Source organism: Amorphus sp. MBR-141 (assembly GCF_053628695.1).
Genome location: NZ_JBRJGW010000013.1, coordinates 1 through 56,216 on the forward strand (window position 1 = coordinate 1; position 56,216 = coordinate 56,216).

The window sequence follows — 56,216 nt, forward strand, 5'->3', positions numbered from 1 at the left end:
CATGACGTTCTCCAAGCTGGCTTCGACAACCGCTTGGAATCACATTCTGGCCCCGGCTATCCACCTCCCGCGCCAGTTTCGAGACGGACTCTAAGACCTTGGCGATTTTCATCGCAGGCGATGCGATGTCGCCCCGTCGAGCCACATCTCGGCCTTGCCACCTCCGCCAGCCTTCCGCCCTCCGCCCGCGCCCTCATCGCCCCCCCGGAACCAACACACTCTCCCCGCCGTTTGGACTCTCAACCGTTAGCCGGTTTCTCAACCCTGGCCGCACGGTGGATTGGGGGAGGCCGGCATGGCGCAGGAACAGGGCACGGGCGGACAAGGTAAGGCCGGGCAAGGTAAGGCCGGGCAACCAAGCGACAGCCAGGGCGCCCACGGGCAAGAGCCCGGGCTGAAGCGCGTCATGGGGCCCGGGCTGCTGCTGCTGTTCATCGTCGGCGACGTGCTCGGCACCGGCATCTACGCGCTGACCGGCAAGGTGGCCGGGGAAGTCGGCGGGATCGTCTGGCTGCCGTTCCTGGTGGCCTTCGCCCTCGCCGCCGTCACCGCCTGCAGCTATCTCGAACTGGTCACCAAGTATCCGCGCGCCGCCGGCGCCGCCCTCTACACGCAAAAGGCGTTCGGGGTGCACTTCGTGACGTTCATCGTCGCCTTCACCGTGATGTCGTCCGGCATCACCTCGGCCTCGACGGCGGCCCGGGCATTCGCGGAGAATTTCGCCGCAAGCTTCGGCTTCGGTGCCGGCGCCGTCGGCGTCACCGCCATCGGCCTCGCCTTCATGGGGCTGATCGGGCTGGTCAACTGGCGCGGCGTCAGCGAGAGCGTCAAGCTCAACGTGGTGTTCACCTGCATCGAGCTGACCGGCCTCCTGATCATCATCCTGATCGGCGCGGCGGCGCTGGCCGGCGGCCAGGGCGACTTCAGCCGCGCCGTCGACTTCTCGTCGGCCGGCGACGGCGGCATCTTCTGGCCGGTGGTGGCGGCGACGACGCTGGCCTTCTTCGCCATGGTGGGCTTCGAGGATTCCGTCAACATGGCGGAGGAATCGAAGGATCCGTCGCGCATCTTCCCGAAGGTGCTGCTCGGCGGGCTGGTGCTGACCGGCGTCATCTACCTGCTGGTCTCGGTGACGGCGATCGCGCTGGTCGAGATCGACGCGCTCAGCGAGGGCGCGACGCCGCTGCTGAAGGTGGTGGAGGCCGGCGCGCCGTGGTTCCCGCTCAGCGTGTTCGGCGTCATCACCATGTTCGCGGTGGCGAACTCCGCCCTGATCAACATGCTGATGGCGAGCCGCCTGCTCTACGGCATGGCGCAGGAGCGCGTGCTGCCGCGCGTCCTCGGCCGGGTCTCGAAGGCCCGGCGCACGCCTTACGTCTCGATCGTCTTCACCACGCTGCTCGCCGCCGGGCTGATCGTCTTCGTCGGCGCGGTTCCCGATCTCGGCGGGACGACGGCGCTGCTGCTGCTCGGCGTCTTCGCCGTCGTCAACGTCGCCGTGCTGGTGCTGCGCTCCGACACGGTCGACCACGCGCATTTCCGCGCGCCGCTCGGCCTGCCCTATCTCGGCGCGGCCTCCTGCGCCTTCTTCGTCGGCCCGTGGACGGGGCGCGATGCCACGCAATACCTGATCGCCGCCGTCCTGCTCGGGATCGGCATCGTGCTGTGGGCCGGCACCGTCTACGCCATGAAGCGGCGCGGCGAGGCGATCGGCGCGCCCGACATGACGGCCCTCTCGGACGCCTGACCGCCGCCTGATCGCCGCCTTGGGGCGCTTCTGTTCCCATAATGTTCTTGCGCGAACTCCCGCCGTCCGCTACTTTTGATTGCGGCTGGCCGGGAGGGTGACGATGGTCTCGCACGTGACGACGGTGGCGTTCCAGGGCGTCGAGGCCGTGCCGGTGGACGTCCAGGTCCAGGTCGGCCCGGGCACCGTCGCCTTCACCATCGTCGGCCTGCCCGACAAGGCGGTGGGGGAAAGCCGCGAGCGGGTGCGCTCGGCGCTGATCGCCTCCGGCCTGTCGCTGCCGCCCAAGCGCATCACCGTCAACCTTGCCCCCGCCGACCTGCCGAAGGAAGGCAGCCACTACGACCTGCCGATCGCCGTCGGGCTGATGGCGGCGATGGGCGTCGTCCCCGCCGACCAGGTGCTCGACTACGTTGTGCTCGGCGAGCTGTCGCTCGACGGCACCATCGCGCCGGTGGCCGGCGTCCTGCCGGCGGCGATCGGCGCCAACGCGCTCGGCAAGGGGCTGATCTGCCCGTCCGCCTGCGGGCCGGAGGCGGCGTGGGCGTCGGGCGACATGGCGATCCTGGCGCCGCGCAGCCTGATCGCGCTCGCCAACCACTTCAAGGGCACCCAGGTGCTGTCGCGGCCCGACCCGAAGGTGCGCGAGGACGGCGCCCCCCTGCCCGACCTCGCCGACGTGAAGGGCCAGGAGACCGCCAAGCGCGCGCTGGAGATCGCCGCTGCCGGCGGCCACAACTTGCTGATGGTCGGGCCGCCCGGCTCCGGCAAGTCGATGCTCGCCCAGCGGCTGCCCTCCATCCTGCCGCCGCTGGCGCCGCGCGAGCTGCTTGAGGTGTCGATGGTGCAGTCGATCGCCGGCCAGCTCGGCGAGGGCCGGCTGTCGGCGCGGCGGCCGTTCCGCGCGCCCCACCATTCGGCCACCACCGCGGCGATGGTCGGCGGCGGCGTCCGGGCGCGGCCCGGCGAGGTGTCGCTCGCCCACCACGGCGTGCTCTTCCTCGACGAGCTGCCGGAGTTCGCCCCGCCGGTGCTCGACGCGCTGCGCGAGCCGCTGGAGACCGCCCGCGCCGTCATCGCCCGCGCCAACCACCGGGTCAGCTACCCGGCGCTGTTCCAGCTCGTCTGCGCCATGAACCCGTGCCGCTGCGGCTACTACGGCGAGCCCGGCCACCAGTGCCGGCGCGGCGACCGCTGTGCCGCCGACTATCAGGCCCGCCTGTCCGGTCCGTTCCTCGACCGCATCGACGTCCGCATCGACGTGCCCGCCGTCACCGCCTCCGACATGGCGATGCCCTCGCCCGCCGAAGGCTCCCGCGAGGCCGCCCTCAGGGTCGCCGCCGCCCGCGCCATCCAGCGGGCCCGCTTCGCCGCCCTCGGCGCGCCGGCCCGCACCAACGCCGAGTGCGGCCCGCGCCTCATCGAAGAGATCGCGGCGCCCGACCCGGAGGGCGCCCGGCTGCTGCGCGAGGCCGCCGACGCCATGCGCCTGTCGGCGCGCGGCTACCACCGCGTCCTCAAGGTCGCCCGCACGCTGGCCGACATGGAAGGCGCCCCCACGGTCGGCCGGCTCCATCTCGCCGAGGCGCTGGCCTACCGCCAGGCCGGCCCCCGCCTGGCCGTCGCCGCCTGACCCGCCGCCCCGCCCCGGAGGCTGGAGGCTGGAGGCTGGAGGCTGGAGGCTGGAGGCTGGAGGCTGGAGGCTGGGAGGCTGGGAGGCTTATGGTTAACGCGAGATTCATCATCCAAGATATTGATCTAAAAGATGATTACATGGACAAATGAGATTGTCCCCGATGTGTTTCACGGGGCCGATCGGGCGCCTGGACGCGCCCACGCAGAAGCACCGCACAGCGCCGCTCGGACCGTGGACATCCGGGTGCGGGACCAGGCAGCGACAGCCCCACGCGGCGAGCCTGAACCCGTGGCGCGGCAAGCCTCCGAACGCGTCCAAAGCGTCCGGAGCCTTGTCCGATCGGGCAAAACCACCCGATCGACGAGAAATGGCTTCGGAATCCGAGACTTGAGCCATTTCTTTCCGCGCGGACGGCTTCGATCTGACCGGAAAATGCGCCAGGGCGTCCAGCGCGCCCGCCCCCTGCCGCCCCGCCCCCGGCCGAACTTCCTCAGCCGGCTAACCTGCTCCTGTTCGGAATGCCTGCGCGGTGTGCCCGGCGGGAGCCCCCAACCGGACGCACCGGCTCTCGTTTGCCGGCTAATGACATGCCAGAACGGGGCCGGCCAGCGTGGCGCCGCGCGCCGGCGGCGGTGGTGCAACAGGCGCGGGAAGCGCCCGCCCCACGGTGTGGCGAAGGTGCCGCCCGGCGGGATGCGGAAGGTGCGCCAACCCTGCGGGATGCCTGAGGTGTGCCAACCCTGCGGAACCCGGGAGCTGTGCCGACCGGCGGAATGCAGAAGGGGTGCGGCCGGCTGGCCGACCCGGCCGCCGCGGCACTGCCAGCATCACCTTCAGCCAGAAGCCGGTGGACGGCGGCAGGCCGGACACTGTGCTCGGATCCCGCCGGGGCCGTGCGGATGCCCCCGCGGGGGAAGCGGGGCGGTCGACCGGCAGGCGGAGCAGCGGGGACAGGAGACGGTCGCCGGCGGGGGATGCGGCACGCTCGGTGATGGGGTCGCGGCGTGCTCAGTCACGGAGCCGGTGCGCGCACAGCTGTGCGCACCCGCACGCGGCCTGCGCACGCCTGCGCACCGTGCCAAATAGCGCAGCCAGAGGCCCGAATCGCGCAGTTTGGTGCCGCGACGCGCCGCCAGCTGCGCACAAGCGGAGCGCACGGCCGAAACCTGTTTCTTTTGAGAGAGTTAGGTGCGCACCGAACCGGATCGATGCCGGTGCGCAGCCAGTGCGCAGCCTAGGTCCCATACACCTGGTCGGCGCGCTCCTCGAAGGCGGTGGCGAAGCGGCGGAAGGCGCGGTCGAACACCGAGCCCATGACCGCCGACAGCGCCCGGCTCTTGAACTCGTAGCTGATGAAGAAGCCCACCTCCGAGTGCCCCTCGTCGATGGGCTTGAAGGTCCAGCGGTTCTCCATGTGGCGGAACGGGCCGTCCAGATATTCCACCGAAATCGTCCGGTTCGGCCGGTCGAGCACCACCCGCGAGGTGAACGTCTCGCGGATGAACCGGTAGGCAACCGTCATGTCGGCGATCAGCAGCTCGGTGCCGTCGTCCTGCTGGCGCCGTCCGCGGACGCTAAGCGACTGGCACAGCGGCACGAATCCCGGATACTTGTCGACATCCGCCACGAGGTCGAACATGTCCTCGGCGGAGTGGGCGACGCGGCGTGTGGTCTCGAAGTGCGGCATGGGGCGGCAGCGGTTCCTGTGCGATCCCTGGTGCATTGCCCGGTCGGATCGTCCGATCCGACCGGAAGGAATGGCTCAGGCCAGACGAAGCCGGAGCCGTGGCAGGTCGATCCATGGGGGCCGCCCGACCGGAAGAGGCTCCGGAGCGCCGACGCGAGACCCGATGTGTCCTGCCCCGATTTACGGGCCTCGGGCGGCAAGAGTCCACCCGAAAGGCGGATATGGGGTGCAACGCACACGGCCCTCGACGGGTTCGCCGCCGGCCCCGCCCGCACCGGTCCGGCGCCCGCCCGCCTGCCGCCACCGCCCGCGCCATACCGGCTGACGAGCAGGCGAGCGAGGCCGCGACGCCGGAGCCGCGGCCGACCGGATCCGAGCACGGCTCCGGAGCGAATTCCCCTTCGTAGTCAATGTCTTGTGAGGCACCCTTTCAGCCGGCCCTCACCCGCGCGGATCGCAGCGCCCTCGCCCGCTCCACCGCCGTGGGGGCAGCGCGCGCAGCTGGCCGCTCGGCCCGGGCGGACCTGATCGGACCGTCGACCGCGCTGCCGGCCGGCCCCCGGCCGGCGGGCTTTCGGATCCGCGGGATCAGAGACTCCTGACCGCGAGAGCTCCCTTCCGCAGCCGCTTCAGGCCGCGCCGACCTTCGCGTCGCGGGCGGCGCGCAGGCGCGCGAAGTCCTCGCCGGCATGGTGGGAGGAGCGGGTGAGCGGGCTCGCCGACACCATCAGGAAGCCCTTGGTGTAGGCGATGGTCTCGAACGACTTGAACTCCTCCGGCGGCACGAACCGGATGACGGCGTGGTGTCGGCGGGTCGGCTGCAGGTACTGGCCGATGGTGAGGAAGTCGACGTCGGCGGAGCGCAGATCGTCCATCAGCTGGAGCACCTGGTTCCGCTCCTCGCCGAGGCCGACCATGATGCCGGACTTGGTGAACATGCCCGGATCGAGCTGCTTCACCCGGTCCAGCAGCCGGATCGAGTGGTAGTAGCGGGCGCCCGGGCGGACCGTGAGATACAGGCCCGGCACGGTCTCCAGGTTGTGGTTGAAGACGTCGGGCCGCGCCTCCACGACGCGCTCCAGCGCGCCCGGCTTGCGCAGGAAGTCCGGCGTCAGGATCTCGATGGTGGTGCCGGGGGCGGCCACCCGGATCGCCTCGATCACCTGGGCGAAGTGCTCCGCGCCGCCGTCGGCGAGGTCGTCACGGTCGACGGAGGTGATGACAACGTGGTTGAGGCCGAGCTTGGCCACCGCCTCGGCCACCTTCTGAGGTTCGGCCGGATCGAGCGCCTCCGGCATGCCGGTGCGCACGTTGCAGAAGGCGCAGGCGCGGGTGCAGGTGTCGCCCATGATCATGAAGGTGGCGTGCTTCTTCGACCAGCACTCGCCGATGTTCGGACAGCCCGCCTCCTCGCATACGGTGACGAGGCCGTTGTCCTTCACGATCGCCTGGGTTTCCCGGTAGACCGGCGAACCGGGCGCCTTGACGCGCAGCCAGTCCGGCTTGCGCAGCATCGGCGTCTCGGGACGGCGGGCCTTTTCGGGATGGCGCGGGCGCGCCTCGGCCGTTGCCGGACGGGGGCGGTCGTTGAGATCGAGAAGCGTTACCATGATGACCTATTGTCGGGCGCCCGGCGCCCTGAATCAAGGCGGGGCGACCAGACGCCCCTCTGCGTCATAGCTGAGCCTTCCGCGCCCCGGGTCAAGCCCCCGGTCTCGGTCGGCTGAAAAAGCCATACCCCAGCCGGCGCGCCGGCGGAACCGGCCCGGCCCGCAGGTCTGCCATCCTCGGGGCGCAGCCACCGGTGGATCCTCGCAGCCCACGGGGGTAGGCTGCCCCGGACCTCCCCGGACGCCGCCCCCGACAGACCAAGGCACCTCCATCACATGACCGAAGACAATTCGGCAGGCCGGGTCATCTGGCTGCTGACGCTGGGCATCATGATCATCGGCTCGAACTCGTTCGTGCTGAGCCCGATCCTCTCCGACGTCGCCGCCTCCATGGACACCGATCCGGTGAAGGTTGCCCGCGCCATTTCGGCGTTCGGGGCCGCCACCGCCGTCTCCTCGTTCCTGTTCGCGGGTGCCGCTGCCCGGATCGGCGCGCGGCGCGTCCTCAGCCTGGGCAGCCTCGCGATGGCCATGGCATTGGCCGGCAGCGCGGCCAGCCGCTCGTGGATCGAGCTCGCCGCCTGCCAGGCGGCCATCGGTGCGTCGGTCGGGCTGATGCTGCCGACGATCTACGGGGTCGCGACCTCGATTGCGCCGGAAGGACAGGGAGGCCAGGTGCTGGGCCGGGTGATCCGCGGCTGGGGCATTGCCCTCGTTCTCGGGGTCCCGTTCTCCTCGCTGGTCTCGGACCTCGCCGGCTGGCGCACCGTCTACGGGCTGCTGGCCGGCGTTGCGGCGTTGGCCTCGCTGGGCTTCCGGCGGCTGCCGTTGCCGGACGCGGTGAGCGGGCCGCGCCCGACCATCCGCCGTCTGGAGGCCCTGCGCCTGCCCGGCGCGGTGCTGACGCTGAGCGTCTGCCTGTTCTACATGATCGCCTTCTACGGGCTGTTCGCCTATCTGGGCGACCACGTCCGCACCGCCTTCGGCGCCAGCGCCAGCGAGGCCGGCCTCGTCGTACTCGCCTATGGCGCCGGGTTCGGCACGGCGAGCTTCGCGATGGGCGCCGTCGACCGGTTCGGGCCGCAGCGCGTGCTGCCGGCCGCGCTCCTTCTGCTCGCGCTGATCTATCTCGGGCTCGATGCGGCGACCCAGCGGTTCGTCACGGCGCTGCCGGCCGCCTTCGTCTGGGGCTTCGCCAACCACGTCGCGGTCAACCTCATCATCCTGCTTCTCTCGCGCCGCGGCGCGGAGGCGAGAGCGGTGCTGATGGGATGGCAGACGACGGTCACCTACGGCGCGATCTTCCTCGGGCCGATCCTGCTGGGCGCCCTCTACGCGCCGTTCGGCTTCGGCGCCGCGGCCGCGCTGTCGGCGGCGTCGGCGCTCGTGGCCGCGCTGCTCGCCTGGACGGCGGGCAGATTGTGGCAGCCGCCCCGATGACCGCCAGGGGTTGCCGGCGGCACGCAGCCGCCCCCGAAAACCGACGGGGACCGTGCCCTGCCGCGGCAATTCCGTTGCCGCCGCATTGGTGCGCAGCTATAGCCTTGGTCCCGACAGAATGCGGAACGGATGTCCGCCCCAGGAGACGCAAGATCATGAAGCCGATCGTGTTCGCCGTGAGCCTTCTTCTCGCCGGTTCGGCCTTCGCCGCCGCCCAGGCCGAATCGCCCCGCCAGGCCTGCCGCGCCGACGCCGAGAAGCTTTGCGCCAGCGCCATTCCCGACCAGCAGAAGGTGCTCGCCTGCCTTGAGGCGAACAAGCCGCAGCTCTCTCAGGCTTGCCAGACGGCCCTGCAGCAGGCCGGCAAGTAAGGCCGCTCCCCGCCGATCCGGCATCCGGCTGCGGCCGGACCGCCGGATTCCGACGGGGGACGGCACGGGAACCGGGCGTCGCGCCGGCATGGCGCGGCGGCCGAGGGGTCGAACGACTGAACGAGTTGGCGTTTCGGGTGCTCCCGCGCACGACCCGCAGCTCAGGGGGGCAACCGTTGCCATATTCCAATCAGATCAGGCGCCTGCGGAGCCTGGCCGGCGTGCTGATGGTATCGCTGGCCCTGGCCGCCTGTGCGTCCGGGCCCGACCGCCCGCTGTTCACCCTCTCAGAAGAGGCCAACCCGGTCGTTCCCGGCTTCGAGAACATCCGCTTCTATGCCGATGACGACGGCACCAACTTCCGCGATCACGTGTTCGCCCAGGTGATGAACCAGGTGCAGGTCGGCGGAATGGGCATCCTGAAGAAGGGCCGTTCCGACTGGCTGATGATTTCCGGCGGCGGCGAGGACGGGGCCTACGGCGCCGGCGTGATGGTCGGCCTGACCAAGGCCGGCAAGCGACCCAATTTCGACCTGGTGTCCGGCGTGTCGACGGGGGCGCTGATGGCGCCGTTCGTGTTCCTGGGCCCGAGCTACGACCCGCAGCTCAAGTCGATCTATACCGAGATCAACAAGAACCAGATCTTCAAGATCGTCGGCCTGCGCGGCATCCTGGGCGGCATGGCGGCGGCAAGCTCCGCTCCCCTCCGGGCGACGATGGAAGAGAAGGTCTCCGACAAGGTCATCGAGGAGATCGCCGCCCAGCACCGGTTGGGCCGGCGCCTCTACGTGGTGACCACCGACCTCGACGCCCAGCGCCCGGTGGTCTGGGACATGGGCGCGATTGCCGCCAGTGCGTCGCCGAACCGCCGCAAGCTGTTCCTCGACGTGCTGCAGGCCTCCGCCAGCATCCCCGGCATCTTCCCGCCGGTGTTCATCACGGCCGAGGCGGACGGGCAGACCTTCGAGGAAATGCACGTCGACGGCGGCTCGACCATGCAGATCCTGACGCTGCCCACCACCATCCAGGCCCAGGAAGATCCCCGGCGGCGGATGGATAAGCGCAAGCGCGCCCTCTACATCCTGATGAACAACACCATGCGGCCGCGCTTCGAGCAGACCAAGCCGAAGACGTTCTCGATCGCCGGCCGCTCGCTGTCGACGATCATCAAGCGTCATGGCATCCAGTCCATCGAGATCATGTACGACCTTACCAAGGCGCGCGGCTTCGACTTCTACGTGACCTATGTCGGGCTCGACTTCGTGGAAGACCTGCCGTCGCCGTTCGACCCGGTCTACATGAACGCGCTGTACGACTACGGCTACAAGCGGGCGCTGGCCGGCGACGTCTGGCGCACGGCACCGCCAACCGGCGGGGCGCTCGCCAAGGGCGGGCTCGCCGCGAAATGACCGGGCGCATCGCCGGGCCCAAGACGATCGGGCCCGGCGATGCCATACGGTGATCGCATTGTTGAGGCGAAGTCTGTCAGGCTGATTTCGGTGTCTTCAGGAGGCGTGTGATCCGTCCATGAAATCCCTCGCATGTGCCCTCGCCCTTCTCGCCTCCGCCGCCACGGCCCAGGCCGCCACCGTCGAGACCCAGGATCCCTACCTGCAGGGTCTGGTGGACAGCATCCTCGGCGGCTGCCTGGATGACGCCGAGGCGATGCGGACCGTCCAGGATCGCTATCTCTCCGAAGACAACAACCTGACCACGGCCTCCGCGGCCGACGTGCGCGATGCCATCGCCGGCGTGCTCAACACGCCGGCCGACAACGTGACCGCCGAGCAGCCCGGTCCGCAGACCGAGATCGGCGCCGTCACGGTGAAGACGGCGGGCACCTACGAGACGCTGCCGATCGTCTCCTATTCGCTGAGCCTGCCCTGCGAATGCGGCTTCTCGTTCTGGGCCGTCGGCTTCAACGCGCCGGAGGCGGACGTGAAGAGGGTGTTCGCCGACGAGCTGGCGGCTGCGCGACAGCGCGTCAAGGACGTGCTGCAGGGCGAAGGCGACGGGCTGGAAATCGGAATCGAACGCAACGACCAGACGCCCGGCGCGCCGACGCAGCTCTACTGCTCCTGGAGCACCTGAAACCGCCGGGCCGGAGGCCGGGAGCAAAGCCTGCCCGGATCGGCGCGCATCGTCGTCCGGACCGGCATGGTCCGGACGACGGCCGGCGTGCCGGCCTCAGGCCGCGGCGGCGGCGGTGCGCTGCAGTTCGTCGAGGGACGCCGCCATGGTCTCGACGATGGTGTCGATCTGCTTCTCGGTGACGATCAGCGGCGGGCACAGCGCCATCGCGTCGTACATGGGCCGGGAGATGAGCCCCTTCTCCAGCAGGATCGCGTTCATCGCCGCGCCGAGCTTGCCGGTCGGCTCGGCGGGCACCTCGAGCGACTTGTCGGCCACCAGTTCGACGGCGCCGATGAGCCCGCGGCCGCGGACCTCCCCCACCAGCGGGTGGTCCTTCAGGGTGGCGAGACCGGCGTGCATGTGCGCGCCCATCTCGCGCGCGTGGGCGACCAGGCCGCGCTCCTCGATGATCTTGAGGTTCTCCAGCGCCACGGCGGCGGCGACCGGGTGGCCGGCGGCGGTGTAGCCGTGGCCGAGCACGCCGATGCGGTCGCTCTCGTCGGCGATCGGCTCGAAGACGCGGTCGTTGATCATCAGCGCCGAGATCGGCAGGTAGGACGACGACAGCTGCTTCGACATCACCATGATGTCGGGGTCGAGCCCGAAGGTCTCGGTGCCGAACATGTTGCCGGTGCGGCCGAAGCCGCAGATCACCTCGTCGGCGACCAGCAGGATGCCGTGCTTCTTCAGGACCGGCTGGATCTTCTCCCAGTAGGTCGCCGGCGGCACGATGACACCGCCCGCTCCCATCAGCGGCTCGGCGAAGAAGGCGGCGATGGTCTCGGGCCCCTCGGCGACGATCAGCTCCTCGAGCTCGGTGGCGAGCCGGGTGGCGAAGGCCTCCTCGCTCTCGCCCGGCCGGCCGCTGCGCCAGTAGTGCGGGCTGCCGGTGTGCAGGACGTTGGCGATCGGCAGGTCGAAGGAGCGGTGATTGTTGGGCAGGCCGGTGAGGCTGGCGGAGGCGATGGTGACGCCGTGGTAGCCGCGCTGGCGGGCGATCACCTTCTTGCGTTGGGGCTCGCCCATGGCGTTGGAGCGGTACCAGATCAGCTTCAGCGCGGTGTCGTTCGCCTCGGAGCCGGAATTGGTGAAGTAGACCTTCGACATCGGCACCGGTGCCATCGAGATCAGCTTCTCGGCGAGGTCGATGACCGGTCCGTGCGAGCGATGGGAGAAGGTGTGGTAGAAGGGCAGCTTGCTCATCTGCCGCGTCGCCGCCTCGACCAGGCGCGTCTCGGAGAAGCCCAGCCCGACGCTCCACAGCCCGGACATCGCCTCGATGTAGCGCTTGCCCTGGTTGTCCTCGACATAGATGCCGTCGCCCTTCTCGATGACCAGCGGGCCGGCCTCCAGATGCTTGCGGGCGTTGGTGTAGGAGTGCAGATGGAAGGCGGCGTCACGCGCCTCGGGAGAATTCGGGGAAACGGTCATCGCTGGACTGAACCTCTGCCTGTAAGCGTCGCCCGACTGCCTGGAATCGGATGGTGATCGATTCTTGTATCTCAGAACGGGGTGCGGGCGGAAAACCGGGTGCCGCACTTGCGCTCTCTATCTCCTCATTGTGACGCATTTGGGCGGACGCGACGACGCACGGCCGGCCGTCAGTGCTTCACGGTGTGGGAGAACACGTTGACGACGACGACGCCCGCCAGAATCAGCCCGAGGCCGACGATGGCGGCGAGATCGAGCGGCTGTTTCGACCAGACCCACGCCACCAGGGCGATCAGCACGATGCCGAGACCGGACCAGATCGCGTAGACGATGCCGGTCGGCATGGTGCGGAGCGGCGTCGACAGGAACCAGAACGCCGCCGCATAGCCGACCACCGCGACCAGGCTCGGGACGAGCCGGGAAAAGCTCTCCGAGCGCGCCAGCGCCGTGGTGGCGATCACTTCGGCGACGATCGCGGCGAACAGGAGCAGGTAGGTCTTCACCGGCAAACCTCGGTCAGGAGCCGCGGGCGCGGCGGATGGCGTCGACAGTACAGGCAAACCGGTCCGGGCCAAGGCGCGCGTGCGCAGCGCCGGCAACGCTGCAGACGGCCGCCGGCACCGGACCTGTCACCCGCCCGGCGCGCCCCTGCCTGCCCGGAAAGATCGAACCTGCGTGGCACACATCTTGTTTTGGTGCCACGGGCAAGCGACTCTGGCGGCCGGAAGGCTTACGATGCGACAATGCGTCGGCCGCGGAAGAACCCCCGTCGGACGGCTTGAAAGGAGTCTGCAGAGGCTTCGAAGGGGCTGGAGGATTGACGGCGGGAGCGCGCAGGCGCCTTGCGGGCAGGCCCACGCCAGCCTTGTTTGCCATGCGGGAGACCCCCTTTCCGATCGAGGGGCGCCGCGACGGAGCTTAGGATCGGTTTGATGGAGGCGTTCCGCTTCGGGGCCAATCGGCCCGGGCGGCAGCGGCTCCATGGCCTCGACGCCGTCGGATCGAAATCGGCCCGACGCCGTGCAACGTGATCGATTCAGAAGCTTGAGAGCGGCATGCGGGCAGGCTGCCGGGCGCGGCTCCGGCCTCATCCCGCTGTGGCGCACGTCGATAGGTGGAAGCGTTTCTGGTGAACGGCGCGACGACACATCTTCCTCTGCCAGGCCGCCGCGCGGCACGCACGCTCGGGCTGGCTGCCGGCTGCTTCCTGCTGCCGCTGATCAGCATCGCGTTCGCCGATCTGCCCGGTCGCCTGGCGATGGTCGCGGCGAGCAGCGCGCTGGCCACAGGCCTGATACTGCGCTGGCATTACGAGGCGCTGGCCATCCGCATCGCCGTCGCCTTCGCGGCGATCTTCTGCGCCACCATGATCACCGGTACCGGGCTCGCCACGCCGCTCGTCACCAGCGCGGCGCACGGCCTGGAGATCGCGGCCGCCGTTCTCGTCCTCAAGCTGGCCGGCTGGCGCTACGACCGGGTGCCGACGATCCGGTCGTTCTGCGCGGGGCTGGTCGTCGTTGCCACCCTGGCACCGGTTGCCGGCGGGGCGCTGGCCGCGAGCCTGCTGCCGCACGGAGGCTGGCTCACGTTCTTTCTCACCTGGTGGTGCGCCGGGCTGATCGGCGCCATCGGCGTCCTCCCCATGGCACTGACATTCCGGACGTCGCTCTCGGGTCCGCCGATGAAGATGTCGGACTGCGCGACACCGGAGTTTCTCGGACTGCTGGCACTCGCGGTCTGCACGACGCTGGTTTCGGTGCGCTTCCTCCCCTACCCGTACATCTACATTGGGCTGCCGATCCTGCTGGCGGCGGCCCTGCTCGGAGCGTGCCGGACCTCGGCGGTGATCGTCATCACGATCGTCACGTATCTCATCGAGGAGGCTCTCTTTCCCGACCCCACCGCCGACCTCCACCTCATGCTGGCCGGCTACGTCTGCATCGCGATCGCGGTTCTGCCCCCCTTCCTTTACGCGCTGCAGCGTGACGCGCTCGTGTTTGCCGAAGACGAAGCCAGGTCCAAGGGGTATCTGTTCCGCCGGGCCATGCACGATTCCGCCATCGGCATGGCGATCGTCGACCTCGATGGCCGGCTCCTCGAAGTCAATCAGGCCCTTTGTTCCATCCTGGGCTACGACCCGGACGAACTGACCAGGACCCAGTTCCGCGACCTGACATTCCCCGAGGACGTGGCGGCTTCGGGCGCCGTCCTGAAATCGCTGTTTTCGGGGAAGACCACTCACAGCCGTCTGGAGAAGCGCTACATCCGCAAGGACGGATCGATTGTCTGGTGCATGGTGTCGGTGTCGCTCATCCGTAACGAGACCACAGACGCGCCGCTCCACTTCGTGACCCAGATCGAGGACGTGAACGCCCGCAAGCTTGCCGATGAGGCCATAGCGGAAAGCGAGAACCGGTGGCGGTTCGCCCTCCAGAGCGGCCGGCAGGCCGTCTGGGAGCTGAACCTGAAAACCGGCAAGACCTACCGTTCGCCTGAGTGGTACTCGATGCTCGGATACAAGGAGGGCGACGTCCCGACCGGCGCGGAGGATTTCCTCCAGCTCATTCATCCTGACGATCGCCAAAAGCTGATCGCCTCCGACCGGGCGATGCTGGAAGGCCGCCGCACGATCAGCGAGGTCGAGGTCCGCTTCCGCCACAAGGACGGCCGCTGGGTGTGGATCCTCGACCGCGGGCGCATCGCCGAATACGACGCGATGGGCGAGCCGGTGCTGATCATCGGCACGCACACCAACATCTCCCGCCGCAAGCAACGCGAAGAAGAAATCCGCATCGCCAACGAACGGATCGCGCTGGCGGTCGAGGCGGCCGACGTGGGCGTCTGGGAGCTCGACACCGTCACCGGGTCGGTCACCTGGGCCCAGGGGATGCATGAGCTCTACGGCCTGGCCCCGGGAACCTTCGACGGGACTCGCGAAACCTGGGCTACCTTGCTCCACCCCGACGACGCGGCCGAGGCATCCAGGAGGTTCAACGAAGGCCTCGAGAAGGGCGGACGCATCGAGGTGGACTTCCGGATCATCCGGCCGGACGGAGCGACGCGCTACATCCGGGCCCTCGCCGAAGTGATCGCAGACGCCGACGGCCGGCCGATGAAGGTGATCGGCACCCAGTGGGACACGACCGACGAGCGCGCGCTGGCCGAAGAGCTGTACGAGGAGAAGGAGCGCCTCCGCATCACCCTGCACTCGATCGGCGACGCGGTGATCACCACCGACGCCGACCTGAAGGTCACCTTCATGAACCCGATCGCGGAAACGCTGTCGGGATGGGAGTTGCGGGACGCCCAGGGGATGGACCTGGCCGATGTCTTCCGCGTCTTCGACGACGAAACCAACCTGCCCGTCCCAAGCCCGGTCGAGGCGTCCATGCAGAGCATGGCGCCGATCTACCTGCAGGACGGCGCCGTCCTCCTCACCCGGTCGGGGACGCGGCTGCACATTCAGGACTCCGCCGCACCGGTTCGCGCGCCGAACGGCGCCGTCATCGGCGCCGTGCTGGTCTTCCAGGACGTCACCCGGACGCGGATGCTCCAGAAGGAGCTCGTGCATGCCGCCCACACGGACAGCCTGACAGGACTTCCGAACCGGCTCGCCTTTGAGCAATCCCTCACCTCGCTCTGCGCCGAGGCGCGCACCCAGTCCGCCCGCCACGTCCTCTGCTTCATCGACCTGGATCGCTTCAAGATCGTCAACGATTCGGCCGGCCACTCGGCCGGCGACGCGATGCTCGTCGACATCGGCCGGCTGCTGACGTCGACGTTGCGCGACGGCGATCTGGTCGCCCGGATCGGCGGTGACGAGTTTGCGCTGCTGCTCCCCGACTGCTCCCTCGAGCGGGCGCGCGAGGTGTGCGAGCATCTCGTCAACGTCATCCGCAACTTCGTCTTCCACTGGGATGGCCACGTCTACGACATCGGCGCCAGCATCGGCATCACTGAGATCAGCGGCACGCACCCGGAGCCCGCCGAGCTGATGCAGGAAGCGGACGTCGCCTGCTATACGGCGAAGTCTGCGGGACGGGGCCAGGTGTCGGTCTACCGGCCCGACAAGAGCGATGCCGAACGCCATCACCGCGAGATCAACGTCGCCGCGAAGCTGCGGATGGCCATCGATTCGAACCGCATGATGCTGTTCGGGCAGGACATCATCGCGCTGCACGGCGCGCCCGGCGCAGACGGACGGCACATCGAGATCCTGATCCGGATGCGCGGCGAGAGCGGCGAACTGCTGGCCCCCGGCGCCTTCATCCCGGCGGCGGAGCGCCACGGAATGATGGCCGGCATCGACCGCTGGGTCATTGCCGAGGTGCTGCAGGGCAACGCCCAGGCGTTCCACGACAATCCGCAGCTTTCCGTGTCGATCAACCTGTCGGCCAACTCGCTGGACGACCCGTTTCTCTGGCCGTTCGTGCACGACCAACTGACCTACGCCGAAATCGCCGGCGACCGGATCTGCTTCGAGATCACCGAAACGGCCCTGATCAACAATCTCGCCGCCGCGACCTTCTTCGCCCGCTCGGCAAACCAGTACGGCTGCCGGATCTCCCTCGACGACTTCGGCGTCGGGCTGAGCTCGTTTTCCTACCTCAAGAACTTTCGGGTGGACGAACTGAAGATCGACGGCAGCTTCATCCGGCAGATCGAGGAAAACAACGCCGATACGCAGATCGTCGAGGCGATCATCAGCGTCGGCAAGGCGCTTGGCATCGCCACCGTGGCCGAATGGGTTGAGGGTCCGGAGACGCTGGAAATCGTGAAGCGCCTCGGGGCCGACAGGGCGCAGGGCTACTACATCTCTCCGCCCAAGCCGCTCGGTCTCCTGCTGAGCGAAAAGAGCCCCGCGGAGCGGATCGGGAGGGTCGAGGGCCTCTTCCAGCCCGGCAGCGACAGCTGATCGGACGGACGCGGACGGCGCAAAGGGCACGCCGCTCGCAGCGGTTGCACCGGCTGCACCGGTCGGCCACCATGCATGGCGCGGTCACGGTCGGCGCGTTGTCCCCTGTCGATGGGATCCCGGCAACGAAACGGCGTCGACGGGACGCCCCGAGGAAGGTGGGATGAGGCCCGGCACCGACCCGACAGACGACAATCGCCCGCCGCCACTCCCGCGACTGCACCGCGACGGCAGGACCCCGGCGCGCAAGCGGATCGCCAGCCGGCTGGGCGCCGATCCCGGCTTCCGCCGATCGGTGCTGGCTTGGTTCGGCGTCTTCTTCTCCGGTTCGCTTCTGCTGGCGGGCGCCGGGCTCTATTTCGTCCAGGAGCGCGAGCAGGCCCGGCGGCTTGCCCAGCTGAAGGCTGAAGAGAGTGGCGTCGTATTCGCCCAGATGGGCGCGATCGGAGAACGGCTGACGCTGGTGCGCTCGGACGTGCTCTACCTGCGCAACGAGATCGAGATCCTGCTGAACGCGCCGGGGGAGACGATCGACAGCGCCGAGAGGAAGGCCGAATCCGCCTTCAAGAACTTCTCGCAGTCGCGCGGCATCTACGACCAGATCCGGATCATCCGGCCATCGGGCCGGGAAACCCTGCGCATCAATTTCAATGGCGGCTCGCCCATCCGCGCCGACCCGTCGCGGCTGCCGAACGAGCGGAACCGACCCTACGTCACCGCAGCGCTGCAGCTGCGCCACGGCCAGATCCACGTCTCGCCGCTCGATCTCAACGTGGAAAGCGGCGTCGTCGTCCGGCCGTACAAGCCGACGATCCGCGTATCGACGCCGTTGCAGACGGCGGACGGGAACCGGGCCGGCGTGCTGGTCCTGCACTATCTCGCCTCGTCGATGCTGACCGCCGTCGAAAGCGCTGCGGACCTGGCGAACGGCGCTCCGATGATGCTCAATTCGGACGGTTACTGGCTGGTGTCCCACGTGCCGCCGCCGACCTGGGGCTTCATGTTCCCCGACGGTAACGACGAAACGATGGAGGTGCGCTATCCACGCACCTGGGCGCGCGCGCAGCAGGCACCCTCCGGGCAGGTGCTCACCGCCGAGGGTTTGTTCAGCTACAGCGTCGTCGACCCCGTGAGCGACATCATGACGGGCGTGCGCGACTTCGAGGGGTTCGTCCCGCCGCGCTCCGCCGCCGGCAGCGCCGGCAGCGATCAGCGCTGGTACGTCGGCACCTTCATCGATGCGGCCCAGCTGGAGGCGGCGATCAGCGAACCGTCCCGGGCGGCGCTGTTCTATGTCGGGCTCGTGGTTGCGCTGTGCTTCCTGGGCTCCACAGCCGCCGCGTTCGCACTGGCCGAGGCGCGCCACTACCGGACGATGCTGGAGCGGCTGGCCCGCTTCGACAGCCTGACCGGCCTTGCCAACCGCCGCACACTGGAAGAACAGCTCGACATCGAGATCGCCCGCGCCGGCAAGAGCGGCAACCGCATGCTGCTCGCCTTTCTCGACATCGACGGATTCAAGAGCATCAACGACGAACTGGGGCACACCGTCGGCGACCAGGCCCTCGGCGACATCGCCCAGAGCATCGAGGCCGAGATCCGGGCATCCGCGGGCCCGGCGCCCCGCGGTGGAAAGGAGGCCGCCCTCGCCGCGCCGTTTGCCGCGCGCCTGGGCGGAGACGAGTTCGTCGTCCTGTTCCCCGATGCCCGCGACATCGACGCCGTCCGCCGGACGCTGGAGCGCCTCGGAACCGCCATCCGGGTGCTCAGCTGGGAAGGACACACTGTCGGCGTGAGCATCGGCGCCGCCATCTACCCCGACCACGGCCTGAGCCGCGACCAACTTCTGGAGACGGCGGACGAAGCCATGTACCGTGCCAAGACCTCCAGCTGCCGGACGCTGGCGATGGCCGGGCCGGAACCGGCGCCCGCTCCCTGACGTGAGAGGCAGCCAGGCCCCCCGTCGCCGGACAGGGCACAAGGAAACGGTGGTGTCCCGGAAGGGATTCGAACCCCTGACCCCGAGATTAGGAATCTCGTGCTCTATCCTGCTGAGCTACCGGGACACTGGCACCGGTATAACGGCATCGGCCCGCGACGGGCCAGAGGCAATCGCGCAAAAACTGGCGGGCGCTTGCCCCCGCGGGCAAGCCTCGCGCCGCCGCCTTCCACCCGCCACGGCATAGCCCGGTTGGGTAAAGCGGCGGTCCGGGTGGCCGGCTTCGCACGCCGATGCCGCGATCCGCACGGTTCGCGTCGGCGCGGCGATTCCACCCTGGCTCGAAATGCTCTAGACCTGAAGGCACCCGAAGCTGCAGAAGGCCCGTTCCCTTTGGTCGACACCGCCCATGCCCCCTTCCCGGTTCCCGACCCCGGCCAGCCGGCGCCGACGACCCGGACGGCGGAGGCCTATGCGCGGCTGCGCCACGACATCCTGTCAAACGCCTTCTCGCCGGGCCAGCGCATCACCATCCAGTTCCTGCAGAAGCGCTACGAGATCGGCCCGACGCCGCTGCGCGAGGCGCTGGCGCGGCTCGCCGCCGACGGCTTCGTCATCGGCGAGGACAACCGCGGGTTCCGCGTGCCGCCGATGTCGCTGGCCCGCCTGCGCGACATCACCGACCAGCGCAAGCTGATCGAGGCCCAGGCGCTGCGGCTGTCGATCGCCCGTGGCGGCAAGACCTTCGACGGGGCGCTGCGCGACGCCTACGCGAAGATGGCGGAGCTCGACGCCGGCCGCAGCCGTGGCGAGGAAGGCGCCTACATCGCCTGGGAGAACCAGCACCGGCTGTTCCACGCCGCGCTCATTGCCGGCTCGGGCTCGGAGTGGCTGATCCGCTTCCAGGGCATCCTGTTCGACCAGGCCGACCGCTACCGCCGTCTCTATTCCGACGGACGGCGCATCAACCCGGAAATCCAGAAGGATCACGAGCGCATCCTGGAAGCGACGCTGGACAAGGACGCCGAGATGGCGGCGCTGCTGCTGGAACGCCATATCGAGCGGGTCTACGCCACCGCCAAGCGGTCGGGCCGGCTGCCTGAGGCGTAGACCGCTTTGAATTCGGGACCGATCGGACGGACGTCATCAAGTGCGGTCCTGCCGAAGGCGAACAAGCCAGACCCAATGAAACGGGGCGCAAGGCCCGACCGGCAGATGGCGAGCCTCGCGCGATCGTCAATCTCCCCGCCCCTTGAGGGGGAGACCCAGGAGGGATGACGTCCCTTCAGACCTCAAACCGGCATGTCAAACACCAGCAGGCCGGAGGTACCGCCGGCCGCAGCGGCGATCAGGCGGTCGCCGACGATCCGATGGTCGGGGTGGCCGAGATAGACGTCGCGGGCAGCGACGTTCTCGAAGGTGACGATGAAGCCGTCGGAGTAGCCGCTGTCGAGGCCCTCCGGCGAGACATTGCTGCCGGACCTCACTTCGATGATGCCGTCGATGACATTCTTCAGGGCGGCGATGCCGTCGTAGATCGCCTGTCTTTCGGTTGCCGGCACGTCCGGCCGGAACCGCACGAAAACGCAATGCACGATCACGGGTGATGTCTCCCCTTGTGGGCTCCGTCACCGCACACCGGCCCGGAACCCCAGCATAGTTGAGAAACGATCACGGCGCATCTCAGCGCGGGAGGCGAGCGGAAAGCCGGTCTCCGCCTGCCCTCATCCCGCCCTTGATGAACCGGCGCACGAAGCGCACGCGGCGTTGAGGCGACCGCGCCCATGCGACCCGCCGGGCCAGGACGGTAGTCCTACCGGAATCCGTAGAGCCGGGCCGGGTTGTCGACCAGCACGGCCTGACGGACCGTGTCGGTGCCCGCCCACCCCATGAACTCGTCCATCAGGTCGCCGTCGTTGGGCATCGGCCCATCGAACAGCAGCGGATGCGGCCAGTTGGTGCCCCACAGCACCCGGTCCGGCCGCGCGGCGAGGACCGCCTCGGCCATCACCCGCATGTCGTCGAACGGCGCCGCCTCGCCGGACAGGCGGTACCAGCTGCACACCTTGGTCCAGCAGGTGTCGGTCTTCGTCAGAAGCTCCAGCAGCGCCTGGAACGGCGCGCTGTCGACGCCCTCGACGCCGGTCACCCGGGCCATGTGATCCAGGACCACGTCGACCGGCAGGTTTCGGATCATCGGGACCAGGGCGGGGAGTTCGTCGGCGCTCTTCAGGTGCAGCAGGATGTGCCAGCCGAGCGGCGCGACCTTCTCCGCCATGCGGACGATGTTCTCGGTCCCCACCCCGCCCGACAGCAGTGTGGAGAGGCGAAGGCCGCGGATGCCCTTCGCGTCGAGGTCGGCCAGGTCCTCCTCGGAGATGTCCGGCGAGACCACCGCGATGCCGCGCGCGCTGTCGCCCAGCGCCGCGATCGCGTCGGTGGTCACCGAGTTGTCGAAGCCGTGGGCGCCGGGCTGGACGATGACCGACCGCGCGATCCCCAGCGTCTCGCGCAGGCGCCGGTAGGCCTCGACGGGCGAATCCGGCGGGGTGTAGCTGCGCGGCTCGGAGAACGGGTAGCGGCTCTGCGGCCCGATGACGTGGCAATGGGTGTCGCAGGTGCCGGCGGGGGCGGCGATGCGCGGCGCATGCGGGTTCGGATCGGGCGCGAGGCAGGGACGCATCTGGGAGGTCCTTCAGCGGGACTTGCGGGCGGTGACCAGCCGGCCCCACAGCCCGGAATAGAGCGGCCGGGCCAGCAGCACCACCGACAGGGCGAGCAGCACGGCGGCAATCGGGTGGGTGAAGAAGTTGGTCCAGTCGCCCTCGAACACGATCATGCCCATGCGCAGGTTCTCCTCCACCATGCCGCCGAGCACGAAGCCGATGATGATCGGCGCCAGCGGGAAGCCGGCGCGGCGCAGGAGGTAGCCGACCACGCCGGCGACGAACGTCGTCACCAGGTCGAGCACGGAGTTGTTGAGGGTGTAGATGCCGACCGTGACGAGGACGACCACCATGGCCATCAGCAGCGCCTCCGGCAGCGCCAGGATGCGCCGCCACACGCCGCCGAAGCCGGCCGCGATCGGCAGCAGCAGGAGGTTGATGATGGTGAGGACGATGTAGAGCGCGGCCACCGTGTCGGCGTGTTGGATGAACAGCCGCGGCCCGGGCACGATGTCCTTGATGACCAGCGCGCCGAGCAGGATGGCGGTGATGGGATCACCCGGCACGCCGAGCGCCAGCGTCGGCACCAGGGCGGCGCCGGTGACGGCGTTGTTGGCGCTTTCGCTGGCCGCGAGCCCGTGCGGGTTGCCCTTGCCGAAGGTCTCCGGCTCCTTGGAGGCGCGGCGCGCCTCCGCGTAGCTGACGAACGAGGCCGCCGTCGGCCCGATGCCGGGCAGGATGCCGAGGATGGTGCCGATCACGCCGCCCTTCAGGAAGGTGGGCGTGAGGGTGCGGAACTCGCGCAGCGTCGGCATCTTGAAGCCGGCCGCCGTCGTGGTGGTGGTGGGGCCGTAAGCGCCGCCCAGCCGGGTGAACACCTCCGAAAGGGCGAACAGGCCGACCAGCACCGGCACCAGCGACAGCCCGGCGGAGAGCTCGAAGATGCCGAAATCGTAGCGCACCTGCCCGGTGAAGGTGTCCTGGCCGATAACGGAGATGAACAGGCCGATGACGCCGCCCATCAGGCCCTTGACCATCGAGCCCTCGGAGACGGCGGCGATGCAGGTGAGCGCGAACAGCGCCAGCGCCAGCATTTCGGCGGGCCCGAAGTTGAGCGCCCAGGCGGCGAGCCGCGGCGCGAACAGCGCCAGGATGGCGACGGAGAACAGCCCGCCGAACACCGAAGCGACCGCGGCGATGCCGAGCGCCTTGCCGGCCTGGCCCTTCAGCGTCATCGCGTAGCCGTCGAGACAGCTGGCGGCAGAGGCCGGGGTGCCCGGCGTGTTGATGAGGATCGCGGTGACCGAGCCGCCGTAGATCGAGCCGGCGTAGATGCCGAGCAGCATGGCGATCGCCGGCACCTGGTCGAGGCCGAGGGTGAGCGGCAGCGCCAGCGACACGCCGACAGCCGGTCCGAGCCCGGGCAGCACGCCGATCGCCACGCCGAGCAGCGTGCCGCCGAGGATGGCGAGCGCCGTCGGCAGGGTGAAGATCATGTCCGCGGCGGAGACCAGGATGTCCATCGGAAGACCTGAATGACGCGGTCGCCGCCCTCATTCGGGGCGGGACCCTGACAGCCCTGCGGGCGGCACCCGGGAGGGTCAGCCGCCGCACGGGGCGAGAAACCCGGATGCCGGCCCGTGCCCGAGCTAGAACGATGGCCAGGCGGGCAGCGGAGCGTCCAGGCCGGCGGTGAACACGTACCAGATCACCAGCGGCCCGAGCACCACGGTGGCCGCGATGCCGATCGGGTTGCGGTAGCCGAGCATGAGCGTGAAGACGAGCAGGAAGACAGCGCTGGAGATCGGGAAACCGACCACCGGCATGGCCGCGAAGTAGCAGCCCACCATCACCATGATCGCGACGATGCGGGCGACGTTCTGCGGCTCGTCGTCGGAGCTGGACCGAAGCCCGGCCAGCAGCGGCCGCCCGCCCTGGACGATCAGGACGATGGCGAGGATCACCCCCGCCCCGATCAGGATCTGCGGAAAGAACAGCGGATCGTAGGCGATGCCGCCGCCGAATTCCGGCAGCGACATCTGCGAGGTGTACACGGCGAGGATGCCCCAGAACACGAGCAGGGCGAAGCCGGCCGAGACGGTCTTGAGGTCCTTCGACATGATCGGTCCGATCCGCTCCCGGCGCTACTTCGCGCCGAGGCCGTTCTTCTGGATGTAGGCGCCGATCGTCTCGTACTGCTTCTCGATCGACTGGGCCGACTTCTCACCGGTCTCCGACACCTTCGGCATGGAGAACTTGGTCAGCGTCTCGGTGAAGCCGGCCGACTTCTGGGCGGCGCCGCAGGCCTTCACGAGCCGGTCGTAGACGGCCGGTTCGACGCCCTTCGGCGTGACGATGGCGCCGGTCAGGCTGTAGACCACGTCCGCATAGCCGAGTTCGGCGATGGTCGGCACGTCCGGGGACTCCACCCGCTCCTCCGACATGATGGCGATCGGCCGCAGCAGGTCGGGATTGCCGAGCACCGCCTCGGCGGTCAGCGGGGCGACGTCGATGACGCCGGACAGCAGGTTCTGCACGGCGGCCTGGTGGCCCTTCATCGGCACGCCGATGGCCTTGTAGCCGGCCTTGCTCTCCAGGTCGCTCATGGCGATGTCCTGCAGCGAGCCCGGGCCCTCCGTGTAGTACTTCACCGCGCCGGGACGCTCCTTGGCCTTCGCCAGCAGATCCTCGAAGGAGGTGATGTCGGACTTGGCGCTGACCGTCAGGATCAGCGGATTGTCGAAGGCACGGCAGACCACGTCAAAGCTCGACAGGTCGTAGGGAAGCTTGGCGGTGTGCGGCTTCATCAGCAGCGGCGTCGAGGTGAGGATGCCGATGGTGTAGCCGTCCGGCGTGGCGCGGGCGATGTCGGCGCCACCGACGGTCCCGGCCGCACCGGCCTTGTTCAGCACCGTGATGTCCTGGCCGAGATCGGTCGCCATCTCGGTGGCGATGGCGCGACCGATGAAGTTGCTGGCCCCGCCGGGCGGGAACGGCACGATGAAGGTGAGGCCCTTGTCCGGATATTCGGCATGAGCCGCCCCGGCGGTGAGCGCCAGTGCGGCTGCGAGAATGATGGAACGCTTGATCATAGTTTCCTCCGTTGACGTTTGAAGACCCCGTTGACCGGGTCTCAGGCCTTGTCGGCTTCGTCCGGTCCGTAGATCTTCGCCAGCACGTCGCCAGCATGATTGATGGCGGACAGGCCGCGGAACAGGAACGCGATCTTCGCGGCGTCGAAGAGCTCTTCCTTGGTCGCGCCGGCCTTGATCGCCGCTCGGGCGTGGAACTCGGCGGCCGGCGACGTCTGTGTCAGCAGGATCACGTAGGCGATGATCTGGACCTGCTTGGCATCGAGGTGCTTCGATTCGAAGACACTCTTGCGCATGGCCTCGAGCTGGTCGAGCCCCTCGGGATCGACCGAAGCGGCGAACTCCAGCCGCTTTGAGACCTTCGGCGGCACGAGGCCGATCATTTCCCGGTAGTAATCTTTGTGCTGTTCGAGCTGCACGGCGGATCCGTTTCGTTGGAACTTCGTCAGTGCCCAGACAATCGCCCAAGGGCTCGGAGGCTGTCAACGGATAATCGATAATCCAATCGCGGCGGAGATGGGGCGCGGATCGCCATCCCAGCCATTTCCTTGATTTCATACCAATTCCTTGGATTTATACACGTTGATTATCGATGATTTTGCCGCACTGCAGCATCGCTACGGTTCTGCTGGCGACGGACGCCGAAGCCGCCTATCAGTGGGGCGGGGAGCTGATCGCACCGAACCGGGAGGGACCCGATGCGTCTGACGCTGCCGATCGCATTCGCCGCCGCCATGGGCATGACCACCATGCCGGCCGGAGCCGAGGACGGGCCGCCGTTCTACAAGACCTCCAAGGACTGGAGCGGCTACTGCCTCAGCTCCGGCACCTGCACGATCTACACCGCCGCCGGCGACGGCCTGCTGTCCATCTTCCGCGCCCCAGGCGCCGCGGACGGCGCCTATGCCTGCCTTCTCCCGATCGGCGAGGAGGCCCCGACGCATTGGTCGCTGGAGGTCGACGGACAGGGACTGCTGGACAGCAGGGACGCCGATCGCCTCTCGCCGGGCCTGGCCGACCTTGCCGCCAGCGAGGAGCCTACGCCGCTCGCGGCCTTCGCCCGGAAGCTTGCCGGGATCGGCGCGACGCCGTGCGCGCATGCCGTCCCGTTCACCTCCGACATCTCCGCCGCACTGGAGGCCGCCAAGACGGCGGACCTGGCCGGCGGGAAAGCCCCGGTGAGCGTATCGGCCAGCGGCTTTACCGCCCTGGCGCTCTGGCTCGACGACCGGCAGAACCGGATCGGCACCACGACCGCACTGGCACGCCCCGGAGACACGCCCCCAGTCGATGGCCCCTCGGCAACGGTCATCGCGGCACCGAGCGCCCTGCCTGCGGACGTGGCAAAGCTCTGGACCGCCTCCCCCGACGAGTGCGCGCGGATCGACGATGCGTCGTTCGCCCAGACCGACGCCGTGATGGTCGGGCTCGACGGAGCGTCCACGCTGTATCTGCTTCCGTGTGGTCGACCGGGCAACAATGCGCCGACCATCGCGATCATGGCCCGCCCGGACGCGCCGGCCGCGCCGGCCGAGCTGCCGACGGTGGTCGAGGGACGGACGAGCGACGAGAGTCTCGCCGGCAGCCTTGCCTGGGACGGCCGCAACCGCGACCTGGTCAGCAGCTGGTCGACAAGCGCGGAGTGCACCACGACGACGATCTGGCCGTACCGGGACGGCGCCATCCAGCGCGGCCTCAACAGCCAGTCCGCGGGCTGCTAGCGCGCAAACGCCAACGGGAGGCGAGCGGAAGACCGCTCGCCACTGCGGAGGGAATGGACCTGCGGGGCTGCACCCGACGGGCCGGGCGGCGGAGCGGCCCGGACGACGGATCGGTCGTGGCTCAGTGAACCCGGCCCTCGAAGAGTTCGGACACGTTCTCTGCGTGGAGCAGCTCGAGCAAGCGATGGCGGGCGCGGTTGAGGCGGCTCTTGATGGTGCCGATTGCGCAGCCGGTCATTTCGGCCGCCTCCTCGTACGACACCCCCAGGATACCGACGAGAACCAGGACCTCTCGCTGCTCGGCGGGCAGCGCATCGAGGGACGCGCGAATCTCGTTTCCCTGCACCGACCAGTCCTGGGACTGGGAGATGGACAGGACGTCGGCCACGCAGTCCTCCTGGCCCGGCTGCTCACGCCTCCGCACCTTGGCGGAGGTGTAGAACGAGTTGCGCATGATGGTGAAGAGCCAGGCCTTCAGATTGGTGCCCGCGCGAAACTTGGAGGCGTTGGCGATCGCCTTGGTGAGCGTCTCCTGCACCAGATCGTCGGCGTCGAAGGGGTTCTTGCAGAAGCTGCGCGCGAACATCCGAAGCGCCGGGATGAGCGCCACGAGCTCGCCGTCGATATGGGCCGTTGCCGGGTCGACCGCCAGCTGGACGGCGGGTTCGGAATGAGCGAGCGAGCGGCGACCATCAGACATGCGATCCTCCTGCGGCGCGAAACCTTGGGGATGCAACGCAGGTACCAAGACGCGGTTCCGTATTCGAGAAGGAAACTCATCAGTATTTTGCCGGTTCAGGCAAATTAACATATGATAATATCAATATTAATAGCATAACAATTGCTATTTACCTAATAATGCTCATGCCGTCAGTAAATCTATCTAAGTATTTTAGAAAATTCGCCCCGCAACCATGAGAGATTCCGGAACATTATGACGGATCACCGACGCGTGAAATAAGGCACTGGCTGCCGATATCAGCCACCCTTCAGCCGATTCGACCGCCCAAGCGTAGCGCAGAGCCTGCCTCGGGATGCCAGCCACCGGGACCGGCAACCGAATGACTGCCCCCTCACCGACCTGACGCACTTGGGAACGAACGCCCCAGGAACCATCGCCGCCGTTGCCTGTTGCCCCGCACTGGGGAGCTTCAACGGGAAGGACCACATCATGAAGACCTTGCTGATCTGCGCGCTCGGAACCGGACTTGTCCTCGGCGCGCCGGCGCTCGCCCAGACCGAGACGTCCGATCCGGCCAACGCCGAGCGCACGCTGAAGGCGTCGTTCGTCGGGGCGGACGGAAACGACATCGGCACGGCCGGCCTCACCCAGACCGAGAACGGCGTGCTGATCCAGATCGACATCGAGGGGTTGCCGGCCGACAGCTGGGTCGCGTTCCACGTCCACGAAACCGACAGCTGCGACCCGCAGGATGGGTTCAAGGCGGCCGGCGGCCACTTCAACCCCGACGGCGCGGACCACGGCTTCCTGGTGGAGTCCGGGCCCCATGCAGGTGACATGCCCAACCAGCATGTCGGCCCGGACGGAACCCTCCAGGCGGACGTGCTGAACGCCAATGTCACGCTGGCGAAGGGCGAGACCAGCATCCAGGGCCGGACGCTGATGATCCACGCCGGCAAGGACGACTACAAGAGCCAGCCTTCCGGCGACGCCGGCGATCGGATCGCCTGCGCAGTCATCGGCGCGGCCACCTGAGCGAGCGCGGTCAGGCGTCGCGTCCATCGCGTTCGCGAATGAGCCAGGCGAGGACGCGCTGTTCGTCCTCGTCGAGCCCCGCGTCCGGGTCGATGCGGCGGACGGCGCGCAGCCGGGCGGCGAGCGTTCCGTCCAGGAACCTCTCGAACACCTTCGGGTGGACGTAGCACTTGCGGCAGACGGCGCGGGTGTTGCCGAGCGTCTGCGCCACCTCGTCGATGGCCGCATTGATCTTGCGCGCGCCGTCGGTCTTGCTCGACGGGGGATCGGCGTCCGCCAACAGCGTTGCGGCAAGCACGGTGCCGGCCCATGTGCGGAAGTGCTTGGAGCTGAATTCCGCCCCGGAAATCTCACGCAGATAGGCGTTGACGTCGTGGGAGGCGACCGGCCGCACCTCGCCGTCCTCCTTGTACTGGAACAGATGCTGACCCGGCAGTTCGTGGCATGCCCTGACCACCTTGACGATACGGCGGTCGGTAAGTGACAGGCTCCATGCCTTGCCGGACTTGCCGGTGAACTTCAGCCGCAGCGCCGACGCCTCCATTTTCAGGTGGCGCGCGCGCAGCGTGGTCAGGCCGAAGCTCTTGTTCGCGCGGGCGTAGGCGGTGTTGCCGATGCGCACGAAGGTGTGCTCGAGCAGCCAGACGATGGAGCCGAGCACCCGGGTGCGATCGAGACTGCGGCGGCGCATGTCGGTCTCTACCCGCGCCCGGATGTCCGGCAGCGCGGTCGCAAACGCGATCAACCGGTCGTACTTGGCCTGGTCGCGGACGTCGACCCAGCGCGGATGGTAGCGGTACTGCTTGCGGCCGCGGGCATCACGACCCGTCGCCTGGATGTGGCCGGTCTCGAGCGGACAGATCCAGACGTCCACATAGGCGGGCGGCACGGCAAGGCCCCGGATCCGCGACAGCGTCACCGCGTCCTTCACCAGCACGCCCTCTGGATCGCGGTAGGAGAAGCCGCGGCCGGCGCGCCTACGAACGATGCCGGGAACGTCGTCGCTCATGTAGACGAGGCGCGCCGCTTCGGCCGAGGCATGTGGCGCCGGAGGGGCAAGCAGGGTTGTGTCGATGCGCGATTTCATCGGGACCTCGAGGACGAGAGCCATCTCCGAGCAGTCGGACCCACCGCGCTCGACGAAGAGTGGCTCCAGGGCCGAACCCGCTACGCCGGCAAAACGTTCCCGCGCCGTGCATCGATGATGGTCGCCGGACCGGCCGGGGCAGTGATCGGGCGCGTCAGGGCGCCCGGTAGCCGAGGACGCGCACCCTGAGATCGCCCTCCATCGGATCGTGCGTGAACATCAGGGTCGCCTCGCGGCTTGAGCCGGGTGGCAGATAGTCGAGCCGCGCCCGGGCCATGGTCCCTTCCGCGCTGCCGTTGCCGGCCCTGCCCTCGATCTCGATCTCCGCGGCGGTCGAACCGCCGATGTTCTCGACCGTCACGACGACGGAGTAGCCTTCCGCGACCCGCATCGGCGGCGCCGAATGGACGACGATGACCGGCGGCGTTCCGCCTTCGCTGACGCCGTAGCCGACGAGGATGGCGATCACCCCCAGGAAGACGACCGCGCCGAAGCCGGCGGCGATCCAGTGCAGCCGCGTCGGGTAGACCGGGTGGAACCGCGAGCGCTTGCCGTTGCCGTTCACCATGCGTCTGCCTTCAACCTTTCGGGTCTGTCGCCGATTGCGGTACGGCCGATGCGGCCGCCCGTTGCCATTTCTCTCATCTACAGGATCAGCCGCGCCGCCGCCGCGCCGAGCGCGGCCGGGAAGGACAGCACCACCGTCGTCGCCGCCACCGCCTGCAGCCCCTCCCCGTCGAGCTGACCGAACGACCACAGCACGTAGAGGCTCATGGCGAAGGCCACCGCGTAACCGACCAGGGTGTAGCGCAGGAAGATCGAGACGAAGCCGATCCCCTCGACCCGCCCGACCTCCTGGCCGCGGAAACGGACCGAATAGACGAAGGCGTGCATGGCGAGCAGCAGCAGGACCATCAGGATGACGAGGTGCCAGACGGTGGTCTGCGAGGCGATCAGCACCACCTCCTCGGTCGGCGCGACGCTGAAGCTGAGAAACAGGGCCCCGGCCGCCATCAGGAACACCTCGGCGCCGTAGGAGGTCTGACGCGCCTCCTGCTCTTCGCCCTCTTCGTCGCGCTGGCCGAACTGGCTGCGCGCCAGCATGGCACCGATGCTGGCGGGCACCGTCTGCAGCCCGATCTGCCCGGCGATCTCATTAAGGCCCATGCCGAGATCGATCGTGCCCAGCAGCAGCAGGATGCCGCCGGAGCAGACGCAGCCGACGGCGATCGCGAGGAAGCTGTCGGCGACATCCTGCCCCCACCCGCGGTTCGCTTCGAGCCCGATATAGTGTGAGATGCCCATGAGCAGCGGCAGCAACATCGCGACCAGCAGCGCCAGCCGGTAGCGATCCATCGTGGCGCCGAGCTCCCACATCTCCATGGTCATGAAGATCGGGACCGAGAAGATGGCGGCGCCCCCGAGCGCGCGCCCGACCTCGACCAGGAAGTCGCTGACGGTTTCCTGTCTAGCCGGCACGCATCCTCCCTCTGGCGACAATCTCACCGGCCGGCGCCGGCGCGCATCCCGTCCTGCGCATCCGACCGTATGGGGCATTTCTTTTCCCGCGGCCGCGCAGAGCGGGGGCAGCGGTTTTCTTGAGAGTGCCGGTTCGCTCCCATAGTCTTGCGCCAGGTTCCGACGGTCGGGCCGGCCGAGGCAGACCCGCTTCAGAGCAACAGACTGGGATCGATGTTCCGCCCGGCGGCAGCAGCCGCGGCACGGCCTTCGGTCGACGAAAGCGCACAACCGATGTCATCCGAGCGATTTTCCCATCTTCAGCGCCTCGAAGCGGAGTCGATCCGGATAATGCGAGAGGTGGCTGCGGAGTTCCGCAACCCGGTCATGCTGTATTCGATCGGCAAGGACTCCTCGGTGATGCTCCACCTGGCCATGAAGGCGTTCTATCCCTCCAGGCCGCCGTTCCCGCTGCTGCACGTGGACACCACCTGGAAGTTCCGGGAGATGATCGCGTTCCGCGACGCGACGGCGAAGCAGCTGGGGCTGGACCTGATCGTCCACACCAACCCGGACGGGCTGGCGCAGGGCATCAACCCGTTCGACCACGGAGCCTCGCACTACACGCATGTGATGAAGACGGAGGCGCTGAAGCAGGCGCTGACCCAGTATGGCTTCGACGCGGCCTTCGGCGGCGCCCGCCGCGACGAGGAGAAGAGCCGCGCCAAGGAGCGCGTGTTCTCGTTCCGCACCGCCAGCCACGGCTGGGACCCCAAGAACCAGCGGCCGGAACTCTGGAGCCTCTACAACACCCGGGTGAACAAGGGGGAATCGATCCGCGTCTTCCCGCTGTCCAACTGGACCGAGCTCGATATCTGGCAGTACATCCTGGCCGAGCGGATCCCCATCGTGCCGCTCTATTTCGCGGCCGAGCGACCGATCGTCGAGCGCGACGGCACCCTGGTGATGGTCGACGACGAGCGGCTGCCGCTCCTCCCCGGCGAGACGCCGCGCCAGCGCATCGTGCGCTTTCGCACGCTCGGCTGCTATCCCCTCACCGGCGCCATCGAGAGCCCGGCCACCACGCTGGTGGAGATCGTCGGCGAGATGCTGATCGCCCGCACGTCGGAGCGCTCGGGCCGCCTGATCGACGCCGACGAGGCCGCCTCCATGGAGCGCAAGAAGCGCGAGGGCTACTTCTGATGAACAAGGTTCCCGCCACCGCCGCCTTCGCCGCCGAATACCTTGCCGAGCAGTCGTCCAAGGGGCTGCTGCGCTTCATCACCTGCGGGTCGGTGGACGACGGCAAGTCGACGCTGATCGGCCGGCTGCTCTACGATTCCAAGCTGATCTTCGAGGACCAGCTGACGGCGCTCACCCGCGACAGCCGCAAGCACGGCACGGCGGGCGACGACATCGATTTCGCGCTGCTGGTCGACGGGCTGGAGGCGGAGCGGGAACAGGGCATCACCATCGACGTTGCCTACCGCTTCTTCGCCACCGAGGCGCGCAAGTTCATCGTCGCCGACACCCCCGGCCACGAGCAGTACACCCGCAACATGGCGACCGGCGCCTCCAACGCCGAGTTGGCGGTGATCCTGGTCGACGCGCGCAACGGGATCCTGCCGCAGACGAAGCGGCACTCGTTCCTGGTGTCGCTGCTGGGCATCCGCCACGTCGTCCTGGCGGTCAACAAGATGGATCTGGTCGACCATTCCCGGGAGGCCTTCGATCGCGTCGCCGATGCGTACCGGACCTTCGCCGAGCGGTTCGGCTTCGAGACCCTGCAGGCGATCCCGATCTCGGCGCGCTTCGGCGACAACGTCATGGAACGGTCCGCGCGAATGGGCTGGTACGACGGGCCCACTCTCAAGGACCACCTGGAAACCGTCGAGGTCGCCGACGACCTGGAGGCGCGCCCGTTTCGCATGGTCGTGCAGTGGGTGAACCGCCCCAACCTGGACTTTCGCGGCTTTTCCGGAACCCTCGCCTCCGGCTCGATCCGTCCCGGCGACGAGATCGTGGTGGCCCGCTCTGGCCGGACGGCGAAGGTCAAGGCGATCGTCACCCATGACGGCGCCCTGCCCGTCGCCTATGCCCGCCAGGCAGTGACGCTGACGCTGGACGACGAGATCGACATCTCGCGCGGCGACGTGCTGGCCCGGGCGACCGAGCGGCCGGAGGTCTCCGACCAGTTCGCCGCCCGGCTGATCTGGATGCAGGAAGACCACGCGCTCATTCCCGGCAGACCCTATCTCCTGAAGTGCGGCGCCCGGACGGTGACGGCGACGGTGACCGAGCTGAAGCACAAGGTGGACGTGAACACCTTCGAGCAGCTGGCGGCGAAGACGCTGTCCCTGAACGAAGTGGGCGTCGTCAATATTGCGCTGTCGGAGCCAATTGCCTTCGATCCCTATGACGACAATCACGAGACGGGCGGCTTCATCCTCATCGACCGGCTGACGAACCGCACCGTCGGCGCCGGGATGATCCAGTTCGGCCTCAGGCGTGCGTCGAACGTCCACCTGCAGGCACTCGACGTCGACAAGCGGGCGCGCGCCGCCCTGAAGGGCCAGAAGCCGGCGATCCTGTGGTTCACCGGGCTGTCGGGCGCCGGCAAGTCGACCATCGCCAATCTGGTGGAGAAGAAGCTCGCTGCCAGCGGCCGCCACACCTATCTGCTGGACGGCGACAACGTCCGCCACGGCCTCAACCGCGACCTCGGCTTCACCGAGGCCGACCGGGTGGAGAACATCCGACGGGTGGCGGAGACGGCAAAGCTGTTCCTGGATGCCGGGCTGATCGTGCTGGTCTCGTTCATCTCGCCGTTCCGCGCCGAACGCCGGCTCGCCCGTGAACTGGTGGACGATGGCGAGTTCATCGAGATCCACGTCGACACGCCCATCGAGGTGGCCGAGGCCCGCGATCCGAAGGGGCTCTACAAGAAGGCCCGTGCCGGCCAGATCGCAAACTTCACCGGCATCGACAGCCCCTACGAGGCCCCGGAACATCCGGAGCTGCGCCTGGATGCCTCGACACTCGCGCCCGAAGACCTGGCCGACGCGGTGATCCGCCTGTTGACCGACGGAGGCTACACGCACTGAGCCCTCCGCCCCGACGCAGGGTCAGTTCCCTGCCGCAGCGCGCAATGCCTCTCCGATGGGGCCCGGCCGCCTCGCACGATGGCGGGGTGCCGGCGCCACTGGGACATGTGCGGGGCCGGGTTCGCACCCGGCCTCCCTTCAGCGCCGCCGGCGGAGCGGCTCCTTGAGCGTCTGGGTTGCCGCCTCGCGATGCGGCACCCGCGCGCCCTCGCCCTGGTCGACCATCTCCGGGAAATCGCCCTGGTTTTCGACCGCCTCGGGCGGTTCGACGACGTCGCCAGCACCCGCCTCGCGCGGCAGCAACGCGCTGTCGCCGGCCTCCTCGATGGCGACGAGCTCGCAGGCCTTTTCCCAGTGGTCAGCCTCGCGCCCCTCGGGCCGGCCCTCCTCGATCCAGATCTGATAGGCCTTTTCGCGCACGCGCTCCTGCGGCAGCTGGCTTTCGTCCGCCATGATCTCGCTCCGTTTCGACTGAGATACTCCCGCCTCACGAGCCCGGCCCGCCCGGGTGTCTCCCCGATCGGACGCGGCCCTGGCGGGACCGGCCATGAAACTTCCAGGCGCCGACAATTGTTCCGGACCCGGCTGCCCCGGGGGCACGTAGAAACGGAGTCGTTCCATGCATCTGTCGGACCACGAGTTTTCCGTGCTCGACGCCATTGCGCGCCTGCACGCCGACCACGGCGAATATCTCCGCGCGGAGACGATCGCTGGCGCCCTGCCCGACGAGGACCCGACGGTGGTTTCCAACGTGCTGCAGAGCCTCGAGCGCAAGCAGTTCGTCGCGTTCAACGCCCGGCAGGAAGCGACGATCACCGAGTTCGGAGCCGCGGCGCTCAAGTCGATGTGACGGCGACCGGCGCCGTCAGCGGTAGGCGACGAGCACGGCGCCGGCGGCGATCAGCGCGACGCCGAACCAGTTCGGTGTCGACAGCCTCTCCCCGAGAAAGACGACCCCGAACACCGCGACGAGCACGACCGACAGCTTGTCGACCGGCGCCACGCGGGCGGCGTCCCCCATCTTCAGCGCCCGGAAATAGCAGACCCAGGAGGCTCCCGTCGCCAGCCCGGAAAGTACCAGGAACAGTGCCGAGCGCGGCGCAATCGACCGGAAGCTCTGCCATCCCCCGGTTGCCGTGAGGATCGCCGCGAGCGCACCCAGAATGACGATGGTGCGGACGAACGTGGCGAAATCGGACCCGACGTTCTCGACGCCGATCTTGGCGAAGATCGCAGTCAGCGCGGCAAAGACGGCGGCCAGCACCGCCCAGATCTGCCAGGAGGCGAACAGCGAGGTCATGGTCGGAACTCCGATCTGGCGGGGTGGTCCGCTGCCGGCGGAATGACCCGCCCATCATGCGCGATTCTGCTGGATTGTCTCGACACGCGGATTGTGGAGGCCTCGTCCCCCGCCGCATGATGGGCATCGTGCCGCTCCGGACCTGGGGCGGCCGTCAGACCTGGCAGGGAGCGGGGCAATGATCGACAGCTATCTCGGCGTCATGCGCAACTACGTGACCTTCAGCGGGCGCATCGCCCGCGCGGATTACTGGTGGTACGTGCTCGCCTACTTCATTCTTCTGCTGATCGGCGGCGTCGTCGATGGCGTCCTCGGCTTCGGCTGGGACGAAGGCGAGGCCGGGCCCGTTGCCGGCCTCATCAGCCTAGTGCACATCCTGCCGTCGCTGGCCGCCGGATTCCGCAGGCTGCACGACATCGGCCGCACGGCGTGGTGGTACCTGATCGTGCTGATCCCGCTGGTCGGCATGATCGTGCTGCTGGTGTTCCATGTGCAGCGCGGAGACCGCGGCCCGAACGTCTACGGTCCGGATCCGCTCGAGCCCGGAGCCGCCTGACGCACCGTCGGCGGACGCTGCGGCGAGCAGACGTCATCGATGCCGGCGGCAGCGCTGCCGCGGCGCGCATCGGAGGCACGGAAGGCACAGGCGGAAGCATCTGCCTGTGCGGGGCCGCCGGCTGCCGGTCAGCCCCGCGATGCGGGCGCAACCTGGCCGCCCGCATTTCCCGTTCGGATCGCGCCGATTTCAACGAAAAGGAATTGCCAGACCGGTTGAATCCGGAGCCATATCCTGCCGACAGGGTGCCGCCATCCGACCGTGATGGCTCCAGGGAGATGCGGACTTCCATGCCCAGGCTGCAGAAGGCGACTGAAACCGACAGGGCCGGATGGGAAGCCATCTGGGCAGACAACTGCCGCCATTTCGCCGCTCCCGCCATGGACGGCCTGACCATCGAAGCGCTGTGGGCGCGGATCCTGGACCCGGCGCATCCGATGGATGCCTGGCTCGCGTTCGACGAGGCGCCGGCAGCCGGGCTTCCCGTCGGCCTCGCCCACACGATCCTGCACCCGCACACCTTCTCGCTGCGGCAGGTCTGTTATCTGGAGGACCTGTTCGTCGCGCCGGCGGCGCGCGGCCGCGGCATCGGGCGCGCGCTCATCCAGGCGGTCGCCGATGAAGGACGGCTGCATGGCTGGCAGCGGATCTACTGGGTGACGGAAGCCAGCAATGTGGACGCCCAGCGCCTGTACGCGTCGCTGGCCCGGCCGGTGGATCAGCGCATCTACGCCATCGACATGGACAGATGAGCGAGATCGGCGGAGAGGATCGAACAAAATTCGAGCTCGACGACCGAAGCGCGACTGCGACCGGCCGCCCCCGCGGAGGCGTCGAACGACGTGAAGCTGCCGTGAGCGAGATGCTGGCGGAGACGGTGGGATTCGAACCCACGAGACGGTTTTGCCATCTACTCCCTTAGCAGGGGAGCGCCTTCGACCACTCGGCCACGTCTCCGTTGTCGGCGTGGGTAGCGGCGAAGTCCCGGCCGGTCAAGGGATCTGGCCCGCAATTGAGGTGGATAGATCGCGGCGCGCCACGATCATGCCGATCGCCGACACGGCCGGCCGGGTCACCGCCGACATCGACCTGCAGCAGGTGCACGGCATGCAGCTGAAGCTTCCGTCCGATGGCGCGTTCGCCGACGGAGGCCAGCCCGCGGCGGCTCCCACAGGGTCGGCTACCGGCTCTGAGACCACCGGCCGGTTCCAAGGCGCGCGAACCGTGGATGGTGCCGGCGGCTGCCCAGAGTGGGACCAGACTGCGCCGCACCGCACGCGGGCAAAGCGGGCACACGGTTCCGAGCTCCGGCCGCGCGAGGCCGCGATCCGCCTCCGCGGGACCGATCCGGGACGGTCCGGGTGTCTCGCTCCGATACCCGGGAAGTTCACGACCATGGCCATGCCCCTGCCCATGCTCGCGCGCTCGGCCCTCCGATTTTCTCGCCGGCCCCGCGTAGGCAGCCGCGCATTCGTCCGTTCCTAGGGTTCGGTGCCATCGCGCAACGGACAAATTTTGATCACCGGAAGTTCTGTAAGTTCGTGAAAGAGGGAGCGTCGGGTCCACGTCTCGCAGGGATGCCGGCCCGCCGGCGTCGGAGCCCGGTCCCGGGAGGCGGGCGCGCGGTGCGGCCCCGACGGCAGAGCGCAGGTGACGGTCCACCGCCTCGCCAGCCTCGCCCCGGCAGGAACCTGACGATGCCCAGTTCGAACGCCGGCAGGCGGCGGCCGACGCCGCCTCGGCCAAGCCGGACGTTCCTTCGAAGATGAGACACAGGCCGGCATGATTTGCCAACCATTCCGATCGGCTTCGCCTGTCCGGCCGAGGCCGCCGCTCAGGTGCCGCCGGCTCCTGCTCGTCGTCTCGGTCTCGGCGGGGGTCGCGGGCTGCGCGGTCGGCCCCGATTACCGCACGCCGCTCCTGCCGGTTCCAGCCCAGTGGACCCGCATCGGCTCGGTATCGACGGCGAAGCCGCCGGAGCTTTCCGAGTGGTGGAAACGGCTCGACGATCCGCTGCTGGATGCGCTGATCGCCGAGGCCGTCGCCGGCAACCTGGACGTCCGCACCGCCAAGGCGAAGATCCGCGAGGCGCGCGCGACCTACCGGCAGGAAGTCGGCACGCTGTTTCCCTCGGTTGACGGCTCCGGCTCCTACACCCGCTCCAAGAACGGCTCGAACGTTTCCAGTGGTGGCGACGTGACCGTCAGCGGCGCGTTCGACCAGTACCAGGCCGGCTTCGACGCAAGCTGGGAGATCGACCTGTTCGGCGCCAACCGCCGCAGCGTCGAGGCGGCCAAATACGGGCTCGACGCCGCCGAGGAGGATCTGCGCAACACGCTTCTGACGCTGATCGGCGACATTGCCGAGAACTACGTCATGGCGCGCGGCTACCAGGCCCGGATGGCGCTGGCGCAGCGGACGGCGACCTCGCAGCGCGAAACCGCAGACCTGACGCGCACCAAGTTCCGCGAGGGCACCGCGTCCGGCCTGGACGTCGCCAACGCGGAGGGCCAGTCGTCGAGCACCGAGGCCGACATCCCCGCCCTGCGGTCGTCCTATGCGCAATCCGTCCACCGCCTCGGCATCCTGCTCGGCCAGGCGCCAAACGCCGTCGCCGGCCGCATGAAGAAGCCGCAGCCGATCCCCTCGCCCCCTCTCCCGGTGCCGACCGGCATCCCGGCCGAGATCCTTCTCACCCGTCCCGACGTGCGGCTCGCCGAACGCCAGTTCGCCCAGTACACGGCCAGGGTCGGCCAGGCCGAGGCAGCCCGTTACCCGAGCGTCAGCCTCACCGGCGCCATATCGACCTCGGGCGTGGAGATCGGCGATCTGGCCGACAACTCCACGATCAGCTGGTCCTTCGGCCCGTCGCTGTCGGTTCCCGTTTTCAATGCCGGCCAGCTGAAGGCGGCGGTCGACGCGGCGAAGGCGGTGCGGGACCAGTACTACCTGACGTATTTCTCGTCGGTCCTGACCGCGCTGGAAGACGTCGAGAATGCGGTGGTCGCGCTGGCCCAGGATCGCATCCGGCGACAGAAACTCGCCTCTTCGGCCGCGTCGTACCGGAAGGCCGCATCGCTCTCCCAATCCCTCTACCGGACCGGGGCCTCGAGCTTCCTCGAGGTTCTCGATGCGGAGCGCTCTCTCTATTCCGCGGAGGATTCCCTGATCCAGAGCCGGGTGGACATCGCGACCGACTACATCGCCCTCAACAAGGCGCTGGGGGGCGGCTGGAACGGAACCATCGACGCGACCAGGCCGGAGGTGGTCGACGAGGCCACCGGGCCGCGGCTGGCGAAGCCGCTGCTACCGCCGATCGCGCCGGCCTTGCAGCCGGCATCCGCCCCGCGGCGGGGGCCGCTGTCGATCCTGCCGGGACGCTCGTGATGGCGGGAACGCGCAAACGGCGCCGCGGGCGCCTCCTCTGGGTATTGCTTCTGCTGCTGATCGCGGGCGGCGCCGCCGGATGGGTGCTCTATCCGCGCTATTTCGCGGACGAGGCCCCGACGGTCCTGAGCGTGCCCGTCACCCATGGCGACCTGGAGGAGACGGTGCTGGCCACCGGCACCCTGAAGCCGGCGAAGCTGGTCGCCGTCGGCGCCCAGGTGTCTGGCCGCGTCACCTCCGTCGACGTCAAGGTCGGCGACGAGGTCGCGGAAGGCGATCTGATCGCCCGGATCGATTCGGTGACGCAGGAAAACGCGCTGAAGACCGCCGAGGCACAGCTCGCCAACATGCGCGCACAGCTCGACGAGAAGAACGCCAATCTCACCTATGCCCAGGCGTCGGTCGACCGGCAGGAGCGGCTCTTGAAGCAGACCGCCACCTCGCGCGACGAATACGAGGCGGCCGTCGAGACGCTGGCAACCACCAAGGCGCAGATCGCGGCGCTCGATGCGCAGATCTCCGAGGCGGAGGTGGCGGTGGAGACCGCCAAGGTCGACCTCGACTACACCCGCATCACCGCGCCGATCGCCGGGACCGTGCTGTGGGTAGTCACGCAGGAAGGGCAGACCGTCAACGCGTCCCAGTCGGCGCCGACGATCGTCATCCTCGGCCAGCTCGACGTGATGACCGTGCGGGCCGAGATTTCGGAAGTCGACGTGGTGAAGGTCGCGCCGGGCCAGCCGCTCTACTTCACCATCCTGGGCGATCCCGACACCCGCTACGACGCGACCCTTTCCCAGATCGAACCGGCACCGGAATCGATCACCAGCGACAGCGCGGTCTCTTCCTCGAGTTCTTCGTCCTCTTCCTCTTCGTCGTCGTCGTCCAGCTCGGCGATCTACTACAACGGCGTCTTCGACGTGCCGAACCCGGACGGCAAGCTGAAGACCTACATGACGGCGGAGGTGCACATCGTGGTGGGCCAGGCCGAGAATGCCCTCACCATCCCCTCGGCGGCGCTGGCGAGCCGCAACGCCGACGGCACCTATCAGGTCCGGGTCCTCCGGTCCGACGGCGTGGTCGAGAGCCGCACCGTCGAGATCGGCCTCAACGACAGCGTCATGGCGGAGGTCGTCTCCGGGCTTGCTGAGGGCGACCGGGTCGTCACCGGCCAGTTGGCAGCCGCCGCGTCCGGAGGCTCCGGCAGCGGCGGCCGGAGGCGCGGTCCGCCGTCGCCGATGGGGTTCTGACCGCCGTGGCCGAGCCGCTGATCGTCGTCGAAAAGCTGCGCCGGGAGTTTCCCGCCGGCGACCGCATGCTGGCGGTCCTGAAGGACGTCGACCTCGTCATTGGCCGGGGCGAGATGGTCGCCATCATCGGCACTTCGGGCTCCGGCAAGTCGACGCTGATGAACATTCTCGGCTGCCTCGACCGGCCGACCTCCGGCCGCTACGTGATCTCCGGCCGCGAGACCTCCAAGCTCGATCCGGACGAACTGGCGGAGCTGCGCCGGGAGCACTTCGGCTTCATCTTCCAGCGCTACCACCTGCTGGCGGAGCTGACCGCGCTCGGCAACGTGGAGGTGCCGGCGATCTACGCCGGACGTTCGCCGGCCGAGCGCGCGGAACACGCCGAGGCCCTGCTGACGCGGCTCGGCATGGCGGAGCGCACCGGGCATCGCCCCGGCCAGCTCTCGGGCGGCCAGCAGCAGCGCGTCTCCATCGCCCGGGCGCTGATGAACGGCGGCGAGGTGATCCTCGCCGACGAGCCCACCGGCGCCCTCGACAAGAGCTCCGGCGAGGAGGTGCTGCGGATCCTCGACGAGCTGCACGCGGAGGGAAAGACGGTGGTCATCGTCACCCACGATGCCGCCGTCGCGGCCCGCGCCGAGCGCATCATCGAGATCAGCGACGGCGAGATCGTGTCCGACACCCGCAAGGAGAAGGCGGCGCCAGCGGCGGCGGCCGAGCCGGCGCCGTCACGCCGCCGGCGCAGGGGCGGCCACCTCGCCGCCGCGGCCGACCGCGCGCGCGAAGCGCTGTCGATGGCGCTCGTGTCGATGCGCGCGCACAAGCTGCGCACCTTCCTGACCATGCTCGGCATCATCATCGGCATCGCTTCGGTGGTCAGCGTCGTGGCGCTTGGCGAAGGATCGCGCCAGAAGGTGCTCGCCAACATCTCGAGCCTCGGCACCAACACGCTGGAAATCTTCCCGGGAGAGAGCTTCGGCGACGTGCGGTCGGGCAAGGTGCAGACCCTCGTGGTGGCCGACGCCGACGCGCTCGCCACCCAGCCCTACGTCGCCGGCGTGACGCCGACCGTGTCGACCAACGGCACGGTGCGCTACGGCACCCTCGAGGCGAACGCGCTGGTGAACGGCGTCGGCGCGCAGTATTTCGACGTGAAGGGCACCAAGCTCGCCCAGGGCCGCTTCTTCGACGAGAAGGCCTCGCGCGAGATGGCCCAGGACGTCGTCATCGACGACAACACCCTGTCGACGCTGTTCGCCGACGGCACGGACCCGGTGGGCAAGGTGATCCTGATCGATTCCGTGCCGTGCCGCATCGTCGGCGTGATGCAGGCCCAGCAGGGCGGGTTCGGCTCGTCGAGCAACCTGCAGCTCTACCTGCCCTACAAGACGGTTCAGGCGCGCTTCCTCGGCAGCACCTCGCTGCGGTCCATCACCGTCCGCGTTGCCGACGACACCTCGTCGGACCTCGCCGAGCAGGCCGTCACCCAGTTCCTGACGCTGCGCCACAAGTCCAAGGACTTCTTCATCCTCAACACCGACGACATCCGCAACACGATAACGTCCACCACCCAGACCCTGACGCTGTTGATCGCCGCGATCGCGGTGATCTCGCTGGTGGTCGGTGGCATCGGGGTGATGAACATCATGCTGGTCTCGGTGTCCGAACGGGTCAGCGAGATCGGCGTGCGCATGGCGGTCGGGGCGCGGCAGAGCGACATCCTGCAGCAATTCCTCATCGAGGCCGTGCTGGTCTGCCTGATCGGCGGCGTGCTGGGGATCTCGCTGGCGCTGGGCTTCGGCGTGGCGTTCTCCGCGTTCGGCACCAGCTTCAGCATGGTCTATTCGAACACCTCGATCGTGGCCGCCTTCCTGACCTCGACGGCCATCGGCGTCGTGTTCGGCTATCTCCCGGCCCGCAGCGCCTCCCAGCTCGATCCGGTCGTGGCGCTGTCCCGGGATTAGCCCGACAGCCCCCATTCAGGCCACGAGGCGAAAGCACGCCTCCGGCCTGGCGTCGGACCTCGTCCAGCACCTGCAGGAGACCGATGGTTTCGGGCGCCGCGCGAGCGCATGACGTGCGGCGCGCCGTGGCCGGCAGCGGGCGTGGTCAAGATGTGCCAGGATCCGGGTGGGTCGGGATTCGCCCCGTCCACGGCTGCATGCCACTGCATTTGACATTTACTGCTCAGCTGGTGCTTAGCCTCGCAGCAGCCGGCACGAGATGTCAAAGTCGCTCCACCGGGCCCCTTGGCTCGCAATCGGCGCTTCGAGAAGCCATGACAGAGACCATGACGCCGATCTCGCTCACCGACTATGCGGCGCTGCTGGACCAGGAGGTCGGGGTTTCCCGCTGGTTCGACATCACCCAGGAGCAGATCGACCAGTTCGCCGCATGCACCGGCGACCGGCAGTACATCCACACCGATCCGGAGCGGGCGAAGACGACGCCCTTCGGCGGCACCATCGCCCATGGCTTCCTGACGCTCGCGATGCTGTCGGAGATGCTGGCCGACCTTCCGCCCCTGGCGGGTGTGGTCATGTCGGTGAACTACGGCATGAACCGGATGCGCTTCCTGTCGCCGGTGCCCTCGGGCGGCCGGATCCGCGGCCGTTTCGTCCTGCAGGCCTTCGAGGAGATCGCACCCGGACAGGTCCAAGCGACGCTGGCCGTCACCATCGAGATCGAGGGGCACGCGAAACCGGCCCTGGTGGCCGAATGGCTTGTGCGCCACCTCATCGCGCCGACGGGCTGAGATGAGCCCCTGCCGAGCAAGCCCGCGCGGTCAGTTCCCCTCGCGTTCCACGATCACCGCGATCCCCTGCCCGCCGCCGATGCACATGGTGGCAAGGCCGTAGCGACCACCGACGCGGCGGAGCTCGTAGAGGAGCTTCACCAGGATGATCGCGCCGGTGGCGCCGATCGGATGGCCGAGCGCGATGGCGCCGCCGTTCGGGTTGGTGCGGTCGTGCGGAAAGCCGAGGTCGCGGGCGACGGCGCAGGCCTGCACCGCGAACGCCTCGTTGGATTCGATGACGTCCATGTCGCCGATCGACAGGCCTGCGCGGTCGAGCGACGCCCGCACCGCCGGGATCGGCCCGAGCCCCATCCGTCCGGGGTCGACCCCCGCGTGGCCGTAGGCGACGATCCGGCCGAGCGGCGAGAGCCCTTTCCGTTCGGCGAAGCCGCCCTCCACCAGCACCAGCGCCGCAGCCCCGTCGTTCATGCCCGAGGCGTTGCCGGCGGTCACCGATCCGTCCCTGGCGAAGGCCGGCTTGAGCTTGGCCAGCGAGGTCATGTCCGTCTCCGGGCGGACATGCTCGTCGACGAGGAACGGTCTCGGACCGCCCTTCGCATCGACCTCGACCGGCAGGATCTGCTCCGCGAAGCGGCCCTCGGCGATGGCGCGTGCCGCCCGCCGCTGACTTTCCACGGCAAACCGGTCCTGCTCGTCGCGCCCGATGCCGTAGTCGCCGGCAACGTTTTCCGCCGTCACCCCCATGTGGCCCTCGCCGAACGGCCCCTGCAGCGTGGCCAGAAGCACGTCGGTCAGGGCCGCGTCACCCATCCGCTTGCCGAAGCGCGCATCGGCCGAGGCGAACGGTGCCCGGCTCATGGACTCCGCGCCCCCCGCAAGCGCCACGTCGGCGTCGCCGAGCAGGATCATCTGGGCGGCGCTGACGACGGCCTGCAGGCCGCTGCCGCACAGCCGGTTGAGGGTCAGCGCCGGCACCGTCTCCGGCACGCCGGCCTCGATCGCCGCGACCCGGGCCAGATACGCATCCCGCGCCTCGGTGTGGATGACGTTGCCGAACACCGCGTGCTGGATCGCATCGGCCGCGAGCGTGCTGCGCGCGATGGCGTCGCGCGCCACCAGGGCCGCAAGCGTGGTTGGCGGCACGGCACGCAGCGATCCCCCGAAGGTGCCGATCGCGGTGCGAACGCCGGAGGCGATGACGACGGATCTGTCCATGCGGTTGTCCTTCCCGGTCGGGGTCAGCGGGCGCTGGCGCGCAGGGCCGAGGCGGTGAGCTTTTCGGCCTGTTCGAAGCCGGAGTTGAGCACATGCTCGCCGGTGCGGTCACCGATCTCGTCGAACCGCGCCGCCACGGTCTCGGGCGACAGGTCCTCGCCGGAGAGCAGGATGCCCTCCGTTTCGGTGATGCAGACGCGCGCGAAGACGCCGGCGCCGGCCGACAGGATCATCCGCGACGGAGCCTCGCCGGACACCAGGAACAGCACGCCGGGGGCGACCGCCTCCGGCACCAGCAGGCGCTCGGCCTCGGGGCTCAGCAGTCCCTCGGTCATCCTGGTCGCCGCACTCGGCATGATGCAGTTGACCCTGATGCCGTCGCGCGCGCCCTCGAGGTGCAGGGCGTTCATCAACCCGATCATCGATGCCTTCGCGGCGGCGTAGTTCGCCTGCCCGAAGATGCCGTACATGCCCGACGACGAGGTGGTGAAGACCACGCGCCCGTACTGCTGCGCACGCATCGCCGGCCACACGGCCTTGGTGAGATGCACCGACCCCATCAGGTGGACGTCCATCACGGCACGGAAATCGTCCAAATCCAGCTTGGCGAAGGTGCGGTCGCGCAGGATGCCGGCATTGTTGATGGCGATGTCGACGCGCCCCCATTCGCCCAGGACGTCGGCGACCATCGCCTCGACCTCGCCGAAGTCCGAGACGTCGACCTTGCAGGCTTTCGCCTGTCCGCCCCGCGCCCGGATCGCCTCGGCCGTCGTGTCGGCATCCTCGCCAGGATCGGCGATGACCACGCGCGCGCCGCGCTCGGCGAGCGCCATCGCGTAGCCGCGGCCAAGCCCCCTGCCCCCTCCGGTCACGATCGCGACCTGATCCTCGAACGTCATCGCCATGCCTGTTCTCATACCGCTTTGATGAAGGAACGCCGGAAGCGGCCGGATCCACCCCTGCCTGCCGCGATCATACCTAGCCTCCGCCAAGCCATCACGAGGAGACGAAACTCTCTTCAAGGTGATAAGCAGAAATGATCGCCGAAGCACAGGATGAGAATTCCGCGCATGCACCACCGCGCGCATTTGCATCCAGATCGCAGCGGCCGAAACGGGACATGCCGGGGCATCGATTCCGGAGCCGCCTCTCATACACCAAAGTCGTCGATCTGCTCGGAGCAGGCGCTAGGAGGGGCGCTCTGCCGCGACGTCCACCAGCGCCTGCCGGAACGTCTGGACGGGCATCATCATCTCGTTGTGCGCGGAGGTGACGAAACCCACCTGGATCGGCGGCAGCCGCAGGTCGGGCAGGTCGAGCACGCGCAGCGCATCCTTGGCGCCGTCCGCCTCCAGGGCAAGCCGCGGAATGCAGACGAGCAGTCCGACCTGGCGTGCCAGCAGCATGAGCGCGTTCGGATCCGACTCGACTTCCACCACCGGGACCGGCCCGGCAAGGCCGAGATTGCGGAACGCCGCCTCGAAGACCACGCGGTTGTTTGACCCCGCGGACGGCAGGGCCCACGACCAGTCGAGGAGATCGCCGACCGACAGGTCCGTTCGATCGGCCAGCGGATGGGTGACGGAGCAGGCCAGCACCAGATCGGTGACCGTCAGCGGTGCAAGGCGGAGCACGTCGACCATGTTTCCGGGCAACCGATCCCAGTCCACCCGGCCCACGTAGCAGTCGAGACTGCCGCTCCACAGCGCCTCCAACATGTCGTTGACCATCCCGGCCCGGACGCTGAGCCGCAACCGGGCGCCCCCGGCCTCGAGCCTGGCTATGGCGGCGGGGAGCAGCTGGAACATCACGGCCGGGTTGGTCCCCACCCGCACCACCGGCGGGAGCTCGGCGTGCAGCTCCTGGGCCAGGTGGTCGAACGCGGCCAGCCCCGACCGGGCACGCTGCAGCGCCAGTTCCCCGGCCGGCGTCAAGGTGACCCCGCGCGCCGAGCGCTCGAAGAGGACGGTGCCCAGCGCGTATTCCAGGTCCTTCACCATCTGCGAGACCGCCGGCTGCGTTAGCTTCAGGACGACGCCCACCGCCCGCAGCGAGCGATGCGTGTGGATGAGTTCGAGCAGCCGGAGATGGCGGAGGCGCAAACGATCGAGATGCAGAGGTGAAGTAGGCATAAGCCAAGCTTATCACGTTCAAGAGACTTTCGACTACTTCTGATATCCCTCGGGGTCTACGAATGGATGTCGAGGGTGGCAGAAGTTCACCCCGCCGCACCGCGCGACCCGCTGCGATCCCGCCTCAAGCGGTCGACGGCGTGCCCGCCGTTCGCGGCACGTGGTCGTCAGCCGCGGCAAGAATGAGCGTCGGCATCGGGCGCAGGGAGGATCGGGATGAGACGCGCCAACGTGGTGTCTGGGATGCTGTTGAGCCTGTTCGGGCTCGTCATGCTGTTCGGCGTCATTCCCTGGCAGATCGACTCGGGCCCCGCCGACATGATGTCGCCGCGCCTGGTGCCGCAGATCATGATGACGATCGTCGTCGCACTGGCGGTCCTGCTCACCGTCCTCAACCGGCGGTCGCGGCACGAAGGGGGAGATGCGACGCCATCACCCTTTTCCTGGGACGAGATGCGGGCCCTCCTGAAGATCGGCGGCGTGTTCGCGGTCTCGCTCCTCCTTTTCGAATACGCCTCGCCGCTCCTGGCGGGCCTGGCCCTGGTCTTTGGAGCCCTGTTCGCGCTCGGCGAACGCCGCCCCGTCGTCCTCGTGCTGATGCCGGCAGGGTTCCTGCTCGCCTTGTGGATCTTGTTCTACAAGCTCCTCGGCACGGCGATCATGTAGCCCCGCCATGGATCATCTCCTCCTCGGATTTCAGGACGTCCTCCACCCCCTCACGCTGTTCTGGGTCGCCTTCGGCGTGACGCTGGGCTACGTCCTCGGCGCGCTCCCGGGCCTCGGCAAGGCGACCGGGGTGGCGGTGTCGATCCCGCTGACCTTCTACCTCAGTCCGCCGGCCGCGCTCGGCATGCTCATCGGCATCGCCAAGGGCAGCGCCGCCGGAAGCGCCGTGTCGGCCATTCTGCTCAACACCCCCGGCGAGCCGTCGTCGGCGCCGACCGCCCTCGACGGCTACCCGCTCGCCCGCCAGGGCAAGGCGCAGAAGGCCCTCAAGATGGGCCTCTACGCGTCTGTCATCGGCGACTTCGTATCGACGCTCGTGCTGATCGGTCTGGCCGCGCCGCTCGCCAGGTACGCGCTTCTCATCGGGCCGGTCGAGCTGTGCGCGATCCTGCTGTTCTCGCTGACCTTCATCGGCGGGCTCTCCGGGCGCTCGCTGATCAAGGGGCTGATCGCCGGCGCGCTCGGCGTGTTCTTCGCGACGATCGGGATGGAGACCGAGACCTTCATTCCCCGCATGACGTTTGGCCTGCTCGAACTCGACGACGGCATCTCGCTGGTGCCGATGGCAATCGGCATGCTGGCGGTTGCCGAAATGGTCGTGCAGGCGGGCAACCTCAGGGCCCTCGACCACGAGACCGCCAGGATCACCCAGGGGGCCCGCCGAGAAGACCGGGTCGTGACCGGGCCGGAATGGCGGCGCTGCCTGCCGGTCATCGCCCGCGGAACGTTCATCGGGTCCATCGTCGGCATCCTGCCGGGCCTCGGCGCAAGCGTCGGGTCCTTCCTCTCCTACGGCGCCACCCAGCGTGCCTCGAAGACGCCCGAGAAATTCGGCACGGGCATGATCGAGGGCATCGCCGCCGCGGAAAGCGCCGACAACGCCGTGGTCCCGTCCAGCCTCATTCCGCTGTTCGCGCTCGGCATCCCCGGCAGCGTGATTGCCGCCATCCTCATCGCCGCCTTCATCCTGCACGGCCTGACGCCGGGCCCGCTGATGTTCAAGCAGCAGCCGCGGCTAGTGGCCGACGTCTACGCCGCGATGCTGTGCGCGAGCGTCATCCTGCTCGTCATCGGCTACACCGGCCAGCGCCTGTTTGCCCAGATCATCAAGGTCCCGCTCCGCCTGATCATTCCGGGCGTGCTGCTGCTGTGCTGCGTGGGCGCCTACATGGAGACCAACAGCGTCTTCTCGATCTACCTGATGCTGTTCTTTGCCCTCCTCGGCTTCTTTGCCAGGAAACTCGATTTTTCGTTTGTGACCTTTCTCATCGGCTTCGTGATCGGACCCAACCTCGAGCTGACGTTCCGGCAGTCGCTCCAGATCCTGAACCACGACGCCCTCAACCTCGTCCATCACCCGATCGCCGTCGCCTTCGTCATCCTGACGGTTGCGACCGTGGCGTGGCTGGGTGCCAGCAACTACCGGATGGCGGCCGCAAGGCCCCGCAGAAGACGGGCCACGGGACGCTCATCCGAAAGCACGACAATCGAAATCTGATGGGAGGAACATCGATGAAGCGCATGACCAGACGGGGCGTTGTTGGCGCCCTCGCCGCCCTTTCCCTCGCAGCCGGCCTTGCCGTACCGGCCGGCGCCGACGACGCCTATCCGACGGGGCCGATCACCATGCTGGTCGGCTACGCGCCGGGAGGGCAGACCGACCTCGTGGCGCGCGCCGCCGCGAAGGTGATGTCGGACCAGCTCGGCGTACCGATCAACGTGGTCAATAAGCCCGGCGCCGGTGGAGCGGTGGCGGCACGCGAGCTGACCCAGGCCGCACCCGACGGCTACACGATGCTCTTCCACTCCAACACCGTGGTCAATTCCGCCCCCTTCATCATGGAGCGGGTGGACTTCGCGCCGGACGACTTCGAATACGCCGGCATGATCACCGCCTATCAGGTCGGCCTCGCGACCCAGAAGGACGCACCCTTCGACACGCTGCCCGAGTTCATTGCCTGGGCGAAGGAGAATCCCGGCTTCAGCTACGGCGCGCTCAGCCCCGAGGCTCGTCTCTATATGGAGGAGATCGCCAATAAGGAGGGGCTGAAGGCCAACATCGTGCCGCTCAAGGGCGGCAGCGAGATGATCAACGCGATCCTCGGCAACCAGGTCGTCCTCGCCTTCTCCGGCGGCATCCACAACAAGTATCCCGACCAGATGAAGATGATCAGCGCGCTGACCACCTTCCGCCATCCCTCCGACCCGGACGTGAAGACCATCGAGGAGGACGGGTTCGCGCTCGGCATGGATTCCCGCACGACGCTGTTCCTGCCAAAGGGTGCCCCGCGCCCGGTCCTCGACAAGCTGGCCGGGGCACTGAAGGCGGCCGAAACCGATCCCAATTTCAGTAAGATCACCCAGGCCGCCAGCATTCCGATCATGTATCTGGGCGTCGACGCCGCCTATGCGGAGATGCGCGACACCTACGCCAAGAACAAGGAAATCATGAAGGGGGCTGGCCTCATCCAGTAGGCCGGCGAGTCGCGCCGCGGGCCGCCCGGCCCGCGGCTTTCCAGAATTGAAGCGGAGAGGCCGCCATGTTCCAGCCGCTCGACGGTATTCGAGTGTTCGACCTCAGCCAGGTTCTGGCCGGACCGTATGCGACCTATCAACTGGCGCTGATGGGTGCGGAGATCCTGAAGATCGAGCAGCCCGGCACCGGCGACTGGACTCGGGTCGGCGGCGCCCTGCCGGAGCTTGCCGAACGCCACATGGCTTTGGGCTTCCTGACCCACAATGCCGGCAAGAAGTCCGTCACGCTGAACCTGAAGACGCCCGAAGGCCTTGAGCTCGCGCGCACCCTCGCCGCCACGGCCGATGTTTTCGTGGAGAATTTCAAGCCCGGTGTCGCCGCCCGGCTGGGTCTTGGCTTCGATGCCGTGCGCGCGCTCAATCCCAGAGTCGTCTACTGCTCGATTTCCGCCTACGGCCAGGACGGTCCTCTCAGCCACCGGCCCGCCTACGATCATGTCATCCAGGGCATGTGCGGCATCATGCTGACCACCGGCCAGCCCGGCAGCGGCCCGACCAAGGTGGGCGCGCCGTACGTCGACTATGCCACCGGCATGAACGCCGCAATGGCCGTGATGGCCGGCCTCCGGGAGGTCGACCGCACCGGCGAGGCCGTCCAGATCGACGTCGCCATGCTCGACACGGCGCTGATGCTGATGGCCTCCCTGATGAGCCAGCACCTGACGACCGGCTGGACGCCGGCACAGAACGGCAACGAGGCGTGGAGCGCCAGCCCCTCCTCCGGCGCCTTCGACACCGCCGACGGCATGCTGATGCTGGCCGCCAACCACGACGTCCAGTTCCGCAATCTGTGCCAGGCGATCGGCCGAGGCGACATCCTGCAGGATCCGCGCTGGCAGGAGGAGGCCGCCCGCGGCGAAAATTTCGCCAGCCTGCGCCGGACGCTGCAGGATACCTTCCTCTCCCGGCCGGCCGCGGAATGGGAACAGGTCCTCGATCGGGCCGCCGTGCCGGCTGCCCGGGTCCGAGGCCTCGACGAGGTGCTGGCCGAGCCCCAGGTTCGCGCCCGCGGCCTCACCAGCGAGATCCGGCTCGACGGCCATGATGGCCCCATCCACGTTCCCGCCATGAGCTTCAAGGCGAACGGCAAGAGCACGCACCCCGAGCACCTTCCCGCCGAGCTCGGCGCCGATACGGAAGAAATCCTGCGCGCCGTCGGCATCGACCCTGACCGCATCGCGGCGCTGCGCTCAAAAGGAGTGATCTGATGGATGCGACGCCGAACCTCTGTCCGGCGTGCTGACGCCACCGGTCGGGATCAGTGCATTCGTGGTCAAGCAGGTCGCCGGCGAGGCCATCCCGCTGAGCACCGCCTTCCGGAGCATCCGCCGGTTCCTGCCACGCGAGGTCGTGGTGATCGCGCTGCAGATCGCCTTCCGCAGATCTCCCCCGCGCTCTCCATCCTGAAGTGGGTGCGAGAGCACGAGGTGGTTCACGCAACGCAGAGAGCCGCTACCTGCCGGACGCCGACCCGACCCCCACGTTGTCGATGAGGCGGACGTCGCCCAGCCAGGCGGCCACCAGCAGGCGCGCCGGGCGGTCGACCTCGTCGAGCGGCACAAGATCGTCCTCGGCGCGCAGCTCCAGATACTCCACCTCGCGAAAACCGCCGGCGACGATCGCCGTCCGGGCCGCGGCAAGGACGGGGCCGGCCGGCTCGCCCGCGGCGAGGCGGGAGGAGGCGTCCACCAGGGCGGCAGCCAGCCGGGGCGCGATCGCCCGCTCGGCTGCCGACAACCGGCCATTCCGCGACGACATCGCCAGCCCGTCGGCCTCGCGCACGGTGGGGCAGCCGATCACCTCGATGGGGATGTCGAGATCGCGCGCCATGCGGCGAACGACGTGCAACTGCTGAAAATCCTTCTCGCCGAACATCGCGGCGTCGGCACCGGTCTGCAGGAACAGCTTGGCGACGACCGTCGACACGCCATCGAAATGGCCAGGCCGGAAGGCGCCGCACAGCCCCTCCGTCACGCCCGAAACCGAGACGGTGGTGGCGAAGCCCGCCGGATACATCTCGCCCGCATCGGGCGCATAGAGAACGTGGCCGCCGGCGGCCGCGACCTTGCGGGCGTCATCGTCTTCCGTACGCGGGTAGGCGGCAAGGTCGCCCGGGTTGTTGAACTGTTTGGGATTGACGAAGAGCGTGACGATCACCCGGTCCGCGGTGCGCAGCCCCGCCTCGACGAGGCTCAGATGCCCGGCATGAAGGGCGCCCATCGTGGGGACGACCGCCACCCGGCATCCATCCTGCCGCCAGCCGGCGACCTCGGCCCGAAGATCCGCCACGCAACGGACGATGCGCACGCTCATGCGGCGTCTCCCTGTCCGGCGGACTTCGGAGCATCGCCGAACACATGCTCTTCGGCCGGGAACCGGCGCGTCCGAACGTCTGCGGCATAGGCTTCGATGGCGGTCGATGCGGCGTCTCCGACCGCCGCATAGCGCTTCACGAACTTCGGCTTGAAGTCCGTGAAGGCACCGAGCATGTCGTCGATCACCAGCACCTGTCCGTCGCAATCGACCGACGCCCCGATGCCGATCGTCGGGACCGTCAGGCGCTCGGTGATGCGGCGCGCCAGCGGCGCCGGAATCTTCTCGAGGACCACGGCAAAGGCGCCGGCATCGGCCACCGCGACAGCGTCCTGCAGGACCCGTTCACCGGCTTCGCCGCGCCCCTGCACCTTGTAACCGCCGAACGTGTTCACCGCCTGCGGCGTCAATCCGACATGCGCCATGACCGGAACGCCGCGCGCACTCAGGAACCGCACCGTCTCCGCCATGGCGACGCCGCCCTCGATCTTCACCGCTGCGCAGCCGGTTTCCGCCATCAGCCTGGCCGCATTGCGGAAGGCCTGGGCCGGTCCCTCCTCGTAGCTGCCGAACGGCATGTCGACCACCAGCAGCGCGCGGGACAGGCCGCGGCGTACGGCCTTCCCGTGCATGATCATCATCTCGAGGGTCACCCCGAGCGTCGACTCCAGACCGTGCAGGACCATGCCGACGCTGTCGCCCACCAGGACCACGTCGCAATGGAGATCGACGAGCCGCGCCATCGGCGTCGTATAGGCCGTCAGGCAGACCAGCGGTGTCCCGCCCTTGCGCGCCGCCAGGTCGGGTGGCGTCAGCGCGCGGACGTCGTTCGTCACACTCATGCTTGCTCCTTCATCATGGAAACTCCTGGACGGGCGCGTCAGCCGCCGCGCAGCGAGACCAGCCGTCCGCGCAGGATCCGCCGCAGATCGTTGAAGTCCTTTTCGGACATGTCCGCGAAGGCCGACTTCTCGATCTCGTCGGCGATCCTGTCGCACTCCTTCAACGTCTCCTCGCCGCTGCCGGTGAGCGATGCCGTCAGGATCCGCTTGTTCTCGGCGCTCGCCGCGCGCTGCAGCAGCCCCCGCTTCTCGAGGCCGGTGACGATCTCGTTCATTGTCTGGGGCGTGACGAAAAACCGGCGCGAAAGCTCAGCCGACGAGATCCCGTTCCGCGAACCGACGATCGACAGCACGGTGTACTGGATCCCCGTCAGGCTCATCCCCCTGAGCGCCTGCTCGAGCTGGGAGCGCACCGCCTGGTTCGCCTGGTTCAGCAGATACATTGTCCGCGGCCGGAGCGAAATGCGCTCGGGCCGGCCATCAGCATCGCTTGACAATATCAGGGCCCCTTATTTAAGCATCACGTTCAGTGTTTAGCTCAAGGAGCCGGAAAATGACAGGCAACCCGGGGGAAATGCGCCCCTCAGATCAGGATCGCGCGACCGGATGGGGTGACAACGTCCTGGTGGACATCGAGGACGGCATTGCCTGGGTGACGCTCAACCGGCCCGACAAGCGCAACGCCATCAATCCCGGCATCGTCTGGGAGATGAACGCCGTCCTCGACGCCATCGAGGAGGACGACGCGGTCCAGGTGGTCGTGATCACCGGTTCGGGCGATGCGTTCTCCGCCGGCCAGGACCTGAAGGAGTATTTCCGCGAGCCCGATGCCGGCCCGCCGCTCGACCGCGAACGGCTCTACCGGGCCAATGCCGCATGGCAGTGGCGCCGCATGATGTACTTCCCCAAGCCGACCATCGCGATGGTCAACGGCTGGTGCTTCGGCGGCGCGTTCCAGGTGCTGATCGGCTGCGACCTCGCCATTGCCTCCGAGGATGCGACCTTCGGCCTCTCGGAGATCAACTGGGGCATCATCCCCGCGGGCATCGTGACGAAGTCGCTCGCCGAGGTGATGAGCCAGCGCGACGCGATGTACTACATCATGACGGGCGAGACCTTCACCGGCACCCAGGCGGCCGAAATGAAGGTGGTCAACATGGCCGTGCCGGCGTCCGAGCTCCGCGCACGCACCAAGAAGCTCGCCGACACGCTGAAGGAGAAGAACCCGTTCGTCCTCCGCTCCGCCAAGACCGCCTATCACCACGTCAAGACGATGTCGTGGGACACCGCGCTCGAGTATCTGATGGCGAAGTCGGACCAGACCAAGCACCGCGATCCGGAGCGCGGCGACCAGAAGGGGATGCAGCAGTTCCTCGACGACAAATCGTACCGTCCGGGCCTGCAGTCCTACGACCGCAAGCGCTAGCGCCGGATGCGGACAGGTGGAGACCGGCCATCCGCCCGCATCCCGCTCTGGGAGACTGGAATCGGACGCGATGGCTTCAGGTCGATCAGACCGGAAGCCATCGTGAGCCAGAGCCTCTCCCGTGCAGGGCGAAGCGATCTGAACGAAATGAAAGTGCTCGCGCTGTTGGTCCCGGAGCCATTTCACATCGGCCAGATGCGTCCGTCTGATCGATAGAGGCGCCAGCGCCTCGGAAGGCGGTCCACCGCCCTCCGCCTGCCTGAACCCGTTGGAACCGATCACCCGGATGGCTTCGGATCGCGTTGGTCCCGGCCATCGTGCTCAAGGCGTCCGTTACTTATGAGTGTATCCCGTTCGAGCATCGACCGGCTGCTGCATCCGCGCTCGATCGCGATCGTCGGCGCGTCGCCGGAGCCCTTCAGCCTCGGCAACAACGTGCTCTCGAACTTCGCCACGTTCGCCTACGACGGGCCGCTGCACCTGGTCAGCCGCAAGCACGACGAGATCGACGGGCGCCCCTGCGTGCGCTCGATCGCTGAGCTTCCGTCCGGCATCGATCTGGTCGCCCTGGTGGTCCCGGCAAGCGTCGTCACCCAGTCGGTCGCCGACTGTGCCGAACGCGGCGTCGGCGGCGTGGTCGTGTTCGCTTCCGGGTTTGCCGAGCTGGGCGAGGAAGGCATCCGCGCCCAGGCCGAGATGGCGCGGATCGCCGAGGAGGCCGGCATCGCCCTCCTCGGCCCCAACTGCCTCGGCTTCACCAATTTCGTCGACGGCGTGCCGATGACCTTCGAGCGGATCTCGCCGAAGGTCGCCTCCGGCACCGGCGTCGCCGTCATCGCGCAGAGCGGCGCGATGACGGGCAACATCCGCGAGGCGCTGCGCAGCCGCGCCGTCCCCGTCGCGTATGCGATCTCGACCGGCAACGAGGCGGTCACCGCGGCGGAGCAGGTGATGACGTCTCTGGTCGACGATCCGTCGGTCGGGTCGTTCGCGGTGTTCGTCGAACAGATCCGCGACCCGGGCCTTTTCATGGCGTGCGCGCGACGGGCGTGGGCGCTCGACAAGCCCATCGTGCTCATGCATCCCGGCCGCAGCGAGCGGTCCCGCGAGGCTGCCCAGTCGCACACCGGCGCGATGGCTGGCGACCACACCGTCATGGAAACCTTCGTCCGCGCCTGCGGCGTCACGCTGGCCGACAGCTTCGACGAGCTCTTCGACACCACGGTGCTCCGCCACCGCTATCCGCAGTCGCGGGTCGAGGGGCTCGGCATCATGACCAATTCCGGCGCGGTCCGCGGCTTCTGCCTCGACTTCAATGAAACCATCGGGCTGCCGCTGCCGACGCTTGGCGAGGACACCGGCAAGGCGCTGTCGGAGGTGCTGCCGGACTTCGCGGTGATCGACAACCCCCTCGACATCACCGCCATGGGCATGAGCAAGCCGAGCCTGTTCGGAGACACGTCGGCGGCGATGCTCGCCGACCCCGGCATCGATGCGTTGCTGGTGGCGGCAATGGGCGGGGCCCCGCAGCAGGTCATGGCCAAGTGGAAGTCGCTGCGCCCGGTGCTCGCCAACGCCGAAAAGCCGGTGTCGCTGGTGTTCCTCGCCGACGAGCTACCGATGCCGGCGGAGTTCATGGACGATATCCGCGCAACGGGCGTGCCGTTCTTCCGTTCGCCGGAACGGGTGATGCGGGCGCTCGCCAACGTGGCGAAGCTCGACTTCGTCGACGACCTGCCTGCGCCGGCAGCGCTCTCCCCCGCCGGGTCCGCCGACATGCTGCCGGAGTACCAGGGCAAGGCCGTGCTGCATGAGGCCGGCTTTGCCGTGCCACGCGGTCGTCTGGCTGCGAACCCCGAGGAAGCCGTCGCGATCGCCAAGGACATCGGCGCACCGGTTGCGCTCAAGGTGCAGGCGTCGGCGATCTCCCACAAGAGCGACGTCGGCGGCGTGAAGCTCGACCTGGCAGACGACGCCGCGATCCGATCCGCCTTCGCCGACATCGAGGGTGCCGTCGCACGG

Annotated in this window: 49 protein-coding genes and 2 tRNA genes (1 of these 51 running past the window's edge); 27 read left to right on the plus strand and 24 right to left on the minus strand. The window is 68.4% G+C overall.

What is annotated here, in order from left to right:
- Positions 1-295: 295 nt before the first annotated feature.
- Complete coding sequence (locus ACSSVZ_RS17130) at positions 296-1,747, plus strand: APC family permease (RefSeq protein WP_453971919.1); 1,452 nt, start codon at positions 296-298, stop codon at positions 1,745-1,747.
- Between the two features lie 103 nt (positions 1,748-1,850).
- Positions 1,851-3,380, plus strand: a complete 1,530-nt coding sequence (locus ACSSVZ_RS17135) for a YifB family Mg chelatase-like AAA ATPase (protein WP_453971920.1) — start codon at positions 1,851-1,853, stop codon at positions 3,378-3,380.
- Positions 3,381-4,617: 1,237 nt separating this feature from the next.
- Here ACSSVZ_RS17135 and ACSSVZ_RS17140 read toward each other — a convergent pair.
- Both ACSSVZ_RS17140 and lipA read right to left on the minus strand, forming a co-directional pair.
- Positions 4,618-5,070, minus strand: a complete 453-nt coding sequence (locus tag ACSSVZ_RS17140) for a type II toxin-antitoxin system RatA family toxin (RefSeq protein ID WP_453971921.1) — start codon at positions 5,068-5,070, stop codon at positions 4,618-4,620.
- A 629-nt stretch (positions 5,071-5,699) separates the two neighbouring features.
- Positions 5,700-6,680 (minus strand): lipoyl synthase, encoded by a 981-nt coding sequence (gene lipA / locus ACSSVZ_RS17145; protein WP_453971923.1) that lies wholly within the window; start codon positions 6,678-6,680, stop codon positions 5,700-5,702.
- Positions 6,681-6,956: 276 nt separating this feature from the next.
- On the opposite strand from lipA, the gene ACSSVZ_RS17150 reads away from it, so the two are divergent.
- The 4 genes from ACSSVZ_RS17150 (at position 6,957) to ACSSVZ_RS17165 (ending at position 10,582) form a co-directional block, all read left to right on the plus strand.
- Complete coding sequence (locus tag ACSSVZ_RS17150; RefSeq protein ID WP_453971925.1) at positions 6,957-8,120, plus strand: MFS transporter; 1,164 nt, start codon at positions 6,957-6,959, stop codon at positions 8,118-8,120.
- Between the two features lie 155 nt (positions 8,121-8,275).
- On the plus strand, positions 8,276-8,491 hold the full coding sequence (locus ACSSVZ_RS17155; protein WP_453971927.1) for a cysteine rich repeat-containing protein: 216 nt from the start codon (positions 8,276-8,278) through the stop codon (positions 8,489-8,491).
- Between the two features lie 227 nt (positions 8,492-8,718).
- A complete protein-coding gene (locus ACSSVZ_RS17160; RefSeq protein ID WP_453972082.1) occupies positions 8,719-9,900 on the plus strand; it encodes a patatin-like phospholipase family protein in 1,182 nt (393 codons plus the stop codon).
- A gap of 118 nt (positions 9,901-10,018) precedes the next feature.
- Positions 10,019-10,582, plus strand: coding sequence for a hypothetical protein (locus tag ACSSVZ_RS17165; RefSeq protein WP_453971929.1), 564 nt, complete (start codon positions 10,019-10,021; stop codon positions 10,580-10,582).
- A 96-nt stretch (positions 10,583-10,678) separates the two neighbouring features.
- On the opposite strand, the gene ACSSVZ_RS17170 is transcribed toward ACSSVZ_RS17165, so the two are convergent.
- Together ACSSVZ_RS17170 and ACSSVZ_RS17175 are read right to left on the minus strand one after the other, a co-directional pair.
- Positions 10,679-12,055, minus strand: coding sequence for an aspartate aminotransferase family protein (locus tag ACSSVZ_RS17170; protein ID WP_453971930.1), 1,377 nt, complete (start codon positions 12,053-12,055; stop codon positions 10,679-10,681).
- Between the two features lie 170 nt (positions 12,056-12,225).
- Complete coding sequence (locus ACSSVZ_RS17175) at positions 12,226-12,558, minus strand: SMR family transporter (RefSeq protein ID WP_453971932.1); 333 nt, start codon at positions 12,556-12,558, stop codon at positions 12,226-12,228.
- Positions 12,559-13,184: 626 nt separating this feature from the next.
- On the opposite strand from ACSSVZ_RS17175, the gene ACSSVZ_RS17180 reads away from it, so the two are divergent.
- Together ACSSVZ_RS17180 and ACSSVZ_RS17185 are read left to right on the plus strand one after the other, a co-directional pair.
- Entirely contained in the window at positions 13,185-16,970 is a 3,786-nt protein-coding gene (locus ACSSVZ_RS17180) for an EAL domain-containing protein (RefSeq protein WP_453971933.1), read from the plus strand.
- Positions 16,971-17,133: 163 nt separating this feature from the next.
- A complete protein-coding gene (locus tag ACSSVZ_RS17185; protein ID WP_453971934.1) occupies positions 17,134-18,909 on the plus strand; it encodes a diguanylate cyclase in 1,776 nt (591 codons plus the stop codon).
- Positions 18,910-18,959: 50 nt separating this feature from the next.
- On the opposite strand, the gene ACSSVZ_RS17190 is transcribed toward ACSSVZ_RS17185, so the two are convergent.
- Positions 18,960-19,036: transfer RNA gene (locus tag ACSSVZ_RS17190), tRNA-Arg, on the minus strand.
- A gap of 266 nt (positions 19,037-19,302) precedes the next feature.
- Between ACSSVZ_RS17190 and ACSSVZ_RS17195 the strand changes: the two genes are divergently transcribed.
- Complete coding sequence (locus tag ACSSVZ_RS17195) at positions 19,303-20,019, plus strand: GntR family transcriptional regulator (protein ID WP_453971937.1); 717 nt, start codon at positions 19,303-19,305, stop codon at positions 20,017-20,019.
- A 182-nt stretch (positions 20,020-20,201) separates the two neighbouring features.
- Here ACSSVZ_RS17195 and ACSSVZ_RS17200 read toward each other — a convergent pair whose 3' ends face one another.
- The 6 genes from ACSSVZ_RS17200 to ACSSVZ_RS17225 form a co-directional block, all read right to left on the minus strand.
- Positions 20,202-20,510 carry a Dabb family protein gene (locus tag ACSSVZ_RS17200; RefSeq protein ID WP_453971938.1) on the minus strand — a complete coding sequence of 103 codons (309 nt, stop codon included), beginning with the start codon at positions 20,508-20,510 and terminating at the stop codon, positions 20,202-20,204.
- Between the two features lie 212 nt (positions 20,511-20,722).
- On the minus strand, positions 20,723-21,592 hold the full coding sequence (locus ACSSVZ_RS17205) for an amidohydrolase family protein (RefSeq protein WP_453971940.1): 870 nt from the start codon (positions 21,590-21,592) through the stop codon (positions 20,723-20,725).
- Between the two features lie 12 nt (positions 21,593-21,604).
- Complete coding sequence (locus tag ACSSVZ_RS17210; RefSeq protein ID WP_453971941.1) at positions 21,605-23,098, minus strand: tripartite tricarboxylate transporter permease; 1,494 nt, start codon at positions 23,096-23,098, stop codon at positions 21,605-21,607.
- A 126-nt stretch (positions 23,099-23,224) separates the two neighbouring features.
- Positions 23,225-23,695, minus strand: coding sequence for a tripartite tricarboxylate transporter TctB family protein (locus ACSSVZ_RS17215; protein WP_453971942.1), 471 nt, complete (start codon positions 23,693-23,695; stop codon positions 23,225-23,227).
- A gap of 24 nt (positions 23,696-23,719) precedes the next feature.
- Positions 23,720-24,667 carry a tripartite tricarboxylate transporter substrate binding protein gene (locus ACSSVZ_RS17220; protein WP_453971944.1) on the minus strand — a complete coding sequence of 316 codons (948 nt, stop codon included), beginning with the start codon at positions 24,665-24,667 and terminating at the stop codon, positions 23,720-23,722.
- A 41-nt stretch (positions 24,668-24,708) separates the two neighbouring features.
- Positions 24,709-25,086, minus strand: coding sequence for a carboxymuconolactone decarboxylase family protein (locus tag ACSSVZ_RS17225; protein ID WP_453971945.1), 378 nt, complete (start codon positions 25,084-25,086; stop codon positions 24,709-24,711).
- A gap of 279 nt (positions 25,087-25,365) precedes the next feature.
- Here ACSSVZ_RS17225 and ACSSVZ_RS17230 point away from each other — a divergent pair, with 279 nt between their 5' ends.
- The gene (locus ACSSVZ_RS17230; RefSeq protein WP_453971946.1) at positions 25,366-26,388 is read left to right on the plus strand and encodes a DUF1176 domain-containing protein; all 1,023 of its coding nucleotides are present in this window, start codon (positions 25,366-25,368) and stop codon (positions 26,386-26,388) included.
- Positions 26,389-26,509: 121 nt separating this feature from the next.
- On the opposite strand, the gene ACSSVZ_RS17235 is transcribed toward ACSSVZ_RS17230, so the two are convergent.
- Entirely contained in the window at positions 26,510-27,088 is a 579-nt protein-coding gene (locus tag ACSSVZ_RS17235) for a sigma-70 family RNA polymerase sigma factor (RefSeq protein ID WP_453971948.1), read from the minus strand.
- A 471-nt stretch (positions 27,089-27,559) separates the two neighbouring features.
- Here ACSSVZ_RS17235 and ACSSVZ_RS17240 point away from each other — a divergent pair, with 471 nt between their 5' ends.
- Positions 27,560-28,105 carry a superoxide dismutase family protein gene (locus tag ACSSVZ_RS17240; protein ID WP_453971949.1) on the plus strand — a complete coding sequence of 182 codons (546 nt, stop codon included), beginning with the start codon at positions 27,560-27,562 and terminating at the stop codon, positions 28,103-28,105.
- 10 nt (positions 28,106-28,115) lie between these two features.
- On the opposite strand, the gene ACSSVZ_RS17245 is transcribed toward ACSSVZ_RS17240, so the two are convergent.
- The 3 genes from ACSSVZ_RS17245 to ACSSVZ_RS17255 form a co-directional block, all read right to left on the minus strand.
- Positions 28,116-29,192: a DNA topoisomerase IB gene (locus ACSSVZ_RS17245; protein ID WP_453971950.1), complete on the minus strand. Its 1,077-nt coding sequence runs from the start codon at positions 29,190-29,192 to the stop codon at positions 28,116-28,118.
- Between the two features lie 154 nt (positions 29,193-29,346).
- Positions 29,347-29,760, minus strand: a complete 414-nt coding sequence (locus tag ACSSVZ_RS17250; protein ID WP_453971952.1) for a hypothetical protein — start codon at positions 29,758-29,760, stop codon at positions 29,347-29,349.
- 77 nt (positions 29,761-29,837) lie between these two features.
- Positions 29,838-30,671 (minus strand): TIGR02587 family membrane protein, encoded by an 834-nt coding sequence (locus ACSSVZ_RS17255; RefSeq protein ID WP_453971954.1) that lies wholly within the window; start codon positions 30,669-30,671, stop codon positions 29,838-29,840.
- Between the two features lie 273 nt (positions 30,672-30,944).
- Here ACSSVZ_RS17255 and cysD point away from each other — a divergent pair, with 273 nt between their 5' ends.
- Together cysD and cysN are read left to right on the plus strand one after the other, a co-directional pair.
- Positions 30,945-31,853 (plus strand): sulfate adenylyltransferase subunit CysD, encoded by a 909-nt coding sequence (gene cysD / locus ACSSVZ_RS17260; protein WP_453971956.1) that lies wholly within the window; start codon positions 30,945-30,947, stop codon positions 31,851-31,853.
- The gene (gene cysN, locus ACSSVZ_RS17265; protein WP_453971957.1) at positions 31,853-33,754 is read left to right on the plus strand and encodes a sulfate adenylyltransferase subunit CysN; all 1,902 of its coding nucleotides are present in this window, start codon (positions 31,853-31,855) and stop codon (positions 33,752-33,754) included. The genes cysD and cysN overlap by 1 nt, the downstream gene beginning before the upstream one ends.
- A 138-nt stretch (positions 33,755-33,892) precedes the next feature.
- Here cysN and ACSSVZ_RS17270 read toward each other — a convergent pair whose 3' ends face one another.
- The gene (locus ACSSVZ_RS17270) at positions 33,893-34,207 is read right to left on the minus strand and encodes a DUF2934 domain-containing protein (protein WP_453971959.1); all 315 of its coding nucleotides are present in this window, start codon (positions 34,205-34,207) and stop codon (positions 33,893-33,895) included.
- A gap of 166 nt (positions 34,208-34,373) precedes the next feature.
- On the opposite strand from ACSSVZ_RS17270, the gene ACSSVZ_RS17275 reads away from it, so the two are divergent.
- Positions 34,374-34,604, plus strand: coding sequence for a hypothetical protein (locus ACSSVZ_RS17275; protein ID WP_453971960.1), 231 nt, complete (start codon positions 34,374-34,376; stop codon positions 34,602-34,604).
- Between the two features lie 15 nt (positions 34,605-34,619).
- Here the strand turns inward: ACSSVZ_RS17275 and ACSSVZ_RS17280 are convergent, their stop codons facing one another.
- Positions 34,620-35,054: an EamA family transporter gene (locus tag ACSSVZ_RS17280; RefSeq protein WP_453971961.1), complete on the minus strand. Its 435-nt coding sequence runs from the start codon at positions 35,052-35,054 to the stop codon at positions 34,620-34,622.
- Positions 35,055-35,232: 178 nt separating this feature from the next.
- On the opposite strand from ACSSVZ_RS17280, the gene ACSSVZ_RS17285 reads away from it, so the two are divergent.
- Together ACSSVZ_RS17285 and ACSSVZ_RS17290 are read left to right on the plus strand one after the other, a co-directional pair.
- Positions 35,233-35,610, plus strand: a complete 378-nt coding sequence (locus tag ACSSVZ_RS17285) for a DUF805 domain-containing protein (protein ID WP_453971962.1) — start codon at positions 35,233-35,235, stop codon at positions 35,608-35,610.
- Between the two features lie 290 nt (positions 35,611-35,900).
- The gene (locus ACSSVZ_RS17290) at positions 35,901-36,362 is read left to right on the plus strand and encodes an N-acetyltransferase family protein (RefSeq protein WP_453971963.1); all 462 of its coding nucleotides are present in this window, start codon (positions 35,901-35,903) and stop codon (positions 36,360-36,362) included.
- A gap of 114 nt (positions 36,363-36,476) precedes the next feature.
- Here the strand turns inward: ACSSVZ_RS17290 and ACSSVZ_RS17295 are convergent.
- Positions 36,477-36,567 (minus strand) — tRNA-Ser (locus tag ACSSVZ_RS17295).
- 825 nt (positions 36,568-37,392) lie between these two features.
- Between ACSSVZ_RS17295 and ACSSVZ_RS17300 the strand changes: the two genes are divergently transcribed.
- From ACSSVZ_RS17300 to ACSSVZ_RS17315, 4 genes are all read left to right on the plus strand, one after another.
- Positions 37,393-38,997: an efflux transporter outer membrane subunit gene (locus ACSSVZ_RS17300; protein ID WP_453971965.1), complete on the plus strand. Its 1,605-nt coding sequence runs from the start codon at positions 37,393-37,395 to the stop codon at positions 38,995-38,997.
- Positions 38,997-40,247: an efflux RND transporter periplasmic adaptor subunit gene (locus tag ACSSVZ_RS17305; RefSeq protein ID WP_453971966.1), complete on the plus strand. Its 1,251-nt coding sequence runs from the start codon at positions 38,997-38,999 to the stop codon at positions 40,245-40,247. The genes ACSSVZ_RS17300 and ACSSVZ_RS17305 overlap by 1 nt, the downstream gene beginning before the upstream one ends.
- Positions 40,248-40,252: 5 nt before the next feature.
- Positions 40,253-42,211 carry a MacB family efflux pump subunit gene (locus tag ACSSVZ_RS17310; protein ID WP_453971968.1) on the plus strand — a complete coding sequence of 653 codons (1,959 nt, stop codon included), beginning with the start codon at positions 40,253-40,255 and terminating at the stop codon, positions 42,209-42,211.
- Positions 42,212-42,525: 314 nt separating this feature from the next.
- The gene (locus ACSSVZ_RS17315; RefSeq protein WP_453971970.1) at positions 42,526-43,002 is read left to right on the plus strand and encodes a MaoC family dehydratase; all 477 of its coding nucleotides are present in this window, start codon (positions 42,526-42,528) and stop codon (positions 43,000-43,002) included.
- Positions 43,003-43,032: 30 nt separating this feature from the next.
- On the opposite strand, the gene bktB is transcribed toward ACSSVZ_RS17315, so the two are convergent.
- From bktB to ACSSVZ_RS17330, 3 genes are all read right to left on the minus strand, one after another.
- Complete coding sequence (gene bktB / locus ACSSVZ_RS17320) at positions 43,033-44,220, minus strand: beta-ketothiolase BktB (RefSeq protein WP_453971971.1); 1,188 nt, start codon at positions 44,218-44,220, stop codon at positions 43,033-43,035.
- A gap of 23 nt (positions 44,221-44,243) precedes the next feature.
- Positions 44,244-45,125, minus strand: a complete 882-nt coding sequence (locus ACSSVZ_RS17325; RefSeq protein WP_453971972.1) for an SDR family NAD(P)-dependent oxidoreductase — start codon at positions 45,123-45,125, stop codon at positions 44,244-44,246.
- Between the two features lie 282 nt (positions 45,126-45,407).
- A complete protein-coding gene (locus ACSSVZ_RS17330) occupies positions 45,408-46,352 on the minus strand; it encodes a LysR family transcriptional regulator (RefSeq protein WP_453971973.1) in 945 nt (314 codons plus the stop codon).
- 216 nt (positions 46,353-46,568) lie between these two features.
- Between ACSSVZ_RS17330 and ACSSVZ_RS17335 the strand changes: the two genes are divergently transcribed.
- From ACSSVZ_RS17335 to ACSSVZ_RS17355, 5 genes are all read left to right on the plus strand, one after another.
- Positions 46,569-47,018 carry a tripartite tricarboxylate transporter TctB family protein gene (locus ACSSVZ_RS17335; protein ID WP_453971974.1) on the plus strand — a complete coding sequence of 150 codons (450 nt, stop codon included), beginning with the start codon at positions 46,569-46,571 and terminating at the stop codon, positions 47,016-47,018.
- A 7-nt stretch (positions 47,019-47,025) separates the two neighbouring features.
- Complete coding sequence (locus ACSSVZ_RS17340) at positions 47,026-48,576, plus strand: tripartite tricarboxylate transporter permease (RefSeq protein ID WP_453971975.1); 1,551 nt, start codon at positions 47,026-47,028, stop codon at positions 48,574-48,576.
- Between the two features lie 14 nt (positions 48,577-48,590).
- Positions 48,591-49,553 carry a tripartite tricarboxylate transporter substrate binding protein gene (locus ACSSVZ_RS17345; protein WP_453971976.1) on the plus strand — a complete coding sequence of 321 codons (963 nt, stop codon included), beginning with the start codon at positions 48,591-48,593 and terminating at the stop codon, positions 49,551-49,553.
- A 65-nt stretch (positions 49,554-49,618) separates the two neighbouring features.
- Positions 49,619-50,821: a CaiB/BaiF CoA transferase family protein gene (locus ACSSVZ_RS17350; protein WP_453971977.1), complete on the plus strand. Its 1,203-nt coding sequence runs from the start codon at positions 49,619-49,621 to the stop codon at positions 50,819-50,821.
- A 61-nt stretch (positions 50,822-50,882) separates the two neighbouring features.
- Complete coding sequence (locus ACSSVZ_RS17355; RefSeq protein WP_453971978.1) at positions 50,883-51,020, plus strand: hypothetical protein; 138 nt, start codon at positions 50,883-50,885, stop codon at positions 51,018-51,020.
- A gap of 45 nt (positions 51,021-51,065) precedes the next feature.
- On the opposite strand, the gene panC is transcribed toward ACSSVZ_RS17355, so the two are convergent.
- From panC to ACSSVZ_RS17370, 3 genes are read right to left on the minus strand one after another with little or no spacing between them, the layout of a single operon-like run.
- Positions 51,066-51,926: a pantoate--beta-alanine ligase gene (panC, locus tag ACSSVZ_RS17360; protein ID WP_453971979.1), complete on the minus strand. Its 861-nt coding sequence runs from the start codon at positions 51,924-51,926 to the stop codon at positions 51,066-51,068.
- Entirely contained in the window at positions 51,923-52,768 is an 846-nt protein-coding gene (panB, locus tag ACSSVZ_RS17365; RefSeq protein WP_453971980.1) for a 3-methyl-2-oxobutanoate hydroxymethyltransferase, read from the minus strand. The genes panC and panB overlap by 4 nt, the downstream gene beginning before the upstream one ends.
- A 38-nt stretch (positions 52,769-52,806) precedes the next feature.
- Positions 52,807-53,211 (minus strand): MarR family winged helix-turn-helix transcriptional regulator, encoded by a 405-nt coding sequence (locus tag ACSSVZ_RS17370; RefSeq protein ID WP_453971981.1) that lies wholly within the window; start codon positions 53,209-53,211, stop codon positions 52,807-52,809.
- A gap of 131 nt (positions 53,212-53,342) precedes the next feature.
- Here ACSSVZ_RS17370 and ACSSVZ_RS17375 point away from each other — a divergent pair, with 131 nt between their 5' ends.
- Both ACSSVZ_RS17375 and ACSSVZ_RS17380 read left to right on the plus strand, forming a co-directional pair.
- A complete protein-coding gene (locus ACSSVZ_RS17375; protein WP_453972083.1) occupies positions 53,343-54,194 on the plus strand; it encodes a p-hydroxycinnamoyl CoA hydratase/lyase in 852 nt (283 codons plus the stop codon).
- A 339-nt stretch (positions 54,195-54,533) separates the two neighbouring features.
- Positions 54,534-56,216 carry the 5' portion of an acetate--CoA ligase family protein gene (locus tag ACSSVZ_RS17380; protein ID WP_453971982.1) on the plus strand. It continues 411 nt past the right edge of the window, so 1,683 of the gene's 2,094 nt are visible here — the first part of the coding sequence; the start codon lies at positions 54,534-54,536; the stop codon falls past the right edge of the window.

Bases quoted from the DNA above. Each gene is read 5' to 3' on its own strand.
- ACSSVZ_RS17130 (WP_453971919.1), top strand. From the start codon at position 296: ATGGCGCAGGAACAGGGCACGGGCGGACAAGGTAAGGCCGGGCAAGGT.
- ACSSVZ_RS17135 (WP_453971920.1), top strand. From the start codon at position 1,851: ATGGTCTCGCACGTGACGACGGTGGCGTTCCAGGGCGTCGAGGCCGTG.
- ACSSVZ_RS17140 (WP_453971921.1), bottom strand. From the start codon at position 5,070: ATGCCGCACTTCGAGACCACACGCCGCGTCGCCCACTCCGCCGAGGAC.
- lipA (WP_453971923.1), bottom strand. From the start codon at position 6,680: ATGGTAACGCTTCTCGATCTCAACGACCGCCCCCGTCCGGCAACGGCC.
- ACSSVZ_RS17150 (WP_453971925.1), top strand. From the start codon at position 6,957: ATGACCGAAGACAATTCGGCAGGCCGGGTCATCTGGCTGCTGACGCTG.
- ACSSVZ_RS17155 (WP_453971927.1), top strand. From the start codon at position 8,276: ATGAAGCCGATCGTGTTCGCCGTGAGCCTTCTTCTCGCCGGTTCGGCC.
- ACSSVZ_RS17160 (WP_453972082.1), top strand. From the start codon at position 8,719: ATGGTATCGCTGGCCCTGGCCGCCTGTGCGTCCGGGCCCGACCGCCCG.
- ACSSVZ_RS17165 (WP_453971929.1), top strand. From the start codon at position 10,019: ATGAAATCCCTCGCATGTGCCCTCGCCCTTCTCGCCTCCGCCGCCACG.
- ACSSVZ_RS17170 (WP_453971930.1), bottom strand. From the start codon at position 12,055: ATGACCGTTTCCCCGAATTCTCCCGAGGCGCGTGACGCCGCCTTCCAT.
- ACSSVZ_RS17185 (WP_453971934.1), top strand. From the start codon at position 17,134: ATGAGGCCCGGCACCGACCCGACAGACGACAATCGCCCGCCGCCACTC.
- ACSSVZ_RS17205 (WP_453971940.1), bottom strand. From the start codon at position 21,592: ATGCGTCCCTGCCTCGCGCCCGATCCGAACCCGCATGCGCCGCGCATC.
- ACSSVZ_RS17210 (WP_453971941.1), bottom strand. From the start codon at position 23,098: ATGGACATCCTGGTCTCCGCCGCGGACATGATCTTCACCCTGCCGACG.
- ACSSVZ_RS17215 (WP_453971942.1), bottom strand. From the start codon at position 23,695: ATGTCGAAGGACCTCAAGACCGTCTCGGCCGGCTTCGCCCTGCTCGTG.
- ACSSVZ_RS17220 (WP_453971944.1), bottom strand. From the start codon at position 24,667: ATGATCAAGCGTTCCATCATTCTCGCAGCCGCACTGGCGCTCACCGCC.
- ACSSVZ_RS17230 (WP_453971946.1), top strand. From the start codon at position 25,366: ATGCGTCTGACGCTGCCGATCGCATTCGCCGCCGCCATGGGCATGACC.
- ACSSVZ_RS17235 (WP_453971948.1), bottom strand. From the start codon at position 27,088: ATGTCTGATGGTCGCCGCTCGCTCGCTCATTCCGAACCCGCCGTCCAG.
- ACSSVZ_RS17240 (WP_453971949.1), top strand. From the start codon at position 27,560: ATGAAGACCTTGCTGATCTGCGCGCTCGGAACCGGACTTGTCCTCGGC.
- ACSSVZ_RS17245 (WP_453971950.1), bottom strand. From the start codon at position 29,192: ATGAAATCGCGCATCGACACAACCCTGCTTGCCCCTCCGGCGCCACAT.
- ACSSVZ_RS17250 (WP_453971952.1), bottom strand. From the start codon at position 29,760: ATGGTGAACGGCAACGGCAAGCGCTCGCGGTTCCACCCGGTCTACCCG.
- cysD (WP_453971956.1), top strand. From the start codon at position 30,945: ATGTCATCCGAGCGATTTTCCCATCTTCAGCGCCTCGAAGCGGAGTCG.
- cysN (WP_453971957.1), top strand. From the start codon at position 31,853: ATGAACAAGGTTCCCGCCACCGCCGCCTTCGCCGCCGAATACCTTGCC.
- ACSSVZ_RS17270 (WP_453971959.1), bottom strand. From the start codon at position 34,207: ATGGCGGACGAAAGCCAGCTGCCGCAGGAGCGCGTGCGCGAAAAGGCC.
- ACSSVZ_RS17275 (WP_453971960.1), top strand. From the start codon at position 34,374: ATGCATCTGTCGGACCACGAGTTTTCCGTGCTCGACGCCATTGCGCGC.
- ACSSVZ_RS17280 (WP_453971961.1), bottom strand. From the start codon at position 35,054: ATGACCTCGCTGTTCGCCTCCTGGCAGATCTGGGCGGTGCTGGCCGCC.
- ACSSVZ_RS17285 (WP_453971962.1), top strand. From the start codon at position 35,233: ATGATCGACAGCTATCTCGGCGTCATGCGCAACTACGTGACCTTCAGC.
- ACSSVZ_RS17290 (WP_453971963.1), top strand. From the start codon at position 35,901: ATGCCCAGGCTGCAGAAGGCGACTGAAACCGACAGGGCCGGATGGGAA.
- ACSSVZ_RS17300 (WP_453971965.1), top strand. From the start codon at position 37,393: ATGATTTGCCAACCATTCCGATCGGCTTCGCCTGTCCGGCCGAGGCCG.
- ACSSVZ_RS17305 (WP_453971966.1), top strand. From the start codon at position 38,997: ATGGCGGGAACGCGCAAACGGCGCCGCGGGCGCCTCCTCTGGGTATTG.
- ACSSVZ_RS17315 (WP_453971970.1), top strand. From the start codon at position 42,526: ATGACAGAGACCATGACGCCGATCTCGCTCACCGACTATGCGGCGCTG.
- bktB (WP_453971971.1), bottom strand. From the start codon at position 44,220: ATGGACAGATCCGTCGTCATCGCCTCCGGCGTTCGCACCGCGATCGGC.
- ACSSVZ_RS17325 (WP_453971972.1), bottom strand. From the start codon at position 45,125: ATGGCGATGACGTTCGAGGATCAGGTCGCGATCGTGACCGGAGGGGGC.
- ACSSVZ_RS17330 (WP_453971973.1), bottom strand. From the start codon at position 46,352: ATGCCTACTTCACCTCTGCATCTCGATCGTTTGCGCCTCCGCCATCTC.
- ACSSVZ_RS17335 (WP_453971974.1), top strand. From the start codon at position 46,569: ATGAGACGCGCCAACGTGGTGTCTGGGATGCTGTTGAGCCTGTTCGGG.
- ACSSVZ_RS17340 (WP_453971975.1), top strand. From the start codon at position 47,026: ATGGATCATCTCCTCCTCGGATTTCAGGACGTCCTCCACCCCCTCACG.
- ACSSVZ_RS17345 (WP_453971976.1), top strand. From the start codon at position 48,591: ATGAAGCGCATGACCAGACGGGGCGTTGTTGGCGCCCTCGCCGCCCTT.
- ACSSVZ_RS17350 (WP_453971977.1), top strand. From the start codon at position 49,619: ATGTTCCAGCCGCTCGACGGTATTCGAGTGTTCGACCTCAGCCAGGTT.
- panC (WP_453971979.1), bottom strand. From the start codon at position 51,926: ATGAGCGTGCGCATCGTCCGTTGCGTGGCGGATCTTCGGGCCGAGGTC.
- panB (WP_453971980.1), bottom strand. From the start codon at position 52,768: ATGAGTGTGACGAACGACGTCCGCGCGCTGACGCCACCCGACCTGGCG.
- ACSSVZ_RS17370 (WP_453971981.1), bottom strand. From the start codon at position 53,211: ATGTATCTGCTGAACCAGGCGAACCAGGCGGTGCGCTCCCAGCTCGAG.
- ACSSVZ_RS17375 (WP_453972083.1), top strand. From the start codon at position 53,343: ATGCGCCCCTCAGATCAGGATCGCGCGACCGGATGGGGTGACAACGTC.